This window comes from Aliikangiella sp. G2MR2-5 (assembly GCF_015687155.1).
Taxonomy (GTDB): domain Bacteria; phylum Pseudomonadota; class Gammaproteobacteria; order Enterobacterales; family Kangiellaceae; genus Aliikangiella.
The window spans coordinates 57,672-115,342 of the sequence record NZ_JADPQF010000004.1 but is presented as its reverse complement, the minus strand read 5'-3'; the positions used below and the strand labels follow the sequence as shown (position 1 = coordinate 115,342).

Genomic DNA, 57,671 nt, shown 5'->3' with positions numbered 1-57,671 from the left:
ATTTTGTATCTTAACTTCATGGGTTTCCATATCCGATGTAAAAGTAGCTGGTTTTAAAAGAATGTTAGTACGTTAGCTCGATCTATCGAGCCAAACATTATTCATTACTTTTTACATCAATCCAATGCTCGTGTTGTAACAAAGCGTAATAAGGCTTTGAAAAAATGTTGAAAGCCAGATGCTACAAGAAACTGTAAAAATTGCTCGCGATAATGCTGAATACCTGGCTCAAGGTTTACAAACGAAGGCTGGCTTTTGAAAAGCCTGTTATTTTAAAAGGTCTTCGACAAATTCATTCAAGTTTTCAAAAACAGGATATGAATGATCAGCCGGCAACTTCTCTAGTGTTCTCACACCTTTCCCCGTTTTTACCAAAGCAGGTTTACAGCCAGCATTTTCTGCACATTGAAGATCTGAAATATTGTCTCCGACAAACCAGGTTTCTTCAGGCTTGGCTTCAAATAGTTCTAGTAGTTTGATTGCCATTCCCGGGTTTGGTTTGCGATCCTGCCCCGCATTATCCGGATGATCCGGGCAGTACTCTAAGGCATCGATATGAGCACCTACTTTGGCGAGTTCCATTTCCATTTTTTTATGAATCATCGTCAAAGTCATTGAGTCAAAATATCCCCGACTGATACCTGATTGATTGGTCGCGATAGCAACTTTAAAGCCGGCCCGGTTTAGTTGGGCGATAGCCTTAAGACTCGACTCAATTGGGATCCACTCATCCATACTTTTTATATAGTTATCAGAATCTAGATTAATAACACCGTCGCGATCAAGGATGATTAGTTTGTTTTTGTTTGACTTATCTGAACTAGACATATTTACAATAGGCAATTAAATCAGGATAAAACGAAGGAGCCCTGAGGCCCCTTGATTATTTTTGTAACAGAGAAATATCGGCAATACCCAGGAAAAGGTTTCGCAACTTGCTGATCAAAGCAAGACGATTGTTGCGGATATTTTCTTCTTCTACATTAATCATTACATTGTCGAAGAAGCGATTAACCACATTTTTTAACCCTGCCAGTTTATCCAGGGCTTCCTGATATTTACCATTAGCGACCTGGCTCTCAACAAACGAAGAAACTTCATCAATAGTCTGATTCAAGGCTGCTTCGTCAGCTTCAAACAAGCTTGCATTTAAAGAAATATCTACTGGATTAAACTCAGACTTTTCCAGAATGTTTTTAACGCGTTTATTGGCTTCAGAAAGATCCGCACTTTCTTCTGTTTTATTGAAAGCATCAACGGCTTCGACTCTGAGTTTGAAATCATAAGGCGCAGTTACTCCAAGTTCTTGAACGGCCTTAATAGACTGGGTGTCGAATCCTTGCTCCTGATACATGGCAAGTGACCTTGCATCAAAAAAGCCAAGGAGTTTTTCTTTAGTCTCACTTTCAATTTCAATCCCTTCAAAAGACTTCAGGGACTCATCGATCAAATTATTTAGATCAAGAGGCAAAGCTTTTTCACTGATTAATCTGAGAACACCTAGTGCGGCCCGTCTCAATGCAAAAGGATCTTTTGCTCCTGTTGGAATTTGACCAATGCCGAAAATCCCAACCAAGGTATCGACCCTTTCTGCTAAAGCGAGAATCAAACCGGTATCTGTTGCTGGTAAATCATCACCGGCAAAGCGTGGCATATAGATTTCGTCCATGGCCGCCGCGACTTCAGCATCCTCACCATCATTTGTCGCATAATAGCGACCCATAATACCTTGCAGATCCGGAAACTCGTAAACCATGTCAGTCATCAGATCACATTTACACAAAGTAGCAGCGCGCACTGCTTTTTCCTGATCTTTTCCTAATGAACTTGCGATAACCTGAGCGAGTTGTTTTACCCGGTTAGTTTTATCCAGCAAAGTACCTAGTTTGTTCTGGAACACGATGGATTTTAGTTTTTCTGCATAAGACTCGAGAGACTTCTTGGAGTCAGTATCATAGAAAAACTTGGCATCAGCCAATCGAGGACGAATAACTTTTTCATTGCCTTCAATAACAGAAGACGGATTGCTACTTTCGATATTGGAAATGGCAATGAATTTTGGCAATAATTTACTATCGTTATCGATCATGTGGAAATATTTTTGATGCTCTGCCATCGACGAAATCAAAGCTTCCGCCGGTACTGATAAAAACTCTTCATCAAAATTACCAACCAATGCAACAGGCCACTCAACCAGACAAGCTACTTCTTCCAGAAGATCTTCATCGACCACTGCATTGCCTCCGGTTTGTTTGGCGGCAGCCTCTACCTGAGTTCGAATTTTTGCTTTGCGCTCTTCGAAGCAGCTAATGACCTTGGCCTCAGCCAATACAGTTTCGTAATCTTTGGCTGTATTAACTGTAATCGCGCCACTGGAATGGAAGCGGTGGCCAAAAGTTTGATTGGAAGCATTCAATTCAAACAGCTCTATCGGTAAAACGGATTCACCCAAAATGGCCAGTACCCAGTGCACCGGACGGCTAAACTGGCAGCTGGATTCACCCCAGCGCATCGCTTTAGGAACCGGTAATTGAGATATTGCCTTATCGAGCACATCTTGCAACAGGCTTTCTGTTTGCTCACCTTTTACATCTGCTACAAACGCCAGTCTTTCGCCTTTGTCGGTTTCTTTTCGGGAAAGTTGGTCTACTTCGACGCCATTTGATTTAGCAAAACCGAGCGCAGCAGGCTTTGCATTTCCGTCTGCGTCGAAAGCTGCAGCTACCGCTGGTCCCAGCTTTTCAACTTGCTTGTCTTCCTGTGCACAATCCAGTTGAGTAAAGCGAACTGCCAAACGTCTTGGAGTTGCAAAATACTCACTATCAACATAGTTGAGTGACAACTTGTCGAAAGCGTCAGCGACGCTTGCGTGCAATGATTTTGCCAGCTTCACCAATGCCTTGGGCGGCAGCTCTTCGCAACCTAACTCAAATAAGAAGTCCTTCTTTTCCATCCTTATTTCTCCTGGTTACAAATCGGGAAGCCGAGTGCTTCACGTGAATCATAATAAGCTTGGGCAACTGCGCGTGAAAGGGTGCGCACTCGAAGAATAAATCTTTGTCTTTCGGTTACCGAAATAGCATGACGGGCATCAAGTAGATTAAACGCGTGCGATGCCTTGAGTACCATTTCGTAAGCCGGCAATGGTAATCCCTTCTCGATAAGTGCCTGACTTTCTTTTTCACAGTAGTCGAAAAAGCCGAACAAATAATCCACATTGGCGTGCTCAAAGTTGTAAGCCGACATTTCCACCTCATTCTGGTGGAAGACATCACGATAGTAGACGGTTCCTTGCGGACCAGTAGTCCAGACCAGATCAAAAATACTATCTACGCCTTGCAAATACATCGCTATTCTTTCAAGGCCATAGGTAATCTCCCCTGTTACCGGTTTACATTCGAGTCCGCCCACTTGCTGGAAGTAGGTGAACTGGGTAACTTCCATCCCGTTAAGCCAGACTTCCCAGCCGAGGCCCCAGGCTCCCAGAGTAGGGGATTCCCAGTTGTCTTCGACAAAGCGAATATCATGCTCCAGAGGATCAATACCCAACATTTTCATTGAGCCAAGGTATAACTCCTGAATGTTTTTCGGCGAAGGCTTCAGTATTACCTGGTATTGGTAGTAATGCTGAAGTCGGTTAGGGTTTTCCCCGTAGCGGCCATCGGTCGGACGGCGACAAGGCTGCACATAAGCAGAGTTCCAGGGCTCGGGACCTATTGATCGTAAAAAGGTAGAAGGGTGAAAAGTCCCCGCACCAACTTCCAGATCCAGCGGCTGAACGATAACGCAGCCCTGATTAGACCAATATTCCTGAAGCGCCATGATCAAACCCTGAAAGGTTTGTGGGGCGCCTTGAATTCCCCGTTGGGATAAGCTTTTATCTGACAAAGCCATGCTCCGCTTTAAATTCGGTTAAACAAAGAGCGACGATTATAGCAATCCTGATTTTATGATCCTATGCCTGCAAGGCGCTAAATCGGGTAAATATGGCGATTTTTGACTTCTCGGGACGAATAACCGAAATAAAATGAATTATTTTTGTAATGAATTGGACTTTAACCTAACTAAATAGTTAAAAGTGGTCAGGGCTTGCCAGGTCAGAATGTTTAGGGATAGCCGCCAGGATGCGAGTATAAAGCAGTTTCTATGAAGAATAATAAAGCTGAAAAATTTTCTGAAATGATCGAACAATTCGAAGGTGCGCTCTGGCGGGTAGTATTGGTCTATGAAAGACAGCCTGATTTACAAGAGGAGCTTTTTCAGGAAGTCTTGCTGGCGGTGTGGAAATCACTCGATCAATTTAAGGGCTTAAGTAGCGATAAAACCTATCTTTTTCGGGTTGCCCACAACACTGCATTTGCTCATATTGCGCGGCAATCAAGGCAAATAAAAGACGGTGAGCAAGGGTTCAGGGAAGAGTGTGAAAAGGCCAATCCTGAAAAAATCACCGAAAACGAACAACGAAATGACGCTTTTGCCAGAGCGATGTTTCGGTTACCGGTCAGTCAGCGTCACCTGATTTCATTATCGATGGAAGGCTTATCCTATGCTGAAGTCGGTGAAATCGTGGGAATGAGTGCCAATCATGTCGGGGTAGAGCTGAGCAGAGCCAAAAAGCGGTTAAGGGATTTGCTTATCTAGTACTTTCTCGGAATAGAAATTAATTTAAACAGGAATTAGCGATGACAAAGGATAATCTGGATAAATTTTTTGAGGACTGGCGTACTCAATGTAAGCCTGATGCTATGGTGAGCCAATCTAATCAGGAGCGATTGAATAGTTATATAGAAGCTATCCGCAAAAAAGAAAGAAAACAGCTAATGGAAGCCATCCTCGACTTTGTGGTGGGATTTTTGTTATTGAGTTTTGGGGTATCACTCGCTATTGATGCTTTCACTTTTGTTCCCGGCTTGTCGGAAGTTATCGAACTATCTGATAAGAAGTACGATATCGGGCAACCGCCAGGAATTGACTTATTTATTTTCTATCATACCTCCTGGATCGCGTTTATCTTTCTCGGACTCTATTTGCCGATAGCGTCATTTAAAACAAGATTTGGTTTTTGGAAAAAACAAGCGCTGGAAGCTAGTAGTGCCAATCAGTGGTTTGAGGAGTATTACACCAGAAAAATTAAACTCTGTAAGATAGGCAAACGACTGGGGATTTCACTTTTCCTACTCAGCTCTTTCTGGAATATTCTATTTTTAATCACCGACAGAAAAACTATGACTTTTAGCATGAATTATGATGTTTTTGTATCCTTTTTAATTATGTTTGTATTTCCCCTGTCGATTTATTGGGTAGCTAGCTGGCAGGAGAAAAGGATTCAGCTTAAAAAGACATTAATAGAGACTTGATGCAATTTACTAATGAGCATTTGCCTAACCATGACATTTTTTATACTTCTTTTCGCTCCCACAAAAGCAAGGATCGTTTCTGCCAATTTTTATTGCGGGTAAAAACTCTCCTTCCAGATAAAACCATTTTGAGTCATGCTTTATAAATTTTGAGTGTTCGTGGAGTTGTTCAAAACTGCCATCTTGATAAAATGCAACAAACTCAACCACGCCCTCGATGTCTCGTTTTTTTCCTTTTTCTGTAGTTACGACTTTTAATCCTAGCCATTGGGTTCCTTCGATTACCTGCGTTAATTTTTCTTTGTCGTCTGATTTTCTTTTTTCAGGTGCAAGTGTATCGATCAGATAGTTAATACTGCCCAGCTTAAAAGCTGTGTAACGCGATCGCATTAGTTGCTCGGCGGTTTCTGGCTGTTTTTGTTTTGTTAAAAAAGGTTCACAACATGCAGTAAATTCTTTACCGCTGCAGCAATGACAGGTGTTTGACATATTACTGAGTTCTTCTGGTTATTTAACGGATCGGTTTAAGACGCATCTCAATGGTACGACTGGCTTGAAAGGTTTGTCCAGCATTGCAAACTCCATTACTTAAAATCTGGTAATAATTATTGCTGCCAACAGGTATTGCAGTACAGGTAATACTGGCTGAGCAACCGTTTAACCCGTTGGTTGTAAAATTTAAAGTCGTATTGCCGCAGCTGGATGCGCCACTTTGCGGAAAAACACGCATCGCCATGTAGTCTGCTCCAGACTTTGCCGCTAAAAAAGCCCGGGTTGAAATCACCTGGTGGGCGTTTGCTTGTGTCGATAAACTATTCAGGGATACCAATGTTGCTGCAAGTAAACCGAGAATCACAATGATAAATAACAACATAGCAAGGCTTATTCCTCGCTGGTATTTTGGATTTGGTGCGAGATGATTCGAAAACTTAAAATGGTTACTAGGGAACATTTCGAATATGTACCTCGTGAAAATATTCAAATGCTTCGCTATTGCCGCTTAGGTTTCTTGTTGAATTTTGTAGTCTGAAGTTTATTTGTAAAATCCCCGAGCGACTGAGTACGCCAGGTTGATAACTGAACATACCGGTACCACTGGAAAGATTATCCGCAATTAATTCACCGCTAATACTTGGCGGGATTTGCTGGACTTGATTGATATTATAACCTTCATATCTTGAAAGTTGGCCACTGGAAGTATCCAGACAAAAAGAAACAGGGCGAGAAACGATAAGAAAACGGTTCTCTGGAGAGCGATGGGTAAAATTACTTGGTGAGCTTAAGGTAATCGTAGACTCATTGCCTGTAGTTGCAACTGAAGCGATTGGTGCTAGTACTCCGTTTATCGCATAAACAGAACTAGCGGTTAGTGGCATAATTGCAACATAAGTATTGGCTTGAAAGCTTAAATTGTAAGCGACTGCGTTAAAGTCAGATATGCTGCCACTTGCGGGTAAATTAGTAGAAATTGAAGCATTACTGATAGGCATAAACTCTACGCAGTCGACACCGAGATTGTTTCCGGTTCGAATACTTTGTGCCATAGCATTTCTAGCTTCGCGCGCAATGCGCTCGATTATCCAGCGAGCTTCGTGGCTCATACGGTTGCGATCTTTCGCATCGATATAGCTATACACGGAAACACTGCTGATTTTTCCCAGTGAAATAGCCAGAATGCCGATTAGAACGATTACAATGATTAGCTCGAATAAGGTAAACCCTTTGTGTTTTGGAAACGATTTCAGATTTTTAATTGAGCCTAAAAAAATCATCAATAATTCCCCTTGTATTCACTGAAAATATACTGGGTATTATCAGGAGCTGTGATAGTAACCTGAATTCTTTTAATTGACTGGGTTGGCAGAGCCAGGTCGTCTCCAGCATAGTTGACTGCGACAGATAGAGAGTAAGAAGCATAGCCTATTTGTGGATTCCCCAAGGCATCTTCCGGTGGGGATTGGTTGATACCGTGGTAATCGTCGATATCATCATAGGTTTCTCTGGTTTCTCCTGAATCTGGACCAGGAGTAGAAGTACATGATGGCGCTCCTGAATCGTTACAGCGTCGGGCATTTCCTGCTGGAGAGTTTTCATCAAAATTTTTTAAACTGATTTCCTCCAGCACTGCCTGTCCCAACTCTGCTGCTTTGATTTGAAAAACAGGTTCAACCGAACTTCTTTGTATAGAGCTAAACAGGGTTAGAAATACAACTACAACAATACTGGTAAGGACAATGGTTATAACTAGTTCGATAAGCGAATAGCCTCGATGATTTCCAAAGCTATTGGATTCAAAAACTAACATCGATGTATCATCCCGCTCGCTTCAAAACAGATATTGATACTAGACTTTGCGCTGACTATCAGTGTTTGGCTTCCTGTACTTCCCATTCCATCAAAAGAAATTAATTGCGCAGGAGAGAGGGATATATCACTGGAAAAATTTACAGGCAGGTTCGGAAGTTGGCCGGAAAGGGAAATTCCATCAGCTAGAATGTCAACCTGGCTGGCCTGAATGCTTAATACAAAGTTGCGACTGTTGTCATTCATCGAAAATTGCTGTGCCAGCCTGGCGGTAGAAATGATCTGTTCAACCGCTGCGTCGAGTTGGTAGGAATTATCATCCTGAAATTTAGACTGCACGAATATGGCTAGAATCGCAAGAATAACAATAACAATGATGAGTTCTAGAAGCGTAAATGCCGCACACAAGGAGGGCGGCATTTTAGAGAAATGTCTAACTGGTTTAGCAGTCTGTAGTGGTCGTTGTAATTGTTGGTGCAGCACCATCACTGGCTGATTCCACATAAGTTACATTGCAATTGGTCAGACTACTATAAGTAAATACAGTGGTATTTTCATCAGGATGAGTAACAACAATATCTCCTTCGAGGTCCATTCCAGCAATTAAACCGGTATTTTCCGCATTCGGATATCCAAAGTGAGTTGTAACAGTTCCGCCTGCAACATCAACTGCCGGAGCACTGGCTTCATCGATGCTTTCTTCTCCTTCAATTAACGATTTTGAGTAGACCAGTGTAGCAGTGCTTCTCACCGCGCCTTCTACCCCACTCATTACCGATAACCTTGCTTCCGTTTGCAAATCGATAAATTTTGGGCCTGCAATTGCAGCCATGATACCCAGAATAACTATTACGACGATTAATTCGATCAAGGTAAAACCTTGACTGGAGCGAGTACTAAATTTCACGAATATTCTCCATGTTTTGCCTTTGAAGGCGAATTATTTGAATCTAGTAAAAGTGTAGACAATAAATTCACTTTTTACATAAAAATTAATATGTTAAATGCACTAGTTCAACGGCCCCTCGAGATGAATCATAGCTAATGGCTAACATTTTCGAATTAGGCTGCTGGTACACACACTTGTTATCGGTTGTAAGTGTAACGACTTTATTTATTTTTGAAGTTTGAGTTTCGGAGCCCGGTGTATTTTCCGGCAGCAGGTAGTCGATCAGAAAGTGCCAGATATCTTCGCAATCTTTTGCCGAATCAGGATAGGCCTGATCCGGGATACTAATATTGGTACCGATTGGGAAGCCTTTCAAATTAAAATCCAGACCAACACCATTTTCGACCCAGCGATCTTGCCCGGAGAACTTATGATTATTCGCTAGATACTTCAAATTAGCGAGTTTGATGGAGTTTCGAAATGCTTGAAAGCTCATGTTGAAAGACTGATCTTGCAAGTTCTGCTTTATAGAAGGATCTTTGATAAACCAGGCGTAAGCAATAAAGATACTCAAAAGCAAAATCAGAACCAGATAAAAGTAACCACTTGTCCGAGATGTTCCGGTTAAAATGCTAGCCACCTCGCACCCGACTGGTTAATTCCCACATTGGCAGATAAACCGCTAGCATCAGCACCAGAACAATTGCACCGATAAAAACGATAAGTGCGGGCTCTATATAATCAGATAGCTTTTTTAAATCGTAATCAACCTGTTCCTCATAAAAAATTGCTACTTCATCAAGCATTTCATCTAGTTGCCCGGTTTCCTCACCGACCGATATCATTTGAATAGTCAGTCCGGAAAACATTTTACTGCGCACCGCAACGTTTTTTATGGATTCACCTTTTTCGACTCCTCCTCTCATATCCTGTATATGTGAAGCAACCCAGGCGTTATCTACCACCTCTGAGACAATATTAAGTGAATTGATTAAGGGAACACCTGAACGGCTCATCATGGCAAAAGTTCGCGCAAACCGGGCAAGCAATGCCCGGTAAATGATGTCTCCGAATATTGGAATCTTAAGTTTAATCTTGTCCCACCAGAACTTGCCATCAGGCGTTTTGATAAAGCGCATAAAGCCGATTACCCCCAGGACAATACCGACCAGTAAAAACAAGCCATAATTAAGAAAAAAGTCACTGGTAGCCATGAGTATCTGAGTTGGTAGCGGTAACTCTCCAGCATTAAAGCTGGCAAAGAGTTGTTTGAAACTTGGAATAACCCAGATATTGATAATGACAATTGCAGCGATTATCGCAAACACAACGAAAGTTGGGTAACGAGTAGCAGATTTGATTCTTTGGCGAGTTTTTTGTTCCAGCTCGAGGTAGTTCGCTATCTGTTGAAATGACTCTTCCAGGCGCCCCGAATTTTCACCTACATGAATCAGACTAATATAGAGTGGTGAAAAGATATGTTCATGCCGAGAAAAAGCGGTCGCTAAATTTGTACCAGCATTGAGGTCATTAAAGATCTCTTCGAGCGCAGTTTTAAGTACTTTCGAATTAGTTGTTTCCAGAAGCCCGCTAATAGCTCGGGTTAAAGGAATTCCTGCGCGAGTTAAACTATACATCTGGCGACTAAACATAACCAGGTCATCAATTTTAACTCGTTTTGACTGAAAGAAGCTGGCAACATCTATATCGAGTCCGGATGTTTTATTCGAGGCTTCTTTGATGGCGACAGGAATAGTTCCGCGTCCCATTAATCGTTCGGCAACAGCTTCACGACTCGGCGCATCAATGGTTCCACTTATTTCGTCCCCCCGGCTATTTTTGGCCCGGTAGTCAAATGTTGCCAATTATTCCTCCAAGCCTTCAATAGATTCACAAACTCTTAACACCTCTTCAACACTGGTAATTCCATCGAGGGCAAGGTTTATTGCGGACTCACTTAAGGGCGTAAAAAATTCGGAACGACGTGCCGCTTTTGAGAAACTTGAATAGTCTTTGCGCCGAATCGCATCTAGCATTTCATGGTTTGGAAGCAGGATCTCAAAGATTGCTGCGCGTCCTAGATAACCGGTATTGTGGCACTGGGTACAGCCTTTCCCTTTTTTCCATTGGGTGTTATCGCTAACCTTATCACTTTCCTTAGCCAACCAGTTAAGCTCACTTTCATTCGGCTTATAATCCTCTGAACAGAAACTACAAATTCTTCTAACTAACCGCTGTGCAATCACTCCCCTTAATCCACTGGCGAGCAAATAGCTTTCCGCACCCATATCCGCAAGACGGATAGCTGCAGACAGGGTATCATTTGTATGCAAAGTGGATAAAACCAGATGGCCGGTAACAGCTGCTCGCAGTCCAATTTCAGCGGTTTCCTGATCGCGCATTTCACCTACTAGAATGATATCAGGATCTTGTCTGAGTACTGCTCTTAAAACTGACGCAAATGTAAGTTCAATTTTTGGATTCACCTGAACCTGATTAACTCGGGCGAGCTTATATTCCACCGGATCTTCTATCGTGATAATTTTCTTCTCTGGAGAATTAAGCTCAGACAAAGCCGCATAAAGTGTAGTTGTTTTACCGCTTCCGGTAGGACCTGTTACTAGAATCAGACCATGAGGATAAGCGAGCAATTTTCTAATTTCACGCAATATCTTGGGCTCTATTCCTGTTTGCTCCAGTTTTAATAAGCCTCCACTTTGGTCGAGCAAACGCATGACAACCGATTCTCCGTATTGAACAGGCATGGTGGAAAGACGAATATCGACTTCATGCCCTCTTGCTCTAATCCGAAAGCGTCCATCCTGGGGTTTCCGTTTTTCCGAAATATCGAGGCCACACATAAGTTTAAGTCTCAGTACCAGTGCAGGTACTATTCTAGTTTCTTTAATAACTTGTTCTTGAAGATGGCCATCGACGCGCATTCGTACTCTTAAAACACGTGCGTCGGGCTCAATATGAATATCAGAAGCTTTAAGTTGCATTGCCTGGTCGAAAATTGTTTGCAGTAATTTGGCGACTGGTGCTTCTTCGTTAGATACATTCTCATTCAGTCCTGGTAAATCAAAACTGTCATCGATTAGATCATCTTCTAACTCTTCTGCCAGTGAAGAAATTTCGCTAGTAGTGCGATAACAATTGTCGATATTAGCGATAATTTCTGACTCAATCGCTACACAAAGCTTAACCGGCTTATTTAGTTTTTCCTGAAGTGCGTCGTATTTATCCAGATCGGTCGGATCAGCCATGACCACGAGATAGTGATCATCTTTTTCATCAATAACCAGTGCACGCAGCCGTCTTGCATTCATTTCGCTTAACTTGTCAACTACAGCGGTGTTGATTTTAAAGCGCACCAGATCAATAAACTGGATTTGCAGCTGCTCTGCCAGGAGTTCCAGTAGCTGCTTTTCATCAACGTAACCGAGATTTACCAGCAATTTACCAAGTCTCAACCGATTGGTTTTCTGCTCGTTTAGTGCGTCTTGTAATTGCTTCTCGGTGATTACGGATTTTTCAACAAGTAAGTCACCCAGCCTGACTTTTTTGAGTAACATCTTTAACCCCTAAGAGACTGAACTTTTTGTTTTGCAAAAGTCACTTGCTTAATATTTAGTTGACCTGTTTTTATCGCGCTAACATAGTTATCTATTGCCGCATTCAGATTACCTGTATGCTCAAGTGAAATTGCAGAAGCTAGCAATGTCTGAGAGTCATTCGGAAATCTCGATAAAATTGTGCGATAGTCATTTAACGCATCCTGATGCCTACCAAATTTTTGAAAAACCAGCCCTCTTAATCTTAATATTTCTATCGAAGCGGTATTTGTCGAAATACCTTCGAGTATTTTAGTTGCCGCTTCTGCATTGTTTTGCTTTAGATAATATTGAGCTGTCGCTATTCGATAGTTCTCTCTATCAGGAAAATAAATAACTGCTGATTCCAGAATCTGTGGCAACTTTGGATGATTGTGCTTCCAGGCTATTTGAATGAGCTTCTCCCTGGCAATAGTAAATTCTGGGTCACGTTTTAATAGCTTATCCAGTTGAATAATTGTCTCATCAATACCTGTATTTTTTTGATTATTGATAATGGCTTCGAGTGCTCTTTTAAGAGAGGTTTCCCGACTAACCTGTTTGACTTTATTGTTATTGAACCGGGCATCGTCAACCTCGTTATGAATAGAATCTTCTCGGACGGTTTGAACGGGGGTGTTTGTTGAGTCTTTATCGCTCGCTGTCACCTGCACTGCAGGCTTATCTATAGACATGATGTTTTCTTTGCTGGAAGAATCAACGACGTTTGACTTTAATGTTGTCCGATTATTTGAAGATGCTTCTATGTTTTTTTTGGGAGTCTCGCTCTCACTAATCAATTCGTCTTTTTTAACATGCTTTTTTGTGTGCACCCGGTTGTGAGAATTATCAGTTTGGGTTGTGTCATCAGAGTTTTCGCCTTGTGCACTCTTTTGATTCCTTGTGTCTGATATCATGGGTGGCTCCAATATCTCATCCGCCACTGAGCTATATTTCATCCAGACTGCGCCTACGAAAACAGCAAGCGACAGCGCAATAATTAATAATGGAATAACTAGATTTTGAGGCTCGACATCAACAGCTTGCATTGATAAAAAATGCTTTTGACTGCTGCTTTCTTTATCGAGATCCCTTAAAACCTGGTTAACTAAACTCATATCAATCCCCAAATTGCCATCGCAGATCCGCTAGTAAAAAGCATAAAGAAAGCCACCAGCCTTAAACCATAGTTTTGCCACCAGGTGTTAATTGATTCAGTATCTTTTGCAGCGCGCAAAACATTCGAAAAAGTTATCGATTTTTTTCTTTGTGCATAGGCTAGCAATAGAGATTTGTGACATAAAATATTGATCAATCGAGGAACGCCTTTTGAGTAATGATGGAGCAAAATGTTTACAACTCTGTTGTACTCAATTTTAAATCTAGAGGATTTCTCAAGTCGTTGTTTCACATAGGTATAGGTTTGCTTTCGGTTGAGGACGTTGAGTTGATAACTAAATGTTATCCGTTGCTTTATTTGTCTAAGCTCTGAAGACGAGAGCTTTACGTCAAGTTCAGGCTGGCCAAACAAAACAATTTGAATAAGTTTTCTTTGCTCTGTCTCAAGATTTGTCCACAAGCGTAAGGTTTCAAGGCAATCATTGGTTAGCAGCTGCGCTTCGTCAATAATTAAAATCACCGGACCAGATTTTTTATTGAGGTTTAGTAGTCTGGTTTGAATTCTTTGATTAAGCTGATCATCTCTACAATGGCTGTTAATTCTGAGTCCAAGCTCGTTAGCGAGTGAAAATGAGAGCTCTCTGGCTGACAACTTAGGGTAGGGGATGTAAGCTACTTTTTGTGAATTTCCCAGTTCATTGATTAAAACACGGCAAATCAAGGTTTTTCCTGTTCCGACCTCTCCGACTATTTTGACAAGCGCTTCGCCTGTATTAATTGCAAACCGTAAAACATTCAAAGCTTCAGCATGAGTTGTGGTTGGACAATAAAAGTCTGTGTCTGGAGTCAGACAAAATGGTAGCTTTTTCATTCCAAACTGGTAGAGGTACATTGATTACCTGAACTGTTTATATCTTTTTCGGGTTTCTCTTAAATCGGTACTCATCGTCCCTGCATTGACTACACTTGCCTTTAACAAAATAACTAATTCACTTTTTACCTTGGTATCTCTATGCTGGGTGAACAGGTGGCCCAGGACTGGAATATCCCCCAATATTGGAGTTGAACTTTCCTCTTTTTGAATACGAGTTTGCATTAACCCACCGATTACAATAACTTGTTCATTCTCTGATCTAACGATGCTATCGGACTCTCGCACATTAGAAAGAGCCAGAGGTAAAGTAAATTCATCCTGACCAAGCGTAATTGTTTTTTGTTGATCATCGACTTCACTAACTACAGGATGTATATGAAGAATGATTTCTTCCTTATTATTTATCTGCGGAGTTACATCCAGAGATATACCAGAGAAAAATGGTGTTAGCGTCACATCGGGAGTTGTTGCCGTACTCGTACCTGTCACAGTTGTTGTGGATACATCGGTTACAAAAAATTCATCACTTCCGACTTTTATAATTGCTTTTTGATTATTCACTGTGGATACTCGCGGAGAGGAGAGTACATGAACCTCTCCCTGAGTTTCTAAAAGCTGAATTGCTGCATCAAAATCATTGCTATCATATAGCATCGAAAAACTACCATTTATCGGCGCTTCATCACTTGCTATATCAAGTACCTGTCCTAATTGACCAATTGTCAGTATATTCCCGCTAGAAGATGTTCGGATTTTGCGCCAGTCGATTCCAGATTGAAAACCTTCGTTAAGAGCAACTTCGATTATTTTTGCCTCTAAAATAACCTGTCTATTTAAACCTTCCTGAGTTGAACCAAGGTAAGCTTCGATTAACTTTTGCGTTCTTGGCAAGGCTCTTACGATGACAATACCTGCTTGAGGACTTACGACAACACTTGCATTTGCTTCATCCTTAATAATCAGTGTCAATGACTTTTCCAGCTCAGCCCAAAAATCAGTTTTCGAAACGGTATTTAATTCAGACGCATTTATTTGAGATATACTGCTGCCACCGGACTGGCTTTGATTTGTCGATGATTGTCGGTTACTTGAACCTTGACTCATTTGCGCGACGGCTTGCCCAGCGACGTTTGTTGTGGACTTCCCCGATCGAGTAATATTTAGATAATTAACTGGATAAATTGCAGTCATAGTTTCTGCGGAAGAAACAAAGAATATATCCCCCTCTTTTTCTACCATAAGCGGATATATTCTTTCTATCGATGACAGGACTTCACTTATCGAAACGTTCTTCAGTTGCAGCGTAATTTTACCGGATACTTCCGGGCTGACTACCATATTGAATCTGGTACCATCTACCAGACCTAGTAGAAAACTGCGTGTGTCGATATTTTTTACCGATACATCGAACTTTTCTTCATCCGTTGAATTTTCATTCAATGATACTGGTGGAAGTAACGAATCAAGAATTTCATTTTGCGTGATTTGCGAAACACTGTTTTTTTGATCTTTTTCAGCTTCGGCTAGTGCTTTTTCAGCTAATGTTATTTTATCAACTTTGGCTGGCTGAAATGTTTCACAGCTTTGCATAAAAAATATTGCAATTATTGGTGTTATAAACTTTAAGCTGTATTTTTTCATAAGGATGCTTCTTTTAACTCTTGTTATTACTTTTTACTTTGGGTGCCAAATACATTGTTTTTTGTTCCTTTATTCCTTCCAGCAAGACACTATTACGGGTTATCTTGATTAATTTCAGTCCTAAAACATAATCTCCGGTTTGATACGTCTTATTTCCAATTATTGCTGAACGTTCTCCATTGCGCGTAATAATGGCAGTCAGTCTGGGTGATGATGATTTTTTCGAAAAATCCTTTTTCTTATTTTCAGATTTTATTAACGGCTTCGTTGGATCTGCGGCCAATAAATCGCAGGAATTCAAAAAAAGCCAGGTTAAAATGATTCTCAAAAAAATGTATTTATCCACCGATCCACTTCCTGTTAAAACTAATTGTTGAAACTTCCAGCTTTATTGAAGAATGAGGATAATCATCGACAGAGAATTCAAATCTTCCAAAATCTACCTTTTGTTGCATAGACTCCAGGGATTTAATAAACAACAGGGTTTCGGTGTAATTTCCTGAAAGAAGCAGATCTATGGTGTGTCGATAAACCTGCAACTGTTGCTCGTTTTGATCAGATTCCTGCTCAGCATCTTTTAGGAGAAGAGAAAGTGGTGGCTTCTTTTCAAGTTTTAGTAACTTAAGACTTTTGGCATCATCAATAATCGTTCTCAATAGTGAGGCCATTTTGTCGACGGGTACCAAGGTTACACTTTTTTCTTTTAATTTATTATGTGCCAGCTCAACTTCAGACTTTAAAAGCATTAGCTGCTTTACTTTGGGGTTGCTTCTGTTGTCTTTGAGTGAGCTGGATAAGGTAGCCTGAGTCACAAGCAACTGATTATTTTGCTGTTCAATCTGCTCAATATTGCTGGTGGTTCGAGTAATTGCCTTATCAACTGAACTTAAAAATAGTAAATCTATTATCAGCCATAGGAGAAGTGCTGTTGCGAAAGTCAGCATCAACCTTAGTCTGAGTTCAAGTTGATTAAATTGCTCTATTCCAAGAAGGATTCTATCTTTCATTAATATTCCTTCCATTAAGTAAAGAGAAATGTACGAGACTCTCATTTTCCAGGTCGCGATCAATTGATAGCTGGTCAAACTGTCTACGCAAGTTAATGCCTGTTTTTAGCTCTTCAACATAGCGTGGAATTTCGCTAGCCCTGGTGCTGGTTCCGAATAGTGATAGATTGCTATCGTCAATGATTATTCTGGTTAACCAAACACTACTGGACTTTGGTTTTGCTAAATCAACCAGTATATTACTGTAATAATTCTGGCTACTACTTTGAGGCAAGTTTATTGCGCCCAGAGCTCTGTTATATTGAGATAGTTGGTTTTGATAGTAGAAGATCTCACTATCAAGTTGTTGGCTATTCTGGGATTCATTTATTTGTTGTTTTAACAGCGTTAATTGTTGCGAAATTGCTTGTTGCTGTTGTTGTTTATTTTCTAAAACCTGTTTAAGAGCCGTTAATTTTTGCTGGTCGATGATTGCAAATATTAAGAGTGCAAACAGTGTTAATCCAATTGATGCTGTAGCAAAACGAAAATCAAAAGTTAGCGGTTTGGGGTGGTACTCTTGCAAATAAAAATTAATTCGCTGCATCAATCCTCCTAACCAGGCAAATCAGTGAGTAAGCCAACTTCTGCAACAGTCGGAGGAAAGGAACCATTTTGTGTATAATCACTTTTCATTGTAACAAGCTCAACCTGTGTTTCGGTCAGCTGACTGAGGGTTTCGGCGAGTGACGCGGATCCTGGTTTATCAATCAATAGAATTCTATCCAGAGGGCGTCGATAAATTTGGCTGATAACATAATCGAGGGTACGCTGGGTTTCGAGGAGAAAAATTTCTTCCTCCTGTTCTCTTTGCTCCGATTGAAGTGAGTTTTCTGAATGAGAGTTTTGTTGTACCACATCTTCCTCTAAAAGGAGCTCTTCTTCTACAGGCTGTTTTTCGGGAATAAATTTTCCTTTCTTATGCCGACAAAAACAGAGTTCACCTCCGTGGTAAAAAGCGTATAGCAGCCCGCTAGAGTTTTCTCCGACAAAACCGATAAGCTTATCTATGCCTATTTGTGGTAGTAGGGCATTACCAATAGCAAGCTCTTCTATTTCAATCGACTCGAGAATGAGATCTTCTGTGTTGCTTGCCCGGATGAGCGCTTCAATAAGTTCCTTTTCCACCGCAATGGCAGTAATCTGATTAAACTGTTGGTCGGGATGGTTGGGTCGATAAAAGCTGACCAGCGACTTTTCCACTGGTCGTTCCAACAAATCTTTCACCTGCCACTTGAGGGCTTCAGCCATTTCATTGTCTTCGACTTTGGGTGCATCGACTGATATTGACTGATAGTGATCGCTAAACAGCACCCATTTGCAAAGTGCTCCTTTGCAGCTGATTTTCCTGCAGGTATTTGTAAACTGTTCACAAAGTGTAGGGATATCAGTAAAGAGAAAGCTTTCGGCGAACTGACGAATTAGTCCTTTATCGGTATATTTGAAGAATTGAAAGCGGCATTGTTGCCCCTCCAATGAGGCGACCACTAAATTTTGCTGTTTTTTTGAGCCGAATAACTTCACTATTTTATTATTTAAATCAAGTGGTTAGAAAAGAAGGTGCAGCCTGTTAATCCTTAACCAGCGAAAACTTTATGGCTCAGGCTAAACCCTCTATTATATTTTTTATAAAAACAGGTCGGTTCAGACCAATTTCCCGTTAAAAATCAATCAATAGCGGTTAATTAAAGTGTAGTAGAGATTTGTTATTTGGTAGTAAATATTTACTCTGATAGTCAAATTGGTAATTTCGAATCTAACCGTTTGTCCGCAGGATTTTTGCTCCTAGTTTCAGTCATTTACTGAATTTCACTCATGTGGCTTTCATCCCACCCCGCTAATCCGCTATAATCCGCACCTGTTTGATATTTATCCACTGCAAGATTGGCGCGCTGAGGTGCGTGGGGATCGAGTCTCGGGAGTTAAAAAGTGCAAAAAATTAAAGTTATTCTAGTTGCTTTAGCTGTTACTTTAGCTGGCGCTGTATCGGCGGATCATATGAAGTCTCATACAGTTAAGGAAAGAACCAAGCCTACAGGTAAAGTTTATCGTGTTGGTGATGATGTACCTAAAGCGGCTCCAGTGGTTGCAGCTACTCAGTCTGCTGGACCAAGAAGCGGCGAAGATATCTATACTCAAAAATGTGCCGCCTGCCATGGTACTGGTGTAGCCGGAGCGCCTAAAGTTGGCGACTCAGGTGTATGGGTTGATCGTATTGCTCAAGGTGAAGAAGTATTGATTTCTCACGCGTTGGAAGGATTTCAGGGAAGTACAGGTTTTATGCCGGCACGTGGAACTTGTACTGACTGTAGCGATGAGGAAATTGCGGCGGCAGTAAAGCATATGGTTGCCAATAGCCAATAGCCTTAAAAGCTTTCATCTAGTATAAAAAACCGGGATTATCCCGGTTTTTTACTATCACTTAGTAGTTTTTCCAGTTTTTCCACCAAATCTGCCCTTGCTCGCTGTAGCAGGCGCTGACTATCATCATGTTTTACCCAGTGAGCATGACCGAAAACCAGTTGATATTGAATATCACTTCCAATAAAGTCAATTCGAGCCTTCAGGCTATTTTTTAATTTTTCCTCTAGTACACAGAGGGCATCGGCAGGGGTTTCTGGCAGAATCATCAAATAGGTTCCGTGATCGGTATGGCCAACCATATCAGCCCAGCGGAGTTCATCCATCAGTGTGTCTTTGATCGTTTCGTGTAAAGTGTCCTCAGCTACCGTTTCCGGTTTGTTAAATACTACCAGGTGAAGCTTTAGAATTGACAGAGGGTTTTCGTAGCGACGACTCCGGCTCACTTCATAATTTAGAAACTCAACCCAGTTAGAGCGTTTGGGAAGCTCTCCCTGATCCAGTTTGCTGGTGGCGATGCTAAACCTTTTATTTGTTACCTTTTCTTTTGCGAAATAGTGGACCCTGGCGCCTTCTGGTTTATCTAAAAGTGCTTGCCAGTAGTGAAAGCGGGTTTCTTCGTTAGCTTTGTCTGAAAACAGCTGGACTCGGCTGGCATCTTTGTTAATCGCTTCAATAGGCAGAGCCGGGTAAAGCTTGTCGATAACTTCATCCGAAGAGAGGTGCATTTGTTCATAAAACAAATTATTGCACCATAACACTCGCTCTGACTTATCACAGACAGCAATGGCAAGTGGAGATTTCTCCAATATTTCACTGTTTTCAAAGGACATGGTCGACTCGAAGTTTGCTTTGTGTTTCCTTGAGGTAATCCTAACGCCTATTCATTGCTATCACAATCGAGCAGTTAGATTTCGTGTTGTTATAGAATCTGCTTTTATCATTCCAACCTCTTTAAAAGCATCTACACTATTATAGTAGTTTATCTGCCAAAAAGATCAGTATTGTGAGCCAAAGCGAGATTGACCCAGCAAAAATAAAACTTATCAGACGTAGGTTTTGCCAGTTAAGTCAAATACGTCTGGAAAGGATGCTTTCAAGCTTTAATATGACTCAATCAGACAGCATTCAGCTATTGCCATTACTTTTTCATGTTAATCATCCAATGTTGCCTGGATATATCGATAAAGATACACCTTGCGGGATCCCTGATTATTCGCCGGATAATACCGTTAAATCGATTGCAAAAACTGCGAGTCGAAGCTTTAAGTATAAAAGTAGGGCTTATTTACGGTTTGAAGTAGTTGCTCTGTATTTAATGGGGAGTGCAGGGACTTTGGCGCAAACTTTTCGAAGTGATCTTGACCTCTGGATTTGTATTAATGAAAAGATGAGTCCGGAGCGCGCGCAGAAACTGGAACGGAAAGCAGGGTTGATAACACAATGGATGGCTGAACGCGGAATCGAGCTTAACTGTTATCTGGTTAATAAAAATGATTTTCAAGGTAAGACAAATAAAATATTTTCTACTGAAAGTTGTGGTGATACACAAAATTATTTGCTTCTTGATGAGTTTTATCGTACTGCTATATGGTTGTGTGGGCGCATGCCTCTTTGGTGGGTCGTTCCCGTTGATGAAGACTACATCAGTTATGCCAAACGGCTTATTATGCAGAAACACCTGGATGAAACCGAGTGGATTGATTTCGGGCCGGTAGAGTCTATCCCGCCAGAAGAGTATTTTAGTGCATCATTATGGCAGCTGTATAAATCCATTCAGTCTCCTTATAAATCGTTACTCAAATTACTTCTGCTGGAAGTTTACGCTCGACACTCAGCCAAAACAGATTTGCTTTCCAGTCAGTTTAAGCAACGGGTTTATCTGGGGGAAATTGAAAGTCAGGAGCTGGATCCCTATCTTTTTATGTTCAACTACGCGGAGTCTTTTGTTGTGGAGCAACCACAGCGACTGGAATTCCTACGGCGTGCCTTTTATTTAAAAACAGGTTCCAAGATTCAGTTAAAGCCTAAAGGTAAAGTCGGATGGCGCTACCGCACGCTGGTTAATATTGTTCAAAGTTGGGGCTGGAATCAAAAACGTCTTGAATATCTGAATCATCGTGGCAGCTGGAAAATCAATATAGTATTAAAAGAAAGGGCTGAGCTGGTTAGAGAGCTTAACCATTCCTATCATTTTCTGGCTAACTTTGCGCGTAAGCAGGGAGTCGCCGATCAAGTGAGTCAGAGTGAACTCTTATCCCTTGGTAGAAAGCTTTACAGTGTCTTTGAAAAGCGCGCAGGTAAAATTGAGGTAATAAACACCGGGATTGTAAGGGATTTATCTGAACCGGCTTTGACCATGGTTGAAGGCCTTTCGCGGCGGTGGAGCCTTTTTGTTGGCGCTGTGCAAAAAGAAAAAATTGTTATCAGTCAGCCTGTGTATACCGCAGATACAATGTTTATGTTGATAGCCTGGTGTATTTGCAATCAAATCGCTAATGAATATACCAGTTTTCAGGTGTTCGCTAGCGACCCATACTTAAATCAGAAGCTAGCGCATCGGGTTGCTCGCCAACTACAGAAGCTTTGCCAAAAGCGACAGTCAAAGGTTGATGATGAAGCCTTTCAACACCCGGCCGTGACAGTAAAAGTCGGTGTCTTTGTGGCAACCCGAAAAGATCCTCTGAGAGAGGAAAAGTCTTCCAGATATATCAATATCGGACAATCAAGCGACCATTTCTGCTGGGGAGAAGAACGACGAAATTTATTGAACGACTTTGAGGTGTTCTCGACCAACTCCTGGGGAGAAAATATTTGCAAAAACTATCGAGGGACAAGTGCATGGATCCAGTTTTTCCAGGATAACCGGGATATTCTCGCTGATATTGACGAAAAAATGGAAATATTTGCGGATACACTACCCCAGCCCGAAAAGCTGAAGCGGCGAATCAGGGAGCTTATGGTCGAATGGAATCGCTTGATTATTAATCAACTAAAAAAGCACAAAAACTATCGTTATCTAATGAGTTTTGGCAGAGAGTTTCTGAGAATTAATTTTGATGAAGAGGGGATCAGTTATCAATCTTATCCTGACCTGGAGCAGATGCTTTATTCTCTGGCCGAGTTTTCGACTTCCCGTTTCGAACATGTTGTTGATGAACATCTGAATGTACCACCACTGATCAGCAAGATGATTGCTCGTAAGAGTAACGAAAGTATAAATTGTTATATCGCGAAAATATCGACAAAAGAAATTCAGGTGTTCGTAAAAGAGCCGCAGGGACATCTTTTTTATCAGCGACACAGAGATTCCAGTGAAGAGCATTTGATGACTTATTATCAGCAGTTTATCGATTCAATTAACCTGACTCAGGGATTTTTAAGTGCTAAAGGCGTTGAATGTCTTTTCTGGTACTCAGATTTAACCGGCAATCCGGAAAATTTTCGATTTAACAAGATAAAGCCGGAAAAGAATACTTTGCCACAAACCTACTGGCGAATTAAAGCGATTGGGTGCTTTAACTCGATAGAGGACATCTGCTTTGATCTCTATTGTGGACCTACTGTTTATCGCTACCGGGATTATGGAGACCTGGTCTACAGAAAACTGGCACAATATATAATCCAGCAAAGGGGAAAATCGGAGCATTATCCCATTTATATTACCGATCTGGATTTATCTGCGGTAATTCCGGAGCCTCATTTATGTCACTATTTCGAATATAAAAGAGAAATAGAAAACCGCCTGAAAAATACACTGGACAAGTTAAAATGAGCCGCTTCAGGGATTTCCGTTGATTTTAAGGCCAAAATTACTCAAAATCCTCGTTAATAGTCATTACTTTAAGAAGCAATTTATGCATCTCAAGCGAATTTTATTCGTGCTCGGGCTGATGCTAACGAGTGCTTGCGGTCAAAAGGGAGCGCTAACGCTATCATCGGAAAAAGCCTCTGCAACCAGTGAACAGTCACAACAACCCGAAACTGGAACAAAAAAAAGTCCGGAAAATCAATCAAAGCGAGGTGATTCATGATGCTTAGCTTCGCCAAGATGCATGGGTTGGGCAATGATTTTATGGTGGTGGATGGCGTTTCCCAGCAAATATACTTTACCGAAGGTCAAATTAGGAAGCTGTCGGACCGCAACCGTGGGATTGGTTTTGATCAGTTATTGCTGATTGAGACGCCGATGCAGCCGGATGTTGATTTTCATTACCGAATTTTTAATGCGGATGGTACAGAGGTAGAGCAATGTGGCAACGGTGCGCGTTGTCTGGGGCGATTTGTTCGTCAAATGGGGCTAACCTGGAAGCATAAAATCAGAATTAGCACGATAAAAGGAATTATGAATCTGCAACTTATGCGCAATGGGCTGGTGAGTGTTGATATGGGAGTTCCAGAACTGGAGCCTGCTAAAATTCCAATGCAGCAGCCGGAGCGTCAGTTAAGTTATCAAGTAGACGTTGAAGGTCAAGTTCTGGAGTTTGGTGCAGTTTCAATGGGCAATCCACACTGTGTTATTCGAGTTGATGATGTTGCTTCTACTGATGTTGACAAAATCGGTGGTTATCTGACCGAACACGAACTTTTTCCACAAGGCGCTAATATCGGGTTTATGCAGGTTGTTGCCGACGACGAGATCCGGCTTCGAGTTTATGAGCGAGGAGTAGGAGAAACGCAGGCATGCGGTACTGGAGCCTGTGCGAGTGCGGTGGTTGGGCGTATGCTCCACCAGATGCAACAGAAGGTCAGGGTTTATTTGCCTGGAGGGCATTTACATATCGATTGGCCGGGGGAAGGCAAGCCATTAAAAATGATGGGGCCCGCTGAATTTGTTTATCAGGGAATTATTGAAATATGAAGTTACCGCCACAAGTTGAAACTCAAGCGCTGGAACAAGGGTGTTTAACTCAATTTAACCAGCTGATGGAAGAAGCTGCTGTCAAGAATTTTTTGCTGGAAAACCCTGATTTTCTGCATAAAAATCCACAACTTCTGACCCATTTGAACTTGCCACACCAGGTAGACAATGCAACTTCTCTGGTGGAAAGACAGGTCAAAGTTTTACGTGATCGAAATATGGAGTTGCAGACACAGCTCATTGACATGTTACAGGCAGCCATCAGCAACGAAAAACTGCTGCTTCAATGCAATCAATTTATGCTGGCTTTACTGGATTGCGGTTCTTTGAGCTCATTAACGGCAACGATTGTTCGCCGACTAAAAGAAGACTTCCAGCTTGATGGCGCCGCTTTGATGCTGGTCGGTGATTATCACGATGCTCATCCTGCTCAGGTTGTAGCCAGCCCGGGAGAAATTAAAGCTTTATTGAATTGCCAGTTTCCGGATAGCCAGCCGCTTTGTGGCAGATTAGAAGCTTCGTCTAAAAAAGCATTATTTGGTGACTTGAGTAGTAATCTGCAGTCATTTGCTTTGATTCCTCTTGGAAAAGGTTGTCAATTTGGCGTTTTAGCTTTAGGAAGTAATGATATCTCCAGGTTCGAACCTCAAATGGGCACTTTGTTTGTCGAGTTGATTGCCAAGCTCATCAGCCACATTGTCCGCCGATTCGAGTCTGCTTAGCTAGACAGCTATTTAACTGAAAATGAGTTTCGCAAAACTGGAAAACCTGACTGCTGCGCCTGAATTGAAAACCGGCGCACAGCGTTTCCTGTCGCAACTTAAAACGCAAAAACATTATTCAACTCATACAGAAAGCAACTATTATCGACAGATCCTTCGCCTGCTAAAATTTCTTCAGGAAAGGGATGTCGTCAGGTGGGACCAAGTCAAGCCTATCCATCTGAGACAACTATCTGCCTTCTATCACAGGAAAGGGCTATCTCCGCGCTCTATCGCGCTGATGCTGTCTGCTTGTCGCAGCTTGTTTCAGTTTTTGATTCGCGATCTTGAGCTGCCATCCAATCCGGCAAAAGGGGTAAAAGCGCCAAAGTTTGATCGTAAGCTGCCAAAAACTATCGACGTAGACCAGGTTAATGCGCTGCTTGAAGGTATTGATGAAGGAGACGATATCGGAGTGCGTGACAAAGCGGTGGCCGAACTATTTTATTCAAGCGGAATGCGTCTGGCGGAACTGGTTCGGCTAAATATCGAAGATATTGATTGGTCTGACAGAACCGTCAGGGTCACGGGGAAAGGCAACAAGACCCGTTATGTTCCAGTGGGAGGCTACGCACTGGAAGCAATCAGGGAGTGGCTAAAAATACGAGGTGTCTGGTTGGGGCCAGATGAAAATCAAGCGCTTTTTATCAGTCAGCGTAATGGTCGCCTCAGTCCGCGAAGTATTCAGCAACGACTGGCTCACTGGGGCAAAATGGTAGGAATGAATGGCAGGCTGCATCCACATAAATTCAGACATTCATGTGCCACACATTTGCTGGAGTCCTCGGGAGACTTGCGGGCGGTGCAGGAGCTTTTAGGACATGCAGATTTGTCTACCACTCAGGTTTATACTCATCTGGATTTTCAGCAACTTGCTCGTGTTTATGATAAAGCCCACCCTCGTGCGGGGAAAAAAAAGAGCCCTTCGAAAAAGGAGTCCTGATGGCGAGTTTTGAAGTAATCAGCTTTGATCTGGATAATGCCCTGTATGACAACCAACCGGTACTGAATAACGCTGAAGCGGCTTGTAATCAAGTTCTTGATATTGAGTTCGCTGCACAGGGTCAGGTATTTCAGGTTGAAGCTTTTCAGGCTATTCGACGGCAGTTGCTGACAGAAAATAATATCCAATATGAAAATTTAAGTCATTTCAGGAAATGCGCATTGAATCAACTATGCCGAGGTTTAAAAGATTCAGCCAGAATCGTCGAAAAAGCCTTTACGCAATTTATTCGATATCGTAGTCAGATAACGGTGTTACCGGAAATTATGTCGATGATGTCGGCTTTGAGCCAAAAATATACCCTGGTGGCCGTATCTAACGGAAATTGTGATTTAACCAGGACAGCACTGAGCCCGTTTTTTGAAAAACATTATTCGCCAACCTTCGGATTTCGGGCAAAACCACACCCCCAGATGTTGCAAGCGGTGATCTCAGACTTTTATATCACTGCCGATAAACTGCTTCATGTTGGTGACTCAATGGACAAAGATGGGCAAAGTGCCAGTGCCGCCGAGTGTGAGTTTTATCATTTCGCTCCTTTTCAGGGAGAGCTTTCTGTTGGTCAGCATTGCACAAGGTTGATAAACTTCGTTAGCAACAAAAAATAGAGAAAAATCAATCAAATAAAGTCGGCAAATAGTCTCTTTATTAGCTAAGCTTAAGGGCGAGTGAAGAAAAAATAAGAATAAGAATAAGGAATAGCATAGTGACTTTTTTTTCCCAGATTAAAGTGAAGTATTAGCTGGATTATGAATCGCCTAGTTGAAGTCAAAACACTGCCACTAATAATCTTGCAGTTGAGCCTTGAATTCGAATTGAAATCGAGTGAAATGGCGACAGGGTTTATGAGGTTTCATAAATGTCCAGCGATCTGATTTGGGTAACAGTTTTATCTGCCTTTTTGTTGTCGTTATTGATCTTTCGGCAATACCGTCTACGTCGTCAAAATGAAGCGCTACTCAACAAAGAAGCTCGTTATGAACGTGCTATTAAAGGAGCGAATGATGGCGTCTGGGAATGGAATATTGAGACCGATGAATTTTACTTCTCGCCGCAGTGGAAAGCATTACTTGGTTTTAATGACGCCGAAATCGATAATGTTAAGTCAACTTTTATCGACCGGATATTTCGAGATGAGAGAAAGCCAGTTGTATTGAAGTTAAAAGCCCATCTGAATAGCCTGGATCCATTTGATATACAGCTTCGCTTACGCCACAAAGATGGATCTTTTCGTTGGTTTCGCCTGGTTGGTCAGGCTGGTACAACACGTGATGGAAAGTCCAGAGTTATTGCTGGCGCCATGTCTGATATTGGCGAAATCAAACTGAATGAACTGATGGACCGATCTCGTCGACAAGTTTTAACTCTGACTGCAAAAGGTAAGCCTACCAAAGAACTCTTTAAAGCGATTATTGACAACATTGAGCTAGAGATGCCTGAAGTTATCTGCAGCATTTTAAAGCTTGATATAAAAAAGGGAGAAATTTATTGCGAGTCGGCTCCACGTCTTTCACAAGAATTTATTTCGGCAATCGATGGAACCAAACTTGGAGATAGGAGTGGAGCCTTTATTAACAGTGTTTTGGCAGGTAAGCGTGTCATAGTCGAGCAGATTCAGACTAACCCCGATTGGGATTTTCTTAGGCCGCATGCAAAAGAAGCGGGGTTGATATCATGCTGGTCTGAACCGCTTTTTAATGCCAAAGATGAAGTGATAGGTATCTTTAGTCTTTATCACCACTACCCGGCGGTGCCAAGCGCAATCGAAATGAAGTTGATCGAACATGCGGCAGTACTGGCTGGCATTGTGATGGAAAAGGCGAAAACAGAAGAGGCGTTACAGCTGGCATCACTGGTATATGAAAACAGCAGTGAAGCCATGCTGATTTTTGGTGATGACAGAAGTATTTTGGCAGTTAACCCTGCTTTTACTGAAATATCGGGATACGAACCAGAAGATGTTTTGGGAAAGCAGGCGGACGTACTTAACTCGGAATTTTATGAACAGCATTTCTATGATGCGATGTCTCTTGGGGTTGGTCATACCGGTCAATGGCAGGGGGAGGTCAAAGATCGGCGCAAAAATGGAGAAATCTATTACAAGTGGCTAACTATCAATACTATTTACAATGAAGACGGTAGTGTTCATCGGCGCGTAGCGCTTTTCTCAGATATCACAGAAAGAAAGAAGTCAGAAAAAATTATCTGGGAACAAGCGAACTATGATTTTCTGACGAATTTACCGAATCGAAACATGTTTCATGAACGGCTTGAGCAAGAAATAAAAAAGGCAAGTCGAGATGGTAGACGATTTGCCTTGTTACTAATCGATCTGGATCGTTTTAAAGAAGTAAACGATACCCTTGGTCATGACTATGGTGACATTTTACTGATTGACGCTGCAAAGCGAATTAGTGAATCGGTTAGAGAGTCGGATACAGTTGCGCGTCTGGGTGGAGATGAGTTCACCATTATTTTGTCGGAAATTGACGAGCATGCTCACGTAGAAATTATTGCACAGAAAATCATTGAGAAGCTGTCCAGGCCGTTTCAACTAAAAGAAGAAGTCGCCTATGTTTCTGCAAGTATTGGAATTACATTATATCCTCAGGATTCTGGCCGAATCGAAGAGTTGCTAAAAAATGCCGACCAGGCAATGTATGAGGCAAAAAACCTGGGCAGAAATCGATATCAATATTTTACGCACTCGATGCAGGAAGCTGCGCAACAACGAATGCGTCTGGTGAGTGATCTTCGTAATGCTATCGAGAGGCAGGAGTTCTCTCTGTACTTCCAGCCTGTCGTCGATCTTAAAACGGGAAAGGTCATCAAAGCTGAGGCTCTCATTCGTTGGAATCATCCATCTCGTGGCATTATTCCTCCTGGAGAATTTATTGAGGTAGCAGAAGAAACCGGATTGATCGTCCAGATTGGCCAATGGGTTATTCAGGAAGCTCTCGATAGAGTTGTTTGCTGGCGCAAAAGTATTGCGCCTGATTTTCAAATCAGTGTGAATACGTCTCCCGCCCAGTATCAGGCGAATAGTTTTGACAAGGAGGCGTGGGCGCGCAATTTTAGCCGAATAGAAGAGAATGGTCAGGCTATCGTAATGGAAATTACTGAAGGCATGATGATGGATGCATCACCCCTGATTACAGAGCAGCTACTCGCTTTTAGAAACTCGGGAATCCAGGTTGCTCTTGATGATTTTGGTACCGGGTATTCTTCATTATCCTATCTGAGACGGTTCGACATAGATTATATTAAAATAGATCGCTCATTTGTTAAAAATCTTGAGTTTGAAGAAGAAGATCGTATTTTGTGTGAAGCTATTATCGTGATGGCACACAAGCTCAAACTGAAGGTTATTGCTGAGGGCGTTGAAAATAAACCACAACTACTTATTCTCAAAAGTATTGGTTGTGATTATGCGCAAGGTTACTATATTTCTCCACCAGTTGATCAACAAACTTTTGAACATTTCGCCCTACAAGGGCATCCATTCGAAAATTCTACTAGCAGCAGGTAAAGTTTGGTAAAGTGCCATTTTTAAGTCTTCATTGATTGAGAATAACATGGAAGAGTTGGCAGAAGGTCTATTCAAAGCAATGCTACGAGTTTTGTCAGGAGGGCTTAGAGTACTGCTATTTATCGGTTGGGATCTGATGGTCGAAAGGGTCGGTTGGACTATCGGCTGGTGTTTTTATCGAGCGGTGACTTTTGGCAAATTTCCAACTGAAAACGTCGATGAGATTGACAAGGCGCCTATGCCAACACAACTTTTTGTAGAGTTTTCCGGTTTGGCTTTTCTCGCTGCCGGTATTTATATTCTGGCTTCCTTCTAGCGCATGCAACTAATGCAAAAAGTTTTCAAACAAAAAACTCTAGAGTGATTTATTTAAAATATGCTGCTTGATTATACGCCACCGATCGCGCCCTACCTGAAAATTCTTTACCGTGATGATCATCTGGTGGTTTTTGACAAACCTTCCGGTTTACTTTCCGTTCGTGGAAAGGCTCGAAATCATCAGGATAGCCTGCAGTTTCGAGCACAATTAGTGTGGCCGGAAATTGGTATTGTTCATCGTCTGGATATGTCAACATCCGGTATTATGCTGATGGCATTAACCAGGACTGCATTACGTGAACTTAATCGCCAATTTCAGCAAAGAGAAACAGAGAAAATATATATCGCACGGGTCTGGGGACGGCCCGAGACCGACAGTGGTGAAGTGAATTTTCCTTTGATCGTAGATTGGCCCAACCGGCCTAAACAGAAAGTTTGCACGGAAACCGGAAAAGCATCTAGCACTCGCTGGCGGTTACTTGATTCTGATGGTCAGGCCTCCCTGCTCGCGCTTTATCCGATCACCGGACGATCCCATCAGCTTAGAGTGCATATGGCTGAGATTGGGCATCCTATTCTAGGGGACAAATTCTATGCCCATCCACAGGCGTTGCAAATGGCGGATCGACTAATGCTTCATGCAGAGTCTTTATCATTTAGACACCCTGACACTGGCGAGAATTTTTCGATTCAAAGTCAATGTCCTTTCTAACTCGATTCTTCGAAATGATAACGTGAAAGCTTTTTTAAAGGATAACCACAAAATGCTTTATTTCGATCGATTACAGGCAGTGTATTCAGCTTGATAACACCAAGATCAGCTTCGAGTAATTGATTGGATAAGTCTCTTAGTTCAGTCATATCGGACACTACAATCTGTATCAGATAGTCAAAGTGAGCACCGACTACAAAGCTCTCCACTATTTCCTCAATTTGATCAATATACTTCTCGAATTTTTTGAAATCAGCCGGATGGTGGTTGCCCAGTGTGACTTCCATAAACGCCATAAGTACCGGTCCAAGTTTTTCAAGTCGAACTTTGGTTCTAAAGCCTTCTATGTAGCCTTTATCCTGAAGGCTTTTTACTCGCGCCAAACATGCGCTGGGTGAAAGCGCAACTTTCTCCGCCAATGCCTGATTGGTTATTCGGCCATCTTGTTGTAGTAAAGAGAGTAATTTTAAATCTTTGTTATCCATCGCCATTCGCTTGACTCACATTAGTGGGCTGACCGTTATATTACCGGTTATTTGAAGCATATTTTGTCAATGCAAAATAATATGCGGTTAAATGCCATTTTACAAAATTTAAAGGCACATATCTGTTCTTTTTTAGCGCCCGATTTTGTTCCAGATATGTTCAAATAAGGCTTAATTGATAAGCTATTTGAAGGGTAAAGCGAAAAATGAATTCTCCGGTGACAGCCATCAACTCGCGACAGAATAATATTCTGCATCCGGCAACTTCGGTAGTTGCTCTTGAACAAGGTGGAGCAAGGTGCGTACAGGCGGCTCAAGGAATATATGTGAGAGACAAGGATGATCACCAGTTGATTGATGGTATTGCCGGACTCTGGTGTAGCAACATAGGTCATGGCCGTAAAGAGGTTGCGCAAGTACTTGCCAAAGCTGCAGAGCAACTGGATTATTTTCATACCTTTAACGGACATACAAACCAGGCACAGGAAACCCTGGCTGAGCGTTTGATTGCTATGGCACCAGAAGGATTAAGTCAGGTGTTCTTTGGCTGCTCCGGGTCGGATGCCAACGATACTCTGGTTAAGATAGCCTGGCAGTATCAGATAATGCGAGGCAAGCCTGAAAAGCGAAAAATCATCTCACGCTGGCAGTCCTATCATGGCACTTCGATTTCGACCGCGAGCTTAACTGGCCTCAAAGGTTTCCATAAGGCGTTCAATTTGCCGCTGGACTTTGTTGTCCACACAGATAGTCCGTTTTATTACCAGGAAGCATTTGCCGGAGAGAGTGAGTCTGAATTTTGTGCGCGTCTGCTAAGTCGACTAGAGCAACTTATAGAACAGGAAGGAGCTGATAGTATTGCTGCATTTATCGGTGAGCCTATTATGGGAGCAGGAGGTGTTATTACGCCTCCTCAAGGTTACTGGAAAGGCGTTCAGGAAATCTGTCGCAAAAATGATATTTTGATAATAGCTGATGAAGTGGTTTGTGGCTTTGGGCGAACAGGAAAAAGTTTTGGTTGTGAACACTATGAACTCAAGCCAGATCTAATGACGACCGCTAAAGGAATAACGGCAGGAGTCTTTCCAATGTCAGCTGCTTTTATTGCAACGCACGTGCATGATCAGCTGCGTGAAGCATCCCGAGAGTTTGGTGGGTTTTCTCATGGCTATACCTATTCAGGACACCCCATTGGGGCAGCCGTCGCGAACTGTGTGCTGGATATTATGGAGCGGGAAAGTCTAACCGATAATGCCGCTAAAGTTGGTAGCTACCTCCACCAAGCTTTGGCTGATCGACTCGCCGGTCATCCACATGTTGGCGAAATCAGAGGTAAAGGTTTACTGGCCGCTATTCAACTCATGCAAAGCGCATCAGAAAAGACTTTTCTTGATCCCGGTAAAAAGCTGGCGGCCAAAGTGTCGGAGGCCTGTTATCAAAAAGGATTAATTATTCGTCCACTGCCTTCAGTTAACTCATTGGCTTTGTCACCACCATTAACCCTTAATCCGCAACAGGTTGAGCAAATAGTGGACATTGTCGAGGCGGGAATCAATGAAATTTTCGAGTAGTTTCTCAAAACCTGTATAAGCGTTTATCGCTTAATTTGCTCTGTGAAGCTTTGGCCACTGGTTCCCCCGGTGGTCTTTTTTTATAGGGATAGCCATTATTTCAAAGGCGATTATTCTTCTATGTTTGAGTTGTTGACAGGTAATCACCGACGACCTTAATAATCTTGGCTTTTAGTATCGGTTTTCGTAAAAAGTCGTCGAAGATTTGGTTTCTCTTTCTGGAAGACTCGCTTTCCAGGGCTGAAGCGGTAACTGCAACAACTGGTATACTCGGATCGAAGGATTTTATTTGCGTGGTCGCGTCAAAGCCATCCATTATGGGCATTCTAACATCCATGAAAACCAGATCAGGACGTTCTCTTCTGACCGCTTCAACGGCTGCCTGACCGTTATCGGCATGCTCAATATGAAACGGAAAACTGGATAGATATTTTTCCAGGATAAGGCGGTTACTGGTAACATCATCAACAATTAGTACTCTTGCCTCGCGATAGTTGAGTTTCTTGTCTTCAACTCGATCTTGTTCACCTGGTTCTGGTTGCGATTCCACAATTTGGAATAAACGAAGTGTAAAGCGACTACCTTTGCCTATCTGACTTTCCACTTCAATTGTACCGCCGAGCTTCTCCGCGAGTTTCTTACATATCGATAACCCTAGTCCGCTGCTGGCAACATGTGATGCGCTGGGGCTGATTTGATATTCAAAATGGTCAAATATTGATTGAAAGCGAGTCGGCTCGATACCGACGCCTGAGTCCTCTACCGTAAAACACAGTGATTGATCGTCAGAGTAGAATACCTGAATATTGACGAAACCCTTGTCGGTAAACTTTAAAGCATTGCCTACCATATTGATCAAAATCTGTCTTAGTCTATTGCCGTCACTAATAATCCAGACGGGGACCTTTTCGGATAGGTTAGTGGTAAATTCAAGAGATTTTTCGGCCATAGAGTCTTTGAATAACTGTTTGACCTCAGCGACTAAACGAGCAACGTTGACGGGCTCCATTTCAATCTTCATTTTACCGGCTTCAATTTTTGATATTTCCAGAATATCGTTAATGATATGAAGTAGCCCATTGCTACCGGTAGCGATAGCATCGAGGTATTGTTTTTGTTCCGAATCGAGTTTTGTTTCTGAAAGCAATTGTGAATAACCGAAAACAGCATTCATTGGCGTGCGAATTTCATGGCTCATATTGGCGAGGAATTCCGATTTCGCCTGGTTGGCTTTTTCTGCTTCTTCTCTTGCTTGAATTAACGCTTTTTCGGTAATTTCTCTTAGCCGAATCTCTTTGCGAAGTTTCATTATCCAGAACAAAGTCAGCACACCCAAAAAGACAACTAAAGCGATCACATTAAATACTGTTTTTGGATTAATTCCGGTTTCCACTGCAACGTTAAACCATTTGTCGCTAATTTGTCTTTTTTCGTTTTCACTTATCTGATCAAGGGATTTGTTGATAATGCTTGCCAGTGGTTCCGCTCCTTTGGCAACCATCATTCTTACCTTCAGATTATCGTCGATGGTTCCTGATATTTTCAGGTTATTAAAGTGGGAAAGCTTAAGTTTATAAACCGCTACCGGGAGATATCCAACAAAGGCATCTGCTTGATTTTGAGAAACCGATCTAAGCGCGTCGTCCAGGCCGGCAACAATTTTGAAATTGAGTTTTGGGTGGTTGTTTTTTAAATAGCTATAGGTATAGTAATCTTTGGGAACAGCAACCGTCTTTCCGTAAATCTCTTCGATCGACTGGATATAGGAATATTGAGGGCCTGTGATCATGGCTAGCGGAGAGCTGAAGTAAGGGTCGGTAAAACTGGCAAAGTTTTCTCTTTCCGGGGCGTAGATTGCAGCTAATACCAGATGGATTTTTCTGGTTTTCAAGTTTTCCATCACCTGACTCCAGTTATCTGATTTGATAAATTCAAACCTTAGTTCAGTCTTTTCCTCTATGAGTTTCAGGTAATCAACAGAAATTCCTTCGAGCCTGTTTTTCGAAGTTAGATTAACAAATGGCTCCCAGGAAATATCGTCACTATAGTAGATGACCGGGTTATTCTTGACCCACTCGAGCTCTGCGGCGGTGTAGTCGACACGCGAGCGCAACTCAGCTATGCACAGGCTGGTGATTGAACACAACGTCAATAGAGCAAGTAACTTTAGCCAAAGCTCTTTTGTGTTCTTGGCGCTAAAAAAGGTAATCACGATTGGGTCTACAAGAGGAACTAATCCTTATTGATATCACATAGTTAGCCTAGTTTTGATTAGGTGTTATCGCAAGTAAATTGAGAGGAAAGATTGGGAGCTTGATTACTGGCGAGACACCAGATGTCTCGCCAAAGCAGAGCAGTTGCTATTTTAGAGGCGCATGTTTCAGGCTGTCGAGCAGGTATACCCAGAATTTTTCAACCGTTGCGATCTCGACTTTTTCATCGGGAGAGTGAGCATGGCGGATTGTTGGACCAAATGAAATCATGTCCCAGTGTGGATAAGGTTCGCTAAGCAGGCCACATTCTAGTCCGGCATGAATTACTTTGACTTCAGGCTTAACCCCATAGAGCCTTTGATAACCCTCGATCATGGTGATAAGTATTTTAGAGTCAGGGTTGGGTTTCCAGCCCGGGTAGTCACCACTTAATTGGGTAGCTGCCCCCACCGCTTTAAAACTGGCTGCTACTTCCGCAGCTAAAGCATCTCTGGCGCTATTAGAAAGACTTCGAGTCAGACATTTGACTGCCACCTGATCACCTTCGGTCTTGACAATCGCCAGGTTATTGGAGGTTTCGACAACGCCGTTAAACTCCTGACTCATTCGACTAACACCATTAATACAGGCAGCGACTGAGTGAATTACTTTACGACAGGTTTCATCGCTATAGCTACGGGAAGGTGCGTCTATCGACTTTAAAGCTATCGAAAGGTTCGTTTCTACTGAGCCGTATTCCCTGGTAACTTCTTCTTTGAACTGAGTGACAGCACTTTCAAAAGCAGGAACATTTTCAACCGGGACCAGGATTTGGGTAAATGATTCTCGCGGGATAGCGTTGCGTAGGGTACCGCCGTTAAACTGACAAACTTTCATGTTTAGCTTGTCGTAGTTTTCCAGTAAGAAGCGGTTTGCAATTTTATTGGCATTGCCCCTTCCTTTATCGATATCGAGTCCAGAGTGGCCACCGCGTAAACCAGTTACTGCCAATTCAAAAGCCTGATAGTTGCCTTCTAGCGGTTGCCATTGCATATCAACTAAGGCGCTGATGTCGATACCACCGGCACACCCCACGTAGAGCTCTCCTTCATCTTCGGTATCAAGATTTAATAGAATATCACCCTGTAAAATGCCTGCCTCGAGGTTACTTGCTCCGGTCATACCGGCTTCTTCGTCAATGGTTAACAACACCTCTAATGGACCGTGCTCTATATCTTTAGCCGTCATAACGGCTAGCGCTGCCGCCACACCTATCCCGTTGTCTGCACCCAATGTTGTGCCAACGGCGGTGACCCAGCCATCTTCAATACAGGTCTGAATAGGATCTGACTCGAAATCGTGTGTCGAATCAGCATTTTTCTGGGGGACCATATCAAGGTGACCCTGCATGACTATCCCTTTGCGTTCTTCCATACCGGGAGTTGCTGGCTTGCTGATAATCAGGTTGCCTATGGTATCTTTGCGCAGGGTTAACTGATGTGCATGACACAGACTTTCAACATAGTCGATAACCGCTTGTTCATGGCCAGATGGACGCGGCCTTAAAGTCATTTGGTAGAATATTTCCCACAGCGAAGTTGGGGATAGTTGGGCTATTGCTGACACTCAAGCTTCTCCGTCAAATCTTAAATTGACGCCAAGTATAAATGGCCGTCTATTGAATGCAAACAAAAGCCTGTAATACGCCTGCCCCAGGTCAAAACTATGTAGATTTTCTATCACCTGATCATAAAAAATTGACGAAATAGTCGTAAGTGGTACATTCTTACTAAATCTCTTGATGAGATTGCCGATATAAGGTGTTTGATCTGTCTCCTGTGTAGATGAACCACCTAAATTGTCTGCTCGGATATTTACCGTAATTTTGACTGGAAAATCATGCGAATCTTTTACTCTTCCCTAATATCCTGGCGTTTGCTGACGTTTCTGACCCTTATACTGATAGCAGGGTTTTCCTGTCGAGCCTGGTCCCTGGAGAAGGATGAAGTTCATCAGCTGCGCTTACTTGCTGGAGAGTCACCAACCCAGGCATTAGCTGAGCTAAATAGCAGATTAAATGAAGACTTAATCGAAAAGAGGCCCGTGGTGGCGGTAGAGCTTATGAATATCAAGTTAGGTCTTCTCGCTCAAGCGGGAAATATGCAGGAAATGGTGGCGGTTGCGGTTTCGGGACAAAAGCTGGCTCGGAAGCTTAATGATCACAAGCAAAATGCACTATTTGGCGTCGGCATGGCAGAAGCTTATTCGCAAATGAACCGCTGGCCTGAAGCTAAGGTACTTTACGATCAAGCCATAGATTATTTTGCAAATAATCAGCATATACCGGAACTGATATTTACCAGGAACAAACTGGGGTTGTCCCACTATTACAATCTTGAATACGATGAAGCATTAAATATTTTACTTAAAGCTTATGAGCAGGCATCTTTAAATATACCTCAAATGGGGTCGATGATTCTCCCCAATATAGCGTTAATTTTTGAAGCAACCAACAATCTGGATAAAGCAATTGAGTACCACCGGAAAACCCTCGAGATTGTCAGCGAAAGTGGGGATCCTGCCGGGCTTTCAATTATTTATTACAATCTGGGGTACACTTATTTGCGTAATAAGCAGCCGCAAGAAGCGGAGAAATACCTGAAAAAATCAGAACAGATTGCTCGTGATCTTCAAATTGTTCAAGGGATTGCTTTTGCTTCAAGCCAACTAGGTCAGCTATATCTGTCGAAAGAAAATTTCGAGTTGGCGGAAAAGTACTTCAAAGAATCTTATCGGCTTGGTATGCAATTAAAAAATCAACGACTGCAGACGTTGGCTGGAATGGGGCTAACCAAAGCTTACTTACAGTTTGACCGGATCGCTGAGGCAGAGCTGATAATCAGACAGATAGAACCTTTGCTCCTGGATAATGAGTCACAGCTAAAACTGGGGTTTGACAATGCACTCGCTGAACTTTCTCTGAAAAAGAAGGCCTTTCGGGAGTCAGCCATTCAATACAGGACTTTGGTAAAAAAGCTGAATGAATTTTATAAGGAGAAAAATGACTCAAAAATTCAGGAAATGCAGGCAAAGTTTGGAAGTCGTCTGCAGGAAAAAGAGAATAAACTGCTTAAACAGAAAAATGAACTGCAAAAGTTAAAATTATCCTCTCAGGAAAAGCAGAATATGATTTACTTCCTATCATTTCTGGTTTTGATATTTCTACTGCTATTTATCACCTTTGTATTGAGGAAAGAAAAGGAGAGACGAAGGAAGTTCGCCACATTGGCCATGACTGACGAGCTAACAGGCGTTGATAATCGTCGTCAGATTTTTTCTCTGGCGAAAATTGAATTCGACAACTACAAAAAATTGAAACAGGATACTACCATCGCTATTGTTGATCTCGATTATTTCAAGCAGATCAATGATACCTATGGACATGATATGGGAGATCAGGTGCTGCGTGCATTTGCTGATGCGGTAAAAAAAGTTATTCGAGATAAAGATTGCTTCGGTCGAATTGGCGGTGAAGAGTGGATGTTAATACTTCCTAATAGTACTCCTCAAATTATCTCGACCATTTTTAATCGAATTAAGCAGGAAATTTCGAAAATAAAGATTGATGGACTCGAGCAGGAAATTACTTTTAGCATGGGTGCGACTCAATTTGTGGAAGATGATGATGAGTTTGAGTGTTGCGCAAAACGTGCTGATGAAGGATTATATACTGCTAAGGAAAACGGGCGGGATCAATTTGTAGTGGCTTAAGTTCTACCATGGCAAAATAACCATAACAAAATAACCCTGCTTAATTTGTGGGCCCTTTTATTCACAGGGAAGGCATACTCATCTTACAAAAAAATTGTGGTGATTCCCCATTTTTTGCCAGAAGGTTCGAAACCTATGAGCAAGTCCGATTTTTCTTTTATTTCTGAATAGCAGATCAAAAATAAGTTGAAAAAAACATAGCCAAATGAGTGTCAGGCTGACTAGATCCAGGAGTTCAATATCATGGTTGACTTAGAAGGGAAGATAATTACAGTTCGACCCGAAGAAGAAGTAGATACACTACAAATGCTACCAAACTACATTGGAATATCAGAAAATACCGCAGGAGCTCAATCGATTTCCATGAACCTGGTAACCATCCCCGCAGGTGCCCGTTCCAAGCCACATTATCATGAAGGGTTTGAGACTGCTATATATCTTATTAAGGGAGAAGTGCAAACTCTTTATGGTGATCAACTATCCAAGTCGAGCATCAACAGGCAGGGCGATTTCATATATATACCTGCAGGCGTACCGCATATAGCTATCAATTTGAGTGATGAGCAAGAAGCGATTGCTCTGGTTGCAAGAAATGATGCGAATGAGCAGGAAAGTGTCAGGGAATACAAAGTTACTGATGGCTGATCTTGACTGGCACGACCCTCACTCCATTTAACGATTATTATCAAAGGCGAATTAACTGCGTCGTTTAATTCAGAACTACGATGAGGACGAAAGCTTATAACCGAACTGTCTAATCTGTTTTTGAGCGCCCTCACTTTTTAAAAATTCAATGAATGCCGCCGCCGCAGGGTTTTCTTTGGCCCGCTCTAATAAAACCAGATCCTGCCTGATTGGGGAGTGGAGTGATTCAGGCACTAACCAATATGACCCCATCTCTTTACTATCCAGTTGTTTGAGTTGTGAATAAGAAATGAAACCTATTTCTGCATTGCCCGTCGCTACATATTGAAAAGCTTGTGCGATGTTTTCACCACGGATCAATTTTGGATTCACTTTTTCAAAAAGCTTCAGGCGAGTCAGCACTTCAACCGCGGCGGCTCCGTATGGCGCTAATTTGGGATTTGCCAGTGCCAGATTACGATAGTTGCCCCGGAGCAATACATTCCCTTGGGGGTCAACCAGTGAAGTCGTTCTTGACCAAAGTACAAGACGGCCCTGTGCATAAGTGAACTGACTGCCATTAACCGCCAGGCCCAAATTAATTAAAGCCTGCGGTTTTTCCCGATCAGCAGATAGAAACAAGTCGTATGGTGCTGCATGTTGAATCTGGGCAAAGAATTTACCGGAAGAGCCAATTGACAGACGTACTTTATGTTCACTCGATAGCTCAAATTTTTTAGCCAGCTGCTTTATCGGAACCGCAAAGTTGGATGCAACGGCTACCCTTACCTCAGCTGCGTTGAGTGAGGTTGAAGTAAAAATTAAAATCCAGCAGGCCAGGAGTAAAGTTTTCATCAGATTAAAGTAATTGAGTTTGGGCGGGTTAACAAGTCATTGGATCAATGAAAGCGTTATTTAATAGTTCCAACAAATTAAACAATCGGTAAGCCTTTATCTTCTTTTATATGCTCAATGACCACATAGGTATGATTCTTGGCGACACCGGGAATATCGACTACCTCACCAAGTACTGATCGATACTCAGCCATGTTGGCTATTCGAATTTTAAGCAGGTAATCGAATCCGCCGGCGACCATATCACACTCCGCAATCTGCTTGATCTTCTGCACCTGCTCGGCAAACTGGTCAAATACATCTGAAGTGGACTTATCTAGTGTTACCTCGACATAGGCTTTCAGACCGAAATTTAGCTTTGATGCATTGAGAACTGCGCCGTACCTTTCAATATATCCCTCAGACTCAAGCCTTTTTACTCGATCCAGACAGGGGCTGGCGCTTAAATTAATTTCTTTGGCAAGGTTGACGTTGCTAATTCTGCTATTTCGCTGAAGAGCGTCTAAAATTGCTAAATCGATCTTGTCCAACGGACGATTTTTAGTCTCTTTTGTCATTTTCAGTAGATTATACGGAATTAGTTGGCTAATACCCGCTAATTTACGGTGTTTTCCGAAAATAAACCAGCATATCCTGCGGTTTTTTGTCTAAAATGCGTCCAATTATAATTGTTGGCAGAATAAACTGCTTCTCTTGTTGAGGATTTGCAAATGCTTTTTGAAGGTTCACTGGTAACGGATTGTCCAATCCGCCAAAAAATTCGTGATTTCTATCGTATCGATGAGGATGAAGTAATCAACTATATTCTGCCTCTTGCCGAAGTGGGCGTTGCCGCTCGTAGCCGAGCCTGGGAGAGAGCTCGTCAAATGGTCGTGAATATCCGTAACGACCAAAAAGGGCAAGGCGGAATTGATGCGTTGCTGAATGAATTTTCTCTTTCTTCAGAAGAAGGGGTTGTACTGATGTGTCTCGCCGAAGCTTTACTGCGTGTTCCTGATTCTGAAACCCAGGAAGAGCTGATCCGTGACAAGCTGAGCAAAGGAGACTGGAGTTCACATCTGGGTAACAGTGATTCGCTTTTTGTTAATGCCTCTTCCTGGGGCCTTTTGGTCACAGGCAAGATGGTTAATTATTCCGATAAATCCAAAGAAGAGCAGTTTGGTGTTCTCAAGCGAACTGTCGGTCGACTGGGTGAACCGGTTATAAGAAAGTCAGTAAATTTCGCCATGAAAATAATGGGTAAGCAATTTGTTATGGGCGAAACTATCGAGCAGGCTACCGAGCGAGCCAAGCCAAAAGAGCAGAAAGGTTATGCCTACTCCTACGATATGTTGGGCGAAGGCGCACGCACAATGGCGGACGCTGATCGTTATTTTGATAGTTATATGAAAGCTATCCATGCGATCGGTAAAGCGGCTAATGGCCGCGGACCGATCAAAAGCCCGGGCATTTCGGTAAAGTTATCGGCTATCCACCCACGTTATGAATTTACCCACCGTGAGCGTGTGATCACCGAGCTGGTCCCTAAACTGAAAGAACTTGCACTGGCAGCGAAAAGTTATGACATCGGTTTTACGGTTGACGCTGAAGAAGCTGACAGACTGGACATTTCCCTGGATATTATCGAAGCGGTTTTTGCTGACGACGATCTGGGTGACTGGGAAGGGTTTGGCCTGGCTGTTCAAGCTTACCAGAAGCGTGCTATTTTCGTTGTCGAATGGCTACGCGAACTAACCCAGAGAGTTGGTCGAAAATTGATGGTCCGTCTGGTTAAAGGCGCTTACTGGGATACGGAAATTAAAGTTTCACAAAAAGACGGTTTACCGCATTTTCCGGTATTTACCCGTAAGCCTTCCACCGATGTTAGCTATAAAGCTTGCGCCATTCGTTTGATGGAGTATCGCGACACCATCTTTCCGCAGTTTGCGACCCACAATGCATACACTGCGGCAACTATTCTGGAAATGGCCGGAGAGCGTAAAGATAATTTCGAATTCCAGCGTTTACATGGTATGGGCGAGTCCCTTTATGATCAAATAGTGACTGAAGATAAGGTTCAGTGTCGAGTCTACGCGCCTGTTGGTCAGCATGAAGATTTGCTGGCGTATCTGGTTCGCCGCCTACTGGAAAATGGTGCTAACTCTTCATTTGTAAATGCTATTGTCGATGAGTCCAAACCCGTGGAATCTCTTCTTCCTGATCCGGTGGAAAAAGTTCAGGGATATAAACAGAAAAGTAATCCGCAGATAGAGCTACCCATCGCACTTTATGGAGAAGAGAGAGATAACTCCAAGGGGCTGGATCTGACCGATATCAACCTGATCACTCCTATGAAAGACAATATGGAACTATGGGTAAAGAATAATTTAATTACCCTTACCGCTGTTCCAGAAGGTTCCGATCCGGTAACTAACCCGGCCAACCTGGATGAGATCATCGGCCACATTCGTCACCAGAATGAAGATGAAATGAAGTTGTTGGTAGAGAACGCAGAAAAAGCCTTCGCTAGCTGGTCGGTGACTCCGGTTAAGGAACGCGCCGATATTTTAAGAAAGACCGGTGATATTCTGGAGCGTCATCGCGACGAATTGATCGCACTGTGTATCAAGGAAGCGGGTAAAGTTGCCCAGGATGGAATTGATGAAGTTCGCGAAGCGGTAGACTTCTGTCGTTATTACGCAGCACGCGCGGAAGAATTGGCGAAAGATGAGCGCTTTGAAGCGCGAGGTGTTGTCCTTTGTATTAGTCCGTGGAATTTCCCGCTGGCAATTTTCCTTGGTCAGGTTGCTGCGGCAATTGCTACCGGCAATACGGTAATAGCTAAACCTGCTGAGCAAACGTCGCTTATCGCGTTGCGAACGATTGAATTAATGCAGGCGGTGGGTTTGCCTGAAAATGTTGTACAGCCAGTAATTGCTCGCGGCAGCAAAGTAGGTCAGGTTATTGTTCCTGACGAAAGAGTTAAAGCAGTGATGTTTACCGGTTCAACCGATACCGGAACCAGAATTTCACAAACGCTTGCCGAAAGAGGCGGTGACCAGGTTCCGTTGATTGCAGAGACCGGCGGCCAAAACTGTATGATCGTAGACTCGACTGCACTACCAGAGCAGGTGGTCGACGATGTAATTTCTTCTGGTTTCCAGAGTGCAGGTCAACGCTGTTCCGCGTTACGGGTGCTCTTTATCCAGGAAGAGATTGCCGATAAGGTAATTACCATGATTAAGGGGGCTATGAAGGAATTGACCGTTGCTGATCCGAGCTGGTTGTCGACTGACGTCGGGCCGGTGATTGATCAGAAAGCGCTGGATAATTTGAATGCGCACGTTGACTATATGAAAAACAACGGCCAGTTATTGTACGAGTGCGATCTTTCCAAAGTGAAAGCCGACAAGCATTTCTTCTTTGCACCACGCCTGTACGAGATCGATAACCTGGCGGTTCTCAAAGATGAAGTTTTTGGTCCTTGCGTGCATGTTATCCGATTTAAGGGAACCGAGCTGGACAATGTAATCGAGCAGGTCAACGCAACCGGCTTTGGGTTGACTATGGGGGTCCATAGTCGTATTCAGGAGCGTGCCGATTATCTTGCGAGAGAGTCGCGCGCCGGTAACATCTATATTAACCGCAACATGATCGGCGCTGTAGTCGGTGTTCAGCCTTTTGGCGGACGCGGTCTTTCCGGAACCGGTCCTAAAGCAGGTGGACCGAATTATTTGAGCCGTCTGGTCAGGGAAAAAGCTTCGCCAAATAATCATCAATTGAGTCAGGGCAAACCTGATGCGGTCGAATTTGATAACTCGGTGGGTAGCAGGGCGCTTGTGGATGAGTTGATGCGCAAAGCGATGAGAGATGAAAAAGTCTGGCGCAATTCAGATGTTAATTCTCGACTTTCTATTGTCCGTCAGTTTATCGCCAGGATAGCTAAAATTGAGAGTATTCAGGATCTGGCTGAAGACCTGGAGCAGACGGTTGCCGATGCCAGGTCGCAAGTAATTAAAATTGAGAAAAGACTATCGAAGCCGTTTGTAATGCCTGGGCCGACAGGAGAGTCCAACATTCTCTATCTGGAACCCAGAGGATGCGTTCTGTGCTATGCCGACAAAGATTCCAGCTTTAATTTCTGGGCGATCGCGATTATTACAGCCCTGGCAACGGGAAATACTTTGATTACCGTAGTATCTGATCATTTTCATGATCAGGCGCTCGCGTTCAGAGACGAGCTGTTGTCTTGTGGTGTTTCTGAAGGGGTGTTACAGGTTGCAAAATTAAGCCAGCTTGAAGCGCTGCTTGCGCACCCGCATTTGGCTGGAGCTGTTATTGGTAGTGGCTGTCAACGCAAAGCTTTTGTTAATACGCAACTGGCTGCGCGCAAGGGAGCAATTTTGCCGGTTATCAGCAGCGAATATTATGATACATTGGTGACTCGATTATTGACTGAGAAAACCATCAGTATCGATACAACGGCATCAGGGGGGAATACTTCGTTGATGACGTTAACTGACGATGAAGACTAGATTCTCCGATATTGAGTCCGATATTGAAATAGAACAATAAAGGTACCCGAAAACGGGTGCCTTTTTTATTGAAATCTGGAAAACGAAAGTTAGTGATTTATCAAACCACGCCAGCCAGCCAGCCAGCGCTTTATTTCTTTTTCTGGTTTGGGCTTGGAGATTAGAAATCCTTGAATATGAGCGCAACCGATCGCCTTTACGGTTTCAAAATCCAGCATCGATTCAACCCCTTCAGCGATTACTTCCATTCTTAAAGCCGAGGCAATACTCATTAACGATTTGACGATAACCTTTGATATATCGTCATTGCCTATGCCATGAACGAAGGAACGGTCAATCTTCAAATGGGTAAAGGGGAGTGAGGTTAATTGTTCAACATTGCTGAAACCAGTACCAAAATCATCCATAGCCAATTTAAAACCTTTCAAAATCAGCCGATCAATTACTTCGTAAGTTAAACTGTTGCGATTTAGTACGCCGGTTTCAGTGATCTCAAAGATAATAGCATCGGTTGGTACTCTTTTAGCCTTTGCTATTTCCTCAAGTATATTGGGAAGCTCCTGATTATTTAACAGGCAAGGTGAAAGATTGACGGAAAGTTTCTGCCCCACATCCTTTTGCAATAAATCTCCCATTTCATCCAGAGATGTTTCATATATTTTTAAAGTCACCTTTTCAATGAGGTTGAATCTCTCGGCTACTGGAATAATTAAATGTGGTGGAATAATTCCTTTTTCGGGCATATCGAAACGAATCAGCGATTCAAAGTAGTCTATTTGTCCCGTTTTGATATTGATGATGGGCTGGTAGTAAGGCGTAAGCTGGTTCTTCTCAATACCTTCATTTATCTGCCGTTTCTTCAGGAAACCTTCGGTGCTCTTTAGAGCGAAATTCCGCGTTCCTTCGAGCCGCTGTAACAGAAGCCTGAAATTGACTTCAAGAAATGGCTTACTTACCGAGCCAAGAAGGTTGAGGGTATACCGTCTCGCTGCCTCTACTGCTGAACTTAGTACACGCGAATCAAGGCCCGACATCAAAACTATCGAACCATTAAAGTTTAGCTTATCCAGATTGCTTAGACACTCTATCCCGTCCATTCCCGGCATATGTAAATCAAGGATGATTAAGTCGAAATCAGGCTTTTCCCTGATCACTTCCAGCGCATCGACACCATTGTGACAAACTTCTATATTGACTACGCCAAACTGTCGGAGGATCTCCCTGATTGCCTCGCAAATTGCTCTGGAGTCGTCTACGATAAGGATGGATATTTCACTATATGAAAGCATATGTAATCGAACTATTCACGATTTTCCTTCTTCAGATCAATAATAGACAGCCAGGAAGGAGTTTGCCTAATTTTTATAACAGGCTTTTAGTATGATCTTTTTTTATGACAGTTTTGACCAGTCTGTGGAAGCGTTTGCCAGCCTGGATATAACCGCCAAGCATATACTCGGAAAAGTGGGCGTCAGTATAGAACTGGGTAAGGATCCTGTGGAGCTGGCTAAGCGTGCTTTGGGGAATCGAGGTAAAGTCGTAGGATATGCCGGCGCATTCGATATTATCTCAAAAGCGAGCGACAAAGAAGCACAGGAGTTAGCACTAAAGTTTAAGACAGCTTTAGAACGCGCGAGAAAGTAACAACATTAGATACTGATTTTTAGGCTTTAAATTCTTTTCTGGCGAGTTCGTGGCGATTTCTGATAGAGTGAGTGCCGCCTGACGTAACTAATTTGCTCTAAAGGAATACCATGCATCTATCCAGAACAATCGCATTAATATCTATCATTTTCGGCATTTCCTCTCCTCTACAGGCAAATAACTCTGTGCAAAAAGCCGTCGAAAATGACTGGCCCTATCTGGAAAAGCTTTATCAGCATTTACATAAGAATCCAGAACTGTCTTTTCAGGAAAGCGAAACCGCCAAATACATCGCACGCGAAATGAAGTCTCTTGGGTTTGAAGTTGTTGAAAACTTTGGCGGTCATGGTCTGGTTGCTGTATTAAAAAATGGCAGTGGTCCTACTATCATGTTGCGAACTGATCTGGACGGTTTACCGATTAAGGAAAATACCGGGCTTTCATATGCCAGTCAGCGGGTAGCGCAAGATCGAGATGGTAAGAATACCTTTACTATGCATGCTTGCGGGCATGATGTTCATATGACAGTGTTTACCGGTACTGCAAGACGCTTAGTCGAGTTAAAGCAGCGTTGGAAGGGAACTCTGGTTATGATTGGACAACCTGCGGAAGAAAGAAGTGGCGGAGCTAAAGCCATGTTAAAACAGGGGCTTTTCGAGAAATTTCCAAGACCTGACTATAACCTCGCACTACATGTATCTTCCAATCTGAAAGCTGGAACATTGGGTATAGTCAAAGGTTTCGCTATGGCAAATGTTGATTCGGTTGATATTCTGGTGCATGGTGAAGGAGGCCATGGAGCCTACCCTAATAACACTAAAGATCCTATTGTCTTAGCATCTCAAATTGTACAAGCGTTGCAGACTATTGTTAGTCGTGAGATTTCACCCCTGGAGCCTGCGGTTGTTACTGTCGGTTCAATCCATGGTGGTAGTCAACACAATATAATACCTAACCAGGTAAAGCTGCAGCTCACCCTTCGCTCTTACTCGAAAGAAGTCCGAGAGACAACGATTAGTGCGATTAAAAGAATTACAGCAAATCTAGCTCGTGCAGCCGGAATTTCTGAAGATAAACTTCCTACCGTAACAGTACTTGATGAAAACACTCCTGCGGCGTTCAATAATCCTGTATTGGCCAGCAGAATTGAAAAACTATTTGTAGAAAAATTTGGTCAGAATAACGTTTTAGAACTAGGACCTGAAATGGTTGGTGAAGATTTTGGTCGTTATGGACAAGTCGAACCTAAAATACCTAGCTTGATGTTCAGGTTAGGAACTGTAGAGAAAAACCGCTATGAGCAGTCATTGCTCGGCCAAGTTCGTTTGCCAACCTTGCACTCGGCAAAATTTGCTCCGGATCCTAAGCCAACGATTAGTAAGGGGGTTAGAGCTATGACTGAAGCCGCTTTGGAATTGCTGGATAAGAAGTAAAACAAATTACAAGGAAGTCGAACTTATGTATCGAGAAATTAATTTTTCTTGTATTGTCGATACGCTGTCTCGTTTGGAAAATCGAATTAGCGAAAGATTTTCTGATCGTGGAATATTAGGTGTATGTCATGAACTGTTAGAGTTTGCAAATGAAACTGATTCAAACTTGTTATTGATTAACCGACCTAACTATTTTCTGCGAATCTTTGTTGCTTTAATCATTATCGTTAGCCTGTTGGCATTAGCTTATAGTGCGACTATTTTTGAAGTTAGAGAAGAAGGTATTACACTGACCGAGGTTATTCAGATTGCCGAGGCCGCAATCAACGATTTGGTTCTGATTGTCCTTGCTCTCTTTTTTCTTGTATCTTTGGAATCAAGAGTGAAAAGAGCAAAAGTTATTAAGTCGTTAAATCAGCTTCGAGCAATAGTTCATGTTATAGATATGCACCAGCTGACAAAAGATCCATCGGAATTAACTGAAAGTCATCGCACGCCATCATCGCCAGTGAGAGATCTGAATCGATATAGTTTGCAACGATACCTCGATTATTGCAGTGAAATGCTAGCTATTATTGGAAAAATAGCAGCCGTGTATGCGCAGCATATACCTGAGCCGCAGGTGCTTTCATCAGTCAATGAAATTGAAAATCTGACATCTGGATTAAGCAGAAAAATCTGGCAGAAAATTATCATTTTAAATACTCCTCTCCCATTCGAGAAAAATTGATTTGATATATAGTACAAGATCAATTTATCGTTATCGGTAGTGGCAACTCAGGTTACTTTTAGAAGTCTATGTGGCTAAGAGTTTTATTAGTCAGAGTTTACAGAACCTTCTTTCTTATGCAAATGCACTATCTTATTGGAAAATTTGCCTAATATAGATGTCGAGAACCAGATAACTAATAAATTTTCCTTTGATGTGCTATACCTAAATAATTGATTGATTTAAATTTTTTCTTTCTCTCCCGCGGTAAAATTAATGAGGTTTATTCTTACTGTATTGCTTGTGGTCTGCTGTTTGATCGGTGGGGGCGTTGCATACTGCGCAGATAAGCCATTTAACCAGTATTTACAACAGCGCTGGTCCATTGAAGATGGTTTGCTTCAAGTGGTTGCAACAAGCATTTCTCAAGATAATGATGGATATATCTGGATAGGTTCACAATATGGACTTAGCCGTTTCGATGGCGTTCGCTTTGAAACCTTTACTAATTCTGAGTATCCGGTTTTAGGTGGGTTTATTCAGTCTTTGTACAAAGATAGTCAAGGGGTTTTATGGATAGGTAGCAATACAGGGCTACTTCAATTTTTTGATGGAAAATTCAGAAAAGTTACTTTAAATCTGAGCGACAATAACCAGGCATCGTTACTTAATGTTTTTGATATTACACAAGCTCCTGGAGGAGAACTGATTGTCGCTACAAATCTGGGAGTGTTATCAGTAAAAGATAACCAGCTTTTCATCGATGAAACCTATAATAAATCACAAAGCTATGGATTACTGGTTAACGGAAACGATGTCTGGGTGGGTGGTGTTGGCCAAGTTACGCTTTACAATAGTCAGGGCAATCAAACCTATTCTTTTCCAGGTTCCTTATCGCAATTAAGGGTAGAACACATCACCTACTATGCTAATCGCTTATGGTTTGGTACCGCTGAGGGTTTATTTATTTTAAAAGATGATAAGTTAACTCGATACAGTGATCATCCGATACTTTCTACTTCTCCGGTAACCGCGTTTTTAGTCGCGACAGACGCCATTTTATGGGTTGCAACCAACGATGGTATTTTTCGCTTTAAGCAGCGCAGGTTGCTAGAGCATATTCCAAATAGCCACCCAAAAGCCTTTAATGTCCTCTTGTCAATGTTTGAAGACAACGAAAAAAATATTTGGTTGGGTAGTTATGTTCACGGTATCGCCAAACTAAAAAAAGCTTTTGCTGAAAGTTATGGTGTAGAGCTTGGACTAAGTGAGCCGATAGTCTGGTCATTACAAGCTGATGTTAATCAGGGAATCTATGTAGGAACCAATAACGGATTAGAATATTTTGAGAACAATCAGTTTAAAAAATTAGTTGACGGATCTGCATTACCGCATCCAGTTGTTTATAGTCAGTTGCTAACACCTGAGGGACTTATACTTGGAACTCGAGCGGGGGCCGCAATCTATCGCAATGGTAAAGTTGAAGTACCAGAAAGTTTAAAGTCACTTTCTTATAGCCATGTCAGGGGCATACATAGAGCGGCAAAAAATAGCTATTTCTTTGCAACTGATAAAGGACTGTTTCATATTAATCAGGATAAGTCGACTTTGTATAATCGAGATTCCACCGGTAAAAGAATTACCTTGAGAACGCTCTACCAAACTCGCAACGGTCGATTGATTCTTGGTACTTTACAGGGAGTGTATGAGCTAAGAAATAATGAACTAATTCGCCTTTTTCCGAAAGAAAAAAATCTGGAAAACTTTGATATAACTGCAATATACGAGCGAAACGATGGCAGTTTGCTATTTGGAACTTCCTCATTTGGACTTTTATACAATAGTGGTAGCTATTGGATGCATCTTGGAGTTGAAAGTGCAGGTTTGCCAACGCCGGGCGGTTTTTTCGTTGTAGAAGATTCCAATGGATATATTTGGGTATCCTCTTTTAATGGTCTGTATAGATTTCCTTTTCAGGATATTGAGAGAATCAGGCTGGGAGAGCGAAAAAAGCTTAACATTGATCATGTGCTTGACGATACAGGCAGAATATTAGGCGCTGAAAAATCTGCATGCTGTACGGGTGCCGGAACTTCAAAGGGATACCTCACAGGTGATCTTATTATTCTTCCTTCTCGTTCTGGAATTGTTAGTTTAAATACATCGAGCTTTTCAAAGAATCAAATCACACCAAATACTAAAGTCGAGTCGATAAAGTTTGCTGGTCAATGGCACAAAGTTGACTCAAGTGAATTACTAAAACTGCCAAATCACTCTAGAGATATAGAGGTCAGGTTTACAACATTTAGTTTCAGCGATCCTGGAAATATATTATTGCAATACAAGCTGGTTGGATATGATAGTGAATGGAAAACTATCGAAGACTCTAACAATCGTACTGTGGCATATACAAATTTACCAAAAGGCAAATATGAATTTATAGCAAAAGGAACAAACAATTCTGGTGTATGGGGAGAAGTCTCAGCCCCTTTTCGCTTTGAGATAGCCCCCTATTTTTATGAAACCTGGTATTTTTATTTTCTGATTATATTGATTGTCGCCGCTACTTCGTTTGCAATCTACAGAATGCGTATGATCGCCTATGAGAGACAAAATCAGAAGCTTCAAAGAGAAATTGAAAAAAAGACCGCTGTAATTCTGGCTGTTGCAGAGGCCGGGCAGCAAATTACGGCAGGATTTGATTTACAGAAAACGACAGAAGTTGTTTACAAAAATATCAAGTCATTTATGTCGGCAGATAATTTCGGAATTGGTTTGTTGTCCGAAGATAAAAAATTACTCAACTACAACCATAGTTATTCGGCTGGGGTTCGATATGAACCCTATGTGCGAGAAATGAGTGAAGAATCTTTACCTGTTTGGTGCGTAAAAAATCGAAAGCCGGTATTGGTTAATGATATTGATAATGAAACTGAGCGCTATATCAAGAACTTTAAGTACGATGCCAAGGAGGAAGAAGATTATAAACTTGAAGATGGTACTGTCGGGCAGAGAATACTTTCCACTGTTTATGTGCCAATACTTTTTAATGAAGAAGTTCTTGGAACGATTGGTATTCAAAGTTTCAAGAAAAATCAGTATGATTCCTACCACATTGATATGTTAACTTCTATTGCAAACTATACCGCAATTGCTCTTGTGAATAATAGAATGCATCAGAAAATGTTGAGCAATGAAAAGCGAGACAAAGAAAGGTTTTTACAACAAAAGCAAATTGCAGAAGCTGCAAACAAAGCCAAAAGTCAGTTTTTGGCGACTATGAGTCACGAGATCAGAACACCGATGAATGGTGTTATTGGTATGGTTGATTTACTCAAAGATACCGAACTTAAAGAAAGCCAACGCCACTACCTTGATATTATTTCGCGTTCAGGTAAAACCCTGCTTAATATTATCAATGACATTCTCGATTACTCGAAGATCGAAGCGGGCAAGATGGAGCTGGAAAGTTGTGAATTTTCTTTGCTAGATGTTGTAAGTGATTGTGCTAATTTATTTGAAGTACCAGCAAAGGAAAAACATATTAACTTTTCTGCTCTGGTTACTCCAGAGACTCCGATGTTACTAAAAGGAGATCCTACCAGGATTACCCAACTCTTGATTAATCTTCTAGGCAATGCGTTTAAGTTTACGGATAAAGGTGAGGTATGCCTAAAAGTAGAAATTCAGAGTAGAGGTGTTGATGAGCAAGTGCTGCTCAAGTTTTCGATTGCTGATACCGGTATTGGTATTCCTAAAGATGCTCAGGAGCAGTTGTTTGATTCTTTCCATCAGAGCGATAGCTCGACAACTCGAAAATATGGCGGAACTGGGCTGGGACTTGCAATAAGTAAGCGTCTTGCAGAGCTCATGGGGGGAGATATTGGAGTAATAAGCGAACAGGGTGAAGGAGCAGAGTTCTGGTTTACTGCCTGTTTCGAAATTGTTGATTTGAGTAAGAAGAAACTCGAATCAAGTTTGGCTCTTAATATAATGAAAAGACGTAGGTTATTTGAGAAAGTACCGTCAGGCTTGAGCCTGTTTGTCGATTGTTCGACTGTTCTTTTTTCTGGCCTTTTAGAAAAATTATGTGCCTCCCTCTCAATTCAGCTTCAATATATTGATTTGGCTGACGCAGAAACGAGTTTTAGAATTGTAAATGAAAGCAGCTCATCTGGTCGTTTGTTGATAAGCAAGAAATTTATTGCTGAAAACTTTGAGAACAAGGAACAGATAAAAAATTTCTTCTCTAATATATCGATACCAATAGCACTTTATGGCGAGTTTGTTGATGAGGGATTTAATTCTTTCATCAGCGAATTCGAGGCTCTATATCAATTGGATAATCCAACCGGATTCGGAGAACTAATCGATTGGATGATCGATGAAAATGTAAATCGAAAGGGAGCTGAAAAGGCGACAGCGGTACCTTCACTACCCAGTCTGGATTTAAGCCCGCTCAAGATCCTTGTAGCCGAAGATAATGATATTAATATTATTGTGATTAAAAAATTACTTAACAGGCTGAATGCTACACCCGTAGTTGCAACAGATGGAAAGAAAGCGCTGGATTTAGTTCAGAGCAGTACTCCATTTGATCTGATACTGATGGATTGCGAGATGCCTAATATGGATGGGTTTGAAGCGACAAGGCAGATAAGGGCTTTTGAAAAGGAAAATAATAGAGAGCCTGCATCAATTGTTGCGCTAACGGCCCATACGATGCGAGAGCATCGCAAAGAAGTATATAATGCCGGAATGGACTATCACCTCGCCAAGCCCGTGACCACTCAATCACTGGTTGATGCTATTGGCAAGCTCAACTTGGTCGCCTTTAACGATTAAAGCCCGTAGAAATGCCATTTCCCTGCACTTAACTTGGCAAACTTATCAGCGAAAAAATAAATAACACGGTTATTTTAAATATCTGTCGTGTCCGCAATAAATTTTGTCGTTTTCTTATTAACGCTAATCATTCTTTTCTTATATGTTTGTTCTGCGTATCAACTAAAGGGTAGGAGTGCCTATAGCTGATTACGGTTTCAGGCTCGCTAATAGATACGTATCTAAAATAATTATCTACAATAATTCACAAGGATTATGCTATGAATATTAAAAGACTCATTTCTGCATTTGCCTTGCTTTTGTTTTCTTCTATCGGAATGGCGAAGGTTCATTCAGGAATTGAAGTAAAAGTACAGGCAGCCAAGAAGCAAATAACTAATGACCAGGATGTTACGGTCAAAGTTTCTTATAAAAATCGCACCGGACAAGCTATAAAGCTGTTGAAATGGTATCTACCAGACAATAATGGCAACCTGGAAGAGGGGATTTTCAAAATCACACTAGACGGTGAGACAATCGATTATCTAGGACCTCATTATAAAAGACCTGCACCAACTGAGGGTGATTACCTGGTACTAAAAGCAAACCAGAAAATCAGTTTCGATGTTGAGCTATCACATATTTACGACTTATCTGAACAAGGCTACTATCAGATCAGCGTTGAGGCTGAAAACTTTGAGATGTTCGGCCTCAGCAAGCCGGGAAAAGCGAATGCGAAGTCAGTGACTAAATATACCAGCGATTCATCCGCTGAAATATTTGTGACCAAAGTGAGAGCGTCTAAAGGTAAGCCATGTAATCCTCGTAAACAAGATTGCGGTGGTGATGGTGGAGGAAACGGCGAAGACGTTTCTTTTACAGGTTCTTGCACCAACTCTGAGCAAAGCACTATTCTTTCTGCACTAGCTGCGGCAAAAGATATGGCAAATGATTCTGTTACCTATTTAAATGGCAATTCTGCCGGTTCACGTTATACAACCTGGTTTGGTACCTATAGTAGCACTCGCTGGAATACAGTTGCAGGAAACTTCGATGCTATTAAAGATGCGTTGGATAACAAACCGAAGACTTTTGATTGTGGTTGTAATCAGAGTTACTTTGCGTATGTTTACCCTAATCAGCCTTACAAGATTTATCTTTGTAGAGCTTTTTGGAGTGCTAGCTTGACTGGTACCGATTCAAAAGGTGGGACTATTATCCATGAAATGAGTCACTTCAATGCTGTTGCCGGCACTGATGATATTGTTTACGGTCAGTCTGGAGCGAAAAACCTTGCTATTAGTGATCCAAATAAGGCTGTTACCAACGCTGATAGTCATGAGTACTTTGCGGAGAATTCTCCCAAGTTAAACTAGACTATTTCTGGTTTTCTGTAACGAAGGAGCGGCATCTTAGTCGCTCCTTTTTTTATGGAAAAATTTTATGTGGTTCGCGAACGACAGATACTTGAGCTAGACTCTGTAAATAGCAGCCAACGACGAGTTATAACTTGATCAAAGAAGTCAAACAGGATCTAGTGGAAAGGCGGAAAGCGCCGAGATTCAAAGTCTCTCTTTCTGGATTAGCGAGAACGCAACTTGGTTATAGTTTTGAGATTGAGGTTAACAATATTTCCTCTTCAGGATTACAGTTCACTATGTGGCAGGCAGAAGTGCCGATTTTATTTGATTTACAATCATCGCAAAATACGCTTAATCCGATTCAGGTTAAATTAACAATTAATCTTTCCCCGGAAAAGCACGTTAGTGTAAATTGCGGCGTGGTTTATCTCAATCGCAATTCAGCCGATCGTTGTAGTGTTGGTTGTCGCTTTGAAGCGTTTATTGATAAAGGGGCCAGTCAATTAGAAGACTTTCTTTCAGAGATAGTTAGAAAAAATCACAATTAGTTGTCAGCAGTCAGTTGAAAAGTAGTTAAAACGGAACCATCCTGAAAGCTATACAATTAAGCGATATTACGGGTGTTAATTGACAAACAGCTTGCAGCAAAGCTGTCCAATAGGACAATTAGTTAATCCCTTGATTGACTAAAGTTAATTTTTCTTTACTATCTGCTACAGCTGTTTTGTTTCTTCCGTTTTGCTTAGCAAAATATAAAGCTCGATCGGCACGGTTAAATAGGCTCCTCTCATCATCACCTGACTTACAATTCGCGACACCTATCGAAATTGTCATTTTTATATTATGGGGAAATTGAGATTGCTCTACAATTTCACGTATATTTTCTGCCAGTTTCAACACTGACGGCAAGTTAGTATTTGAAGGAATGACCGCGAATTCTTCTCCACCAAATCGAAAAAATTGATCAGTGGCTCGTAACCTTTGACTAACGATGTGGGTAAGGCCCGATAACACCTCATCTCCAACTTCATGCCCAAACTTATCATTGACCTGCTTGAAATGGTCTAGATCGAATAGAAGAAGACAGGTACCGAGAGGTTTGCGATTTTCATTGAGGATAGTCTCGTGGAGCTTTTCGTCGAGTGCGCGGCGGTTGTTAATTCCGGTTAAGGGATCCTGCGTAATCATTTTTTTCATGAGTTGTTGCTTATTGTCAACCGACATAGCAAATGTAAAAGCAAAAAAGCTGGCTGCCAGGAGAGTGACAAAGTAGGTGATGCAGGTCAGCCTGTCCAATTCTTCGGATATCAGAAAAAACAGAATGACGGTGGTGCTTGAGCAGAGCACAAAAGCGACCTTGTAACTACTCAAGTAGTAAGTCATCAGTATGGCAGGGTAAACCCAAAATATTTGACTCGCTCCTAGTAGGCCGGTACTTGTAAGAGAACCGGCTAAAGCGAGAACAGCCAGGATGATACTGGGCTTTTCGACCCTACGAGTTCGCCAGACATATACACAGCAAAATAGCATGGTTCCACTGATGATCAGATCGACTACTGCGATTGCCCAGGAGTGTTGGATTATTCGATAGACTGCGAAAGGAAAAATAAAGATGAAACCTATAACACTTAGTCCGATTAGAACTTTTTCTTCGAGGCTTCTTTTTATCGGAGGTGAGTGCATCAACAGCTTTATTGACTCAGTGACAGGCTCATTAATCAATAATAGTCTCAATTTGTCGCTTTTGTGACAAAAAAGGTCGGTAATGAACTAGCGCGAAAAGCCGCTACTGTCCTAGTCTAGGCGCAACATCTAACAACTCAGATGTATCACCTGAATTAAAAAGTATAAAACTAAAACTCATAGGGTACAGTCGTATGAAACAAAACCTCAAAACAGTTGCCGCTGCAACTTTGTTAGCGCTTGGCGCTTCATCTGCTTACGCAGGTAACCCGAGCTCTAAACTCGATATCATTGTGAAATTGAAGCCAGAACTAGCTGTCGCAGGGCATAAGGCAAACCAGAACAATGCTAAGAATATTGCCGCCGGAATGGGCGTAGGCGCTGTTAAACACGCTTACGGTTCAGCATATTTCGGTTTTGCTGCTTCAGTTACCGAAGGTCGCCTCGAGGCTCTCAGGAAGAACCCTAATATTGCTGCAATCGAGTTTGACGGTGTCAAACATGTCAACAAAGGTAAGCCTGGTTCAGGCGGTGGTACACCATCTCCACAAACTGTCCCTTGGGGAATTGCGCGTGTGGGTGCTGATAGCAATACAAATGAAGGTGCTGGCGTGCATGTTTATGTTCTGGATACCGGCCTGGATTCTGACCATGCTGACCTGGCTGCAAACATCGGTAACGGTATGGCATTTGAAGCCTGTAAAGGACGTTCATGTACTCAAGCATGGGACGACGACCATGGTCACGGTACTCACGTAGGTGGAACTATTGGTGCGATTGACAACGACCGTGATGTAATTGGCGTTGCGGCAGAAGTCACTTTGCACGCAGGTAAAATCTGTTCTAGTCGTGGTTCGTGCCCTAATTCAAGCACTATCGCTGCGCTTGACTGGGTGACTTCTGAAATTAGTGCTCGTGGTGAGGCTGCGGTAGTTAATATGTCAATTGGCGGCGGCGGTTCAGTAACCGGTAGTTGTACAAATAACGGGTTTACGGGCAATGACGCTTATCATGAAGCTATTTGTAATGCGCGTAACGCTGGAGCCGTTGTTGTTGTTGCTGCCGGAAATGATAGTGACAATGCCGCAAACTACACTCCTGCGGGATATGCTGACACTGTAATTACTGTTAGCTCGGCTAAGGAAGGAGATGACTGGAATAGTTTCTCTAACTGGGGTAACCAATCTGCAAGCTGGACTAGTAATAACTCTGCGCCTGTCGCAATTGCTGCACCAGGTGGTAGCATCTTGTCACTACGTGTTGGTGGCGGTACAACGACAATGAGTGGTACTTCAATGGCATCTCCGCATGTTGCTGGTGCTGCGGCTCTTTATCTTGCTAGCCACCCACAACCTGCTGACGGAAATGCCTTCCTCAACACGCGAGCGGCTCTGTTACAAAGTGCAGAAAGCACTAACTCTTTCAGTAACACTTCTGGTGACCCGCATACAGAGGACTTCCTTGACGCGTCAAACCTGTAGTTTTATTTGAGCTTAAATCCAGACATTCCGGGAAACTAGTCCGGAATGTCTGTTTTAGGTAATGTGAATTTTCTTTGTTTCGTTAGAAAACTCTATCGGTGTTCGATTAATTCAAGGATTATTTCGAACGATATTTTTTAAATAAAAGTTCAGATT

51 protein-coding genes (1 of these 51 only partly in view) are annotated in these 57,671 nt (G+C 42.2%); 23 read left to right on the top strand and 28 right to left on the bottom strand.

The annotated features are described in order from the left end of the window. The 4 genes from IYN84_RS13525 to glyQ all read right to left on the bottom strand — a co-directional run. Positions 1 to 20 carry the start of an NAD(P)-dependent alcohol dehydrogenase gene (locus tag IYN84_RS13525; protein WP_210330497.1) on the bottom strand. It extends 1,099 nt beyond the left edge of the window, so only the first 20 of its 1,119 coding nucleotides appear in the window; the start codon lies at positions 18 to 20; its stop codon lies beyond the left edge, outside the window. A 247-nt stretch (positions 21 to 267) separates the two neighbouring features. Further along, on the bottom strand, positions 268 to 828 hold the full coding sequence (gmhB, locus tag IYN84_RS13520) for a D-glycero-beta-D-manno-heptose 1,7-bisphosphate 7-phosphatase (RefSeq protein ID WP_196139772.1): 561 nt from the start codon (positions 826 to 828) through the stop codon (positions 268 to 270). 55 nt (positions 829 to 883) lie between these two features. Then, positions 884 to 2,953 carry a glycine--tRNA ligase subunit beta gene (glyS, locus tag IYN84_RS13515; protein ID WP_196139771.1) on the bottom strand — a complete coding sequence of 690 codons (2,070 nt, stop codon included), beginning with the start codon at positions 2,951 to 2,953 and terminating at the stop codon, positions 884 to 886. A 2-nt stretch (positions 2,954 to 2,955) separates the two neighbouring features. Then, positions 2,956 to 3,888 carry a glycine--tRNA ligase subunit alpha gene (gene glyQ, locus IYN84_RS13510; RefSeq protein WP_256435620.1) on the bottom strand — a complete coding sequence of 311 codons (933 nt, stop codon included), beginning with the start codon at positions 3,886 to 3,888 and terminating at the stop codon, positions 2,956 to 2,958. A 258-nt stretch (positions 3,889 to 4,146) separates the two neighbouring features. Here glyQ and IYN84_RS13505 point away from each other — a divergent pair, with 258 nt between their 5' ends. Beyond that, positions 4,147 to 4,641: an RNA polymerase sigma factor gene (locus tag IYN84_RS13505; RefSeq protein WP_196139769.1), complete on the top strand. Its 495-nt coding sequence runs from the start codon at positions 4,147 to 4,149 to the stop codon at positions 4,639 to 4,641. Positions 4,642 to 4,682: 41 nt separating this feature from the next. After that, positions 4,683 to 5,357, top strand: coding sequence for a hypothetical protein (locus IYN84_RS13500; RefSeq protein WP_196139768.1), 675 nt, complete (start codon positions 4,683 to 4,685; stop codon positions 5,355 to 5,357). Between the two features lie 24 nt (positions 5,358 to 5,381). Here IYN84_RS13500 and IYN84_RS13495 read toward each other — a convergent pair whose 3' ends face one another. The 16 genes from IYN84_RS13495 to IYN84_RS13420 all read right to left on the bottom strand — a co-directional run bounded on the left by IYN84_RS13495 (position 5,382) and on the right by IYN84_RS13420 (position 18,311). Further along, positions 5,382 to 5,846, bottom strand: coding sequence for a YchJ family protein (locus IYN84_RS13495; protein ID WP_196139767.1), 465 nt, complete (start codon positions 5,844 to 5,846; stop codon positions 5,382 to 5,384). 22 nt (positions 5,847 to 5,868) lie between these two features. Next, positions 5,869 to 6,231, bottom strand: coding sequence for a hypothetical protein (locus IYN84_RS13490; protein WP_196139766.1), 363 nt, complete (start codon positions 6,229 to 6,231; stop codon positions 5,869 to 5,871). A gap of 67 nt (positions 6,232 to 6,298) precedes the next feature. Then, complete coding sequence (locus IYN84_RS13485; protein ID WP_196139765.1) at positions 6,299 to 7,129, bottom strand: prepilin-type N-terminal cleavage/methylation domain-containing protein; 831 nt, start codon at positions 7,127 to 7,129, stop codon at positions 6,299 to 6,301. Continuing rightward, entirely contained in the window at positions 7,129 to 7,662 is a 534-nt protein-coding gene (locus IYN84_RS13480) for a Tfp pilus assembly protein FimT/FimU (RefSeq protein ID WP_196139764.1), read from the bottom strand. Before IYN84_RS13480 ends, IYN84_RS13485 begins: the two co-directional genes overlap by 1 nt. Beyond that, positions 7,656 to 8,147 (bottom strand): prepilin-type N-terminal cleavage/methylation domain-containing protein, encoded by a 492-nt coding sequence (locus tag IYN84_RS13475; RefSeq protein ID WP_246722954.1) that lies wholly within the window; start codon positions 8,145 to 8,147, stop codon positions 7,656 to 7,658. Before IYN84_RS13475 ends, IYN84_RS13480 begins: the two co-directional genes overlap by 7 nt. Beyond that, positions 8,104 to 8,568 (bottom strand): prepilin-type N-terminal cleavage/methylation domain-containing protein, encoded by a 465-nt coding sequence (locus tag IYN84_RS13470; protein WP_196139762.1) that lies wholly within the window; start codon positions 8,566 to 8,568, stop codon positions 8,104 to 8,106. The genes IYN84_RS13475 and IYN84_RS13470 overlap by 44 nt, the downstream gene beginning before the upstream one ends. An 85-nt stretch (positions 8,569 to 8,653) precedes the next feature. Continuing rightward, positions 8,654 to 9,190, bottom strand: a complete 537-nt coding sequence (locus IYN84_RS13465) for a hypothetical protein (RefSeq protein ID WP_196139761.1) — start codon at positions 9,188 to 9,190, stop codon at positions 8,654 to 8,656. After that, on the bottom strand, positions 9,183 to 10,415 hold the full coding sequence (locus IYN84_RS13460; RefSeq protein WP_196139760.1) for a type II secretion system F family protein: 1,233 nt from the start codon (positions 10,413 to 10,415) through the stop codon (positions 9,183 to 9,185). The genes IYN84_RS13465 and IYN84_RS13460 overlap by 8 nt, the downstream gene beginning before the upstream one ends. Further along, positions 10,416 to 12,125, bottom strand: coding sequence for a GspE/PulE family protein (locus tag IYN84_RS13455; RefSeq protein ID WP_196139759.1), 1,710 nt, complete (start codon positions 12,123 to 12,125; stop codon positions 10,416 to 10,418). 2 nt (positions 12,126 to 12,127) lie between these two features. Further along, on the bottom strand, positions 12,128 to 13,261 hold the full coding sequence (locus IYN84_RS13450; protein WP_196139758.1) for a lipopolysaccharide assembly protein LapB: 1,134 nt from the start codon (positions 13,259 to 13,261) through the stop codon (positions 12,128 to 12,130). Then, positions 13,258 to 14,154: an ExeA family protein gene (locus IYN84_RS13445; RefSeq protein ID WP_196139757.1), complete on the bottom strand. Its 897-nt coding sequence runs from the start codon at positions 14,152 to 14,154 to the stop codon at positions 13,258 to 13,260. The genes IYN84_RS13450 and IYN84_RS13445 overlap by 4 nt, the downstream gene beginning before the upstream one ends. A 3-nt stretch (positions 14,155 to 14,157) precedes the next feature. Further along, positions 14,158 to 15,777, bottom strand: coding sequence for a pilus (MSHA type) biogenesis protein MshL (mshL, locus tag IYN84_RS13440; protein WP_196139756.1), 1,620 nt, complete (start codon positions 15,775 to 15,777; stop codon positions 14,158 to 14,160). 13 nt (positions 15,778 to 15,790) lie between these two features. Beyond that, positions 15,791 to 16,123: a hypothetical protein gene (locus IYN84_RS13435; protein ID WP_196139755.1), complete on the bottom strand. Its 333-nt coding sequence runs from the start codon at positions 16,121 to 16,123 to the stop codon at positions 15,791 to 15,793. Further along, the gene (locus IYN84_RS13430; protein WP_196139754.1) at positions 16,116 to 16,784 is read right to left on the bottom strand and encodes a hypothetical protein; all 669 of its coding nucleotides are present in this window, start codon (positions 16,782 to 16,784) and stop codon (positions 16,116 to 16,118) included. The genes IYN84_RS13435 and IYN84_RS13430 overlap by 8 nt, the downstream gene beginning before the upstream one ends. Continuing rightward, the gene (locus IYN84_RS13425; protein ID WP_196139753.1) at positions 16,774 to 17,370 is read right to left on the bottom strand and encodes a hypothetical protein; all 597 of its coding nucleotides are present in this window, start codon (positions 17,368 to 17,370) and stop codon (positions 16,774 to 16,776) included. Before IYN84_RS13425 ends, IYN84_RS13430 begins: the two co-directional genes overlap by 11 nt. An 8-nt stretch (positions 17,371 to 17,378) precedes the next feature. Then, on the bottom strand, positions 17,379 to 18,311 hold the full coding sequence (locus IYN84_RS13420) for a hypothetical protein (protein ID WP_196139752.1): 933 nt from the start codon (positions 18,309 to 18,311) through the stop codon (positions 17,379 to 17,381). A gap of 441 nt (positions 18,312 to 18,752) precedes the next feature. On the opposite strand from IYN84_RS13420, the gene IYN84_RS13415 reads away from it, so the two are divergent. Further along, the gene (locus IYN84_RS13415) at positions 18,753 to 19,187 is read left to right on the top strand and encodes a cytochrome c5 family protein (protein WP_371734883.1); all 435 of its coding nucleotides are present in this window, start codon (positions 18,753 to 18,755) and stop codon (positions 19,185 to 19,187) included. A gap of 35 nt (positions 19,188 to 19,222) precedes the next feature. On the opposite strand, the gene IYN84_RS13410 is transcribed toward IYN84_RS13415, so the two are convergent. Then, positions 19,223 to 20,017: a hypothetical protein gene (locus IYN84_RS13410; RefSeq protein WP_196139751.1), complete on the bottom strand. Its 795-nt coding sequence runs from the start codon at positions 20,015 to 20,017 to the stop codon at positions 19,223 to 19,225. A 173-nt stretch (positions 20,018 to 20,190) separates the two neighbouring features. Here IYN84_RS13410 and IYN84_RS13405 point away from each other — a divergent pair, with 173 nt between their 5' ends. The 9 genes from IYN84_RS13405 (at position 20,191) to IYN84_RS13365 (ending at position 30,368) form a co-directional block, all read left to right on the top strand. Further along, on the top strand, positions 20,191 to 22,959 hold the full coding sequence (locus IYN84_RS13405) for a class I adenylate cyclase (protein WP_196139750.1): 2,769 nt from the start codon (positions 20,191 to 20,193) through the stop codon (positions 22,957 to 22,959). 82 nt (positions 22,960 to 23,041) lie between these two features. Then, positions 23,042 to 23,218 (top strand): lipoprotein, encoded by a 177-nt coding sequence (locus tag IYN84_RS13400; RefSeq protein ID WP_196139749.1) that lies wholly within the window; start codon positions 23,042 to 23,044, stop codon positions 23,216 to 23,218. Further along, positions 23,215 to 24,045: a diaminopimelate epimerase gene (gene dapF, locus IYN84_RS13395; RefSeq protein WP_210330485.1), complete on the top strand. Its 831-nt coding sequence runs from the start codon at positions 23,215 to 23,217 to the stop codon at positions 24,043 to 24,045. Before IYN84_RS13400 ends, dapF begins: the two co-directional genes overlap by 4 nt. Then, positions 24,042 to 24,767 (top strand): DUF484 family protein, encoded by a 726-nt coding sequence (locus tag IYN84_RS13390; RefSeq protein WP_196139748.1) that lies wholly within the window; start codon positions 24,042 to 24,044, stop codon positions 24,765 to 24,767. The genes dapF and IYN84_RS13390 overlap by 4 nt, the downstream gene beginning before the upstream one ends. A 22-nt stretch (positions 24,768 to 24,789) precedes the next feature. Beyond that, a complete protein-coding gene (gene xerC, locus IYN84_RS13385; RefSeq protein WP_196139747.1) occupies positions 24,790 to 25,749 on the top strand; it encodes a tyrosine recombinase XerC in 960 nt (319 codons plus the stop codon). After that, positions 25,749 to 26,417 (top strand): HAD-IA family hydrolase, encoded by a 669-nt coding sequence (locus tag IYN84_RS13380; protein ID WP_196139746.1) that lies wholly within the window; start codon positions 25,749 to 25,751, stop codon positions 26,415 to 26,417. The genes xerC and IYN84_RS13380 overlap by 1 nt, the downstream gene beginning before the upstream one ends. A 251-nt stretch (positions 26,418 to 26,668) precedes the next feature. Next, a complete protein-coding gene (locus IYN84_RS13375) occupies positions 26,669 to 29,338 on the top strand; it encodes an EAL domain-containing protein (protein ID WP_196139745.1) in 2,670 nt (889 codons plus the stop codon). 46 nt (positions 29,339 to 29,384) lie between these two features. Next, on the top strand, positions 29,385 to 29,654 hold the full coding sequence (locus IYN84_RS13370) for a hypothetical protein (protein ID WP_196139744.1): 270 nt from the start codon (positions 29,385 to 29,387) through the stop codon (positions 29,652 to 29,654). Between the two features lie 60 nt (positions 29,655 to 29,714). Beyond that, entirely contained in the window at positions 29,715 to 30,368 is a 654-nt protein-coding gene (locus IYN84_RS13365) for an RluA family pseudouridine synthase (protein ID WP_196139743.1), read from the top strand. Here IYN84_RS13365 and IYN84_RS13360 read toward each other — a convergent pair. Then, positions 30,365 to 30,853, bottom strand: a complete 489-nt coding sequence (locus IYN84_RS13360; protein ID WP_196139742.1) for an Lrp/AsnC family transcriptional regulator — start codon at positions 30,851 to 30,853, stop codon at positions 30,365 to 30,367. The genes IYN84_RS13365 and IYN84_RS13360 overlap by 4 nt on opposite strands. Positions 30,854 to 31,059: 206 nt before the next feature. Here IYN84_RS13360 and IYN84_RS13355 point away from each other — a divergent pair, with 206 nt between their 5' ends. Further along, positions 31,060 to 32,424 (top strand): aspartate aminotransferase family protein, encoded by a 1,365-nt coding sequence (locus tag IYN84_RS13355; RefSeq protein WP_196139741.1) that lies wholly within the window; start codon positions 31,060 to 31,062, stop codon positions 32,422 to 32,424. Between the two features lie 118 nt (positions 32,425 to 32,542). Here the strand turns inward: IYN84_RS13355 and IYN84_RS13350 are convergent, their stop codons facing one another. Then, a complete protein-coding gene (locus tag IYN84_RS13350; protein WP_196139740.1) occupies positions 32,543 to 34,636 on the bottom strand; it encodes an ATP-binding protein in 2,094 nt (697 codons plus the stop codon). Between the two features lie 148 nt (positions 34,637 to 34,784). Next, positions 34,785 to 36,242, bottom strand: coding sequence for an aminoacyl-histidine dipeptidase (locus IYN84_RS13345; RefSeq protein WP_196139739.1), 1,458 nt, complete (start codon positions 36,240 to 36,242; stop codon positions 34,785 to 34,787). A 273-nt stretch (positions 36,243 to 36,515) separates the two neighbouring features. Between IYN84_RS13345 and IYN84_RS13340 the strand changes: the two genes are divergently transcribed. Together IYN84_RS13340 and IYN84_RS13335 are read left to right on the top strand one after the other, a co-directional pair. Continuing rightward, a complete protein-coding gene (locus IYN84_RS13340) occupies positions 36,516 to 38,387 on the top strand; it encodes a GGDEF domain-containing protein (protein WP_196139738.1) in 1,872 nt (623 codons plus the stop codon). Between the two features lie 243 nt (positions 38,388 to 38,630). Continuing rightward, the gene (locus tag IYN84_RS13335) at positions 38,631 to 39,032 is read left to right on the top strand and encodes a cupin domain-containing protein (RefSeq protein ID WP_196139737.1); all 402 of its coding nucleotides are present in this window, start codon (positions 38,631 to 38,633) and stop codon (positions 39,030 to 39,032) included. A 75-nt stretch (positions 39,033 to 39,107) separates the two neighbouring features. Here the strand turns inward: IYN84_RS13335 and modA are convergent, their stop codons facing one another. Beyond that, positions 39,108 to 39,866, bottom strand: a complete 759-nt coding sequence (gene modA / locus IYN84_RS13330) for a molybdate ABC transporter substrate-binding protein (RefSeq protein WP_196139736.1) — start codon at positions 39,864 to 39,866, stop codon at positions 39,108 to 39,110. Positions 39,867 to 39,943: 77 nt separating this feature from the next. Further along, positions 39,944 to 40,423: a winged helix-turn-helix transcriptional regulator gene (locus IYN84_RS13325; RefSeq protein WP_196139735.1), complete on the bottom strand. Its 480-nt coding sequence runs from the start codon at positions 40,421 to 40,423 to the stop codon at positions 39,944 to 39,946. Positions 40,424 to 40,576: 153 nt separating this feature from the next. On the opposite strand from IYN84_RS13325, the gene putA reads away from it, so the two are divergent. Continuing rightward, on the top strand, positions 40,577 to 44,380 hold the full coding sequence (gene putA, locus IYN84_RS13320) for a bifunctional proline dehydrogenase/L-glutamate gamma-semialdehyde dehydrogenase PutA (protein WP_196139734.1): 3,804 nt from the start codon (positions 40,577 to 40,579) through the stop codon (positions 44,378 to 44,380). Between the two features lie 89 nt (positions 44,381 to 44,469). Here putA and IYN84_RS13315 read toward each other — a convergent pair whose 3' ends face one another. Further along, positions 44,470 to 45,669 carry an EAL domain-containing protein gene (locus IYN84_RS13315; RefSeq protein ID WP_196139733.1) on the bottom strand — a complete coding sequence of 400 codons (1,200 nt, stop codon included), beginning with the start codon at positions 45,667 to 45,669 and terminating at the stop codon, positions 44,470 to 44,472. Between the two features lie 91 nt (positions 45,670 to 45,760). On the opposite strand from IYN84_RS13315, the gene IYN84_RS13310 reads away from it, so the two are divergent. From IYN84_RS13310 to IYN84_RS13285, 6 genes are all read left to right on the top strand, one after another. Next, on the top strand, positions 45,761 to 46,024 hold the full coding sequence (locus IYN84_RS13310) for a hypothetical protein (protein ID WP_196139732.1): 264 nt from the start codon (positions 45,761 to 45,763) through the stop codon (positions 46,022 to 46,024). Positions 46,025 to 46,134: 110 nt separating this feature from the next. After that, entirely contained in the window at positions 46,135 to 47,457 is a 1,323-nt protein-coding gene (locus tag IYN84_RS13305) for an amidohydrolase (RefSeq protein ID WP_196139731.1), read from the top strand. Between the two features lie 25 nt (positions 47,458 to 47,482). After that, complete coding sequence (locus tag IYN84_RS13300; RefSeq protein ID WP_196139730.1) at positions 47,483 to 48,187, top strand: hypothetical protein; 705 nt, start codon at positions 47,483 to 47,485, stop codon at positions 48,185 to 48,187. A gap of 255 nt (positions 48,188 to 48,442) precedes the next feature. Continuing rightward, entirely contained in the window at positions 48,443 to 53,011 is a 4,569-nt protein-coding gene (locus IYN84_RS13295; protein ID WP_196139729.1) for an ATP-binding protein, read from the top strand. A gap of 260 nt (positions 53,012 to 53,271) precedes the next feature. Further along, a complete protein-coding gene (locus IYN84_RS13290; RefSeq protein WP_196139728.1) occupies positions 53,272 to 54,366 on the top strand; it encodes a M35 family metallo-endopeptidase in 1,095 nt (364 codons plus the stop codon). Between the two features lie 134 nt (positions 54,367 to 54,500). Further along, positions 54,501 to 54,899 (top strand): PilZ domain-containing protein, encoded by a 399-nt coding sequence (locus IYN84_RS13285; protein ID WP_196139727.1) that lies wholly within the window; start codon positions 54,501 to 54,503, stop codon positions 54,897 to 54,899. Positions 54,900 to 55,017: 118 nt separating this feature from the next. Here the strand turns inward: IYN84_RS13285 and IYN84_RS13280 are convergent, their stop codons facing one another. Next, complete coding sequence (locus IYN84_RS13280) at positions 55,018 to 56,085, bottom strand: GGDEF domain-containing protein (protein ID WP_196139726.1); 1,068 nt, start codon at positions 56,083 to 56,085, stop codon at positions 55,018 to 55,020. Between the two features lie 143 nt (positions 56,086 to 56,228). Here IYN84_RS13280 and IYN84_RS13275 point away from each other — a divergent pair, with 143 nt between their 5' ends. Continuing rightward, complete coding sequence (locus IYN84_RS13275) at positions 56,229 to 57,515, top strand: S8 family serine peptidase (RefSeq protein ID WP_210330483.1); 1,287 nt, start codon at positions 56,229 to 56,231, stop codon at positions 57,513 to 57,515. Positions 57,516 to 57,671 lie beyond the last annotated feature (156 nt).

Coding starts and splice junctions, on each gene's coding strand:
- gmhB (WP_196139772.1), bottom strand. CDS start 828: ATGTCTAGTTCAGATAAGTCAAACAAAAACAAACTAATCATCCTTGAT.
- glyS (WP_196139771.1), bottom strand. CDS start 2,953: ATGGAAAAGAAGGACTTCTTATTTGAGTTAGGTTGCGAAGAGCTGCCG.
- IYN84_RS13505 (WP_196139769.1), top strand. CDS start 4,147: ATGAAGAATAATAAAGCTGAAAAATTTTCTGAAATGATCGAACAATTC.
- IYN84_RS13500 (WP_196139768.1), top strand. CDS start 4,683: ATGACAAAGGATAATCTGGATAAATTTTTTGAGGACTGGCGTACTCAA.
- IYN84_RS13495 (WP_196139767.1), bottom strand. CDS start 5,846: ATGTCAAACACCTGTCATTGCTGCAGCGGTAAAGAATTTACTGCATGT.
- IYN84_RS13490 (WP_196139766.1), bottom strand. CDS start 6,231: ATGTTGTTATTTATCATTGTGATTCTCGGTTTACTTGCAGCAACATTG.
- IYN84_RS13485 (WP_196139765.1), bottom strand. CDS start 7,129: ATGATTTTTTTAGGCTCAATTAAAAATCTGAAATCGTTTCCAAAACAC.
- IYN84_RS13480 (WP_196139764.1), bottom strand. CDS start 7,662: ATGTTAGTTTTTGAATCCAATAGCTTTGGAAATCATCGAGGCTATTCG.
- IYN84_RS13475 (WP_246722954.1), bottom strand. CDS start 8,147: ATGGTGCTGCACCAACAATTACAACGACCACTACAGACTGCTAAACCA.
- IYN84_RS13455 (WP_196139759.1), bottom strand. CDS start 12,125: ATGTTACTCAAAAAAGTCAGGCTGGGTGACTTACTTGTTGAAAAATCC.
- IYN84_RS13450 (WP_196139758.1), bottom strand. CDS start 13,261: ATGAGTTTAGTTAACCAGGTTTTAAGGGATCTCGATAAAGAAAGCAGC.
- IYN84_RS13445 (WP_196139757.1), bottom strand. CDS start 14,154: ATGTACCTCTACCAGTTTGGAATGAAAAAGCTACCATTTTGTCTGACT.
- mshL (WP_196139756.1), bottom strand. CDS start 15,777: ATGAAAAAATACAGCTTAAAGTTTATAACACCAATAATTGCAATATTT.
- IYN84_RS13430 (WP_196139754.1), bottom strand. CDS start 16,784: ATGAAAGATAGAATCCTTCTTGGAATAGAGCAATTTAATCAACTTGAA.
- IYN84_RS13425 (WP_196139753.1), bottom strand. CDS start 17,370: ATGCAGCGAATTAATTTTTATTTGCAAGAGTACCACCCCAAACCGCTA.
- IYN84_RS13410 (WP_196139751.1), bottom strand. CDS start 20,017: ATGTCCTTTGAAAACAGTGAAATATTGGAGAAATCTCCACTTGCCATT.
- IYN84_RS13400 (WP_196139749.1), top strand. CDS start 23,042: ATGCATCTCAAGCGAATTTTATTCGTGCTCGGGCTGATGCTAACGAGT.
- dapF (WP_210330485.1), top strand. CDS start 23,215: ATGATGCTTAGCTTCGCCAAGATGCATGGGTTGGGCAATGATTTTATG.
- IYN84_RS13390 (WP_196139748.1), top strand. CDS start 24,042: ATGAAGTTACCGCCACAAGTTGAAACTCAAGCGCTGGAACAAGGGTGT.
- xerC (WP_196139747.1), top strand. CDS start 24,790: ATGAGTTTCGCAAAACTGGAAAACCTGACTGCTGCGCCTGAATTGAAA.
- IYN84_RS13380 (WP_196139746.1), top strand. CDS start 25,749: ATGGCGAGTTTTGAAGTAATCAGCTTTGATCTGGATAATGCCCTGTAT.
- IYN84_RS13375 (WP_196139745.1), top strand. CDS start 26,669: ATGTCCAGCGATCTGATTTGGGTAACAGTTTTATCTGCCTTTTTGTTG.
- IYN84_RS13370 (WP_196139744.1), top strand. CDS start 29,385: ATGGAAGAGTTGGCAGAAGGTCTATTCAAAGCAATGCTACGAGTTTTG.
- IYN84_RS13365 (WP_196139743.1), top strand. CDS start 29,715: ATGCTGCTTGATTATACGCCACCGATCGCGCCCTACCTGAAAATTCTT.
- IYN84_RS13360 (WP_196139742.1), bottom strand. CDS start 30,853: ATGGATAACAAAGATTTAAAATTACTCTCTTTACTACAACAAGATGGC.
- IYN84_RS13355 (WP_196139741.1), top strand. CDS start 31,060: ATGAATTCTCCGGTGACAGCCATCAACTCGCGACAGAATAATATTCTG.
- IYN84_RS13340 (WP_196139738.1), top strand. CDS start 36,516: ATGCGAATCTTTTACTCTTCCCTAATATCCTGGCGTTTGCTGACGTTT.
- IYN84_RS13335 (WP_196139737.1), top strand. CDS start 38,631: ATGGTTGACTTAGAAGGGAAGATAATTACAGTTCGACCCGAAGAAGAA.
- modA (WP_196139736.1), bottom strand. CDS start 39,866: ATGAAAACTTTACTCCTGGCCTGCTGGATTTTAATTTTTACTTCAACC.
- IYN84_RS13325 (WP_196139735.1), bottom strand. CDS start 40,423: ATGACAAAAGAGACTAAAAATCGTCCGTTGGACAAGATCGATTTAGCA.
- putA (WP_196139734.1), top strand. CDS start 40,577: ATGCTTTTTGAAGGTTCACTGGTAACGGATTGTCCAATCCGCCAAAAA.
- IYN84_RS13315 (WP_196139733.1), bottom strand. CDS start 45,669: ATGCTTTCATATAGTGAAATATCCATCCTTATCGTAGACGACTCCAGA.
- IYN84_RS13310 (WP_196139732.1), top strand. CDS start 45,761: ATGATCTTTTTTTATGACAGTTTTGACCAGTCTGTGGAAGCGTTTGCC.
- IYN84_RS13305 (WP_196139731.1), top strand. CDS start 46,135: ATGCATCTATCCAGAACAATCGCATTAATATCTATCATTTTCGGCATT.
- IYN84_RS13300 (WP_196139730.1), top strand. CDS start 47,483: ATGTATCGAGAAATTAATTTTTCTTGTATTGTCGATACGCTGTCTCGT.
- IYN84_RS13295 (WP_196139729.1), top strand. CDS start 48,443: ATGAGGTTTATTCTTACTGTATTGCTTGTGGTCTGCTGTTTGATCGGT.
- IYN84_RS13290 (WP_196139728.1), top strand. CDS start 53,272: ATGAATATTAAAAGACTCATTTCTGCATTTGCCTTGCTTTTGTTTTCT.
- IYN84_RS13275 (WP_210330483.1), top strand. CDS start 56,229: ATGAAACAAAACCTCAAAACAGTTGCCGCTGCAACTTTGTTAGCGCTT.